At 56.4% G+C, this 57,671-nt stretch carries 53 protein-coding genes, 2 tRNA genes, 4 other RNA genes and 1 other annotated feature (2 of these 60 cut by a window edge); of the genes, 24 read left to right on the top strand and 35 right to left on the bottom strand.

Annotation, left to right across the window (positions count from 1 at the left end; genetic code table 11):
• Window positions 1–579, top strand: the end of a protein-coding gene (locus tag ACR809_RS10460) for a D-amino acid dehydrogenase (RefSeq protein ID WP_322962240.1). Its footprint begins 687 nt before the window's first position; only the last 579 of its 1,266 coding nucleotides appear in the window; its start codon lies beyond the left edge, outside the window; the stop codon is at window positions 577–579.
• Window positions 576–929, top strand: coding sequence for a RidA family protein (locus ACR809_RS10455; protein ID WP_002909094.1), 354 nt, complete (start codon window positions 576–578; stop codon window positions 927–929). The genes ACR809_RS10460 and ACR809_RS10455 overlap by 4 nt, the downstream gene beginning before the upstream one ends.
• 52 nt (window positions 930–981) lie before the next feature.
• On the opposite strand, the gene ihfA is transcribed toward ACR809_RS10455, so the two are convergent.
• From ihfA to ACR809_RS10405, 10 genes are all read right to left on the bottom strand, one after another.
• Entirely contained in the window at window positions 982–1,281 is a 300-nt protein-coding gene (gene ihfA / locus ACR809_RS10450; RefSeq protein ID WP_002909098.1) for an integration host factor subunit alpha, read from the bottom strand.
• A gap of 4 nt (window positions 1,282–1,285) precedes the next feature.
• Window positions 1,286–3,673, bottom strand: coding sequence for a phenylalanine--tRNA ligase subunit beta (gene pheT, locus ACR809_RS10445; RefSeq protein ID WP_122051221.1), 2,388 nt, complete (start codon window positions 3,671–3,673; stop codon window positions 1,286–1,288).
• A 15-nt stretch (window positions 3,674–3,688) separates the two neighbouring features.
• On the bottom strand, window positions 3,689–4,672 hold the full coding sequence (gene pheS, locus ACR809_RS10440; protein WP_004184569.1) for a phenylalanine--tRNA ligase subunit alpha: 984 nt from the start codon (window positions 4,670–4,672) through the stop codon (window positions 3,689–3,691).
• A gap of 63 nt (window positions 4,673–4,735) precedes the next feature.
• Window positions 4,736–4,860 (bottom strand) — a sequence feature (Phe leader region).
• Window positions 4,811–4,855, bottom strand: coding sequence for a pheST operon leader peptide PheM (gene pheM, locus ACR809_RS10435; protein WP_001386830.1), 45 nt, complete (start codon window positions 4,853–4,855; stop codon window positions 4,811–4,813). It overlaps the preceding feature by 45 nt.
• A gap of 118 nt (window positions 4,861–4,978) precedes the next feature.
• Window positions 4,979–5,335, bottom strand: a complete 357-nt coding sequence (rplT, locus tag ACR809_RS10430) for a 50S ribosomal protein L20 (protein WP_000124850.1) — start codon at window positions 5,333–5,335, stop codon at window positions 4,979–4,981.
• Between the two features lie 50 nt (window positions 5,336–5,385).
• Window positions 5,386–5,583 (bottom strand): 50S ribosomal protein L35, encoded by a 198-nt coding sequence (rpmI, locus tag ACR809_RS10425; RefSeq protein ID WP_001124225.1) that lies wholly within the window; start codon window positions 5,581–5,583, stop codon window positions 5,386–5,388.
• A 92-nt stretch (window positions 5,584–5,675) separates the two neighbouring features.
• Window positions 5,676–6,218, bottom strand: a complete 543-nt coding sequence (infC, locus tag ACR809_RS10420; protein ID WP_004189469.1) for a translation initiation factor IF-3 — start codon at window positions 6,216–6,218, stop codon at window positions 5,676–5,678.
• Between the two features lie 3 nt (window positions 6,219–6,221).
• On the bottom strand, window positions 6,222–8,150 hold the full coding sequence (gene thrS / locus ACR809_RS10415; protein WP_002910026.1) for a threonine--tRNA ligase: 1,929 nt from the start codon (window positions 8,148–8,150) through the stop codon (window positions 6,222–6,224).
• Window positions 8,151–8,582: 432 nt separating this feature from the next.
• Window positions 8,583–8,816, bottom strand: a complete 234-nt coding sequence (locus tag ACR809_RS10410) for a hypothetical protein (RefSeq protein ID WP_002910028.1) — start codon at window positions 8,814–8,816, stop codon at window positions 8,583–8,585.
• Window positions 8,817–9,087: 271 nt separating this feature from the next.
• On the bottom strand, window positions 9,088–9,846 hold the full coding sequence (locus ACR809_RS10405) for a DUF481 domain-containing protein (protein WP_002910030.1): 759 nt from the start codon (window positions 9,844–9,846) through the stop codon (window positions 9,088–9,090).
• Between the two features lie 356 nt (window positions 9,847–10,202).
• On the opposite strand from ACR809_RS10405, the gene pfkB reads away from it, so the two are divergent.
• The 3 genes from pfkB to ACR809_RS10390 all read left to right on the top strand — a co-directional run bounded on the left by pfkB (window position 10,203) and on the right by ACR809_RS10390 (window position 12,492).
• Entirely contained in the window at window positions 10,203–11,135 is a 933-nt protein-coding gene (gene pfkB / locus ACR809_RS10400; protein WP_004145382.1) for a 6-phosphofructokinase II, read from the top strand.
• A 94-nt stretch (window positions 11,136–11,229) separates the two neighbouring features.
• The gene (gene ghoS / locus ACR809_RS10395; RefSeq protein ID WP_002910033.1) at window positions 11,230–11,514 is read left to right on the top strand and encodes a type V toxin-antitoxin system endoribonuclease antitoxin GhoS; all 285 of its coding nucleotides are present in this window, start codon (window positions 11,230–11,232) and stop codon (window positions 11,512–11,514) included.
• Between the two features lie 105 nt (window positions 11,515–11,619).
• The gene (locus ACR809_RS10390; protein WP_002910036.1) at window positions 11,620–12,492 is read left to right on the top strand and encodes a fructosamine kinase family protein; all 873 of its coding nucleotides are present in this window, start codon (window positions 11,620–11,622) and stop codon (window positions 12,490–12,492) included.
• 43 nt (window positions 12,493–12,535) lie between these two features.
• Here the strand turns inward: ACR809_RS10390 and tonB are convergent, their stop codons facing one another.
• On the bottom strand, window positions 12,536–13,282 hold the full coding sequence (gene tonB, locus ACR809_RS10385; protein ID WP_004200270.1) for a TonB system transport protein TonB: 747 nt from the start codon (window positions 13,280–13,282) through the stop codon (window positions 12,536–12,538).
• Between the two features lie 210 nt (window positions 13,283–13,492).
• Here tonB and ACR809_RS10380 point away from each other — a divergent pair, with 210 nt between their 5' ends.
• From ACR809_RS10380 to ACR809_RS10370, 3 genes are all read left to right on the top strand, one after another.
• Entirely contained in the window at window positions 13,493–13,789 is a 297-nt protein-coding gene (locus ACR809_RS10380) for a YciI family protein (RefSeq protein WP_002910042.1), read from the top strand.
• 112 nt (window positions 13,790–13,901) lie between these two features.
• A complete protein-coding gene (locus ACR809_RS10375; protein WP_014343182.1) occupies window positions 13,902–14,042 on the top strand; it encodes a hypothetical protein in 141 nt (46 codons plus the stop codon).
• 427 nt (window positions 14,043–14,469) lie between these two features.
• On the top strand, window positions 14,470–15,117 hold the full coding sequence (locus ACR809_RS10370; RefSeq protein ID WP_020802658.1) for a YceI family protein: 648 nt from the start codon (window positions 14,470–14,472) through the stop codon (window positions 15,115–15,117).
• A 485-nt stretch (window positions 15,118–15,602) separates the two neighbouring features.
• Here ACR809_RS10370 and ACR809_RS10365 read toward each other — a convergent pair whose 3' ends face one another.
• Complete coding sequence (locus ACR809_RS10365) at window positions 15,603–15,776, bottom strand: YciY family protein (RefSeq protein ID WP_004194006.1); 174 nt, start codon at window positions 15,774–15,776, stop codon at window positions 15,603–15,605.
• A 143-nt stretch (window positions 15,777–15,919) separates the two neighbouring features.
• Between ACR809_RS10365 and cls the strand changes: the two genes are divergently transcribed.
• Window positions 15,920–17,380: a cardiolipin synthase gene (cls, locus tag ACR809_RS10360; RefSeq protein WP_002910077.1), complete on the top strand. Its 1,461-nt coding sequence runs from the start codon at window positions 15,920–15,922 to the stop codon at window positions 17,378–17,380.
• A 34-nt stretch (window positions 17,381–17,414) separates the two neighbouring features.
• Window positions 17,415–17,744 (top strand): HI1450 family dsDNA-mimic protein, encoded by a 330-nt coding sequence (locus ACR809_RS10355; protein ID WP_002910079.1) that lies wholly within the window; start codon window positions 17,415–17,417, stop codon window positions 17,742–17,744.
• 63 nt (window positions 17,745–17,807) lie between these two features.
• Here the strand turns inward: ACR809_RS10355 and ACR809_RS10350 are convergent, their stop codons facing one another.
• The 8 genes from ACR809_RS10350 to ACR809_RS10315 form a co-directional block, all read right to left on the bottom strand.
• Window positions 17,808–18,635 (bottom strand): ion transporter, encoded by an 828-nt coding sequence (locus tag ACR809_RS10350; protein ID WP_002910080.1) that lies wholly within the window; start codon window positions 18,633–18,635, stop codon window positions 17,808–17,810.
• Window positions 18,636–18,690: 55 nt separating this feature from the next.
• Entirely contained in the window at window positions 18,691–19,695 is a 1,005-nt protein-coding gene (gene oppF, locus ACR809_RS10345; RefSeq protein WP_002910083.1) for a murein tripeptide/oligopeptide ABC transporter ATP-binding protein OppF, read from the bottom strand.
• Window positions 19,692–20,705 carry an ABC transporter ATP-binding protein gene (locus tag ACR809_RS10340; RefSeq protein ID WP_004151853.1) on the bottom strand — a complete coding sequence of 338 codons (1,014 nt, stop codon included), beginning with the start codon at window positions 20,703–20,705 and terminating at the stop codon, window positions 19,692–19,694. Before ACR809_RS10340 ends, oppF begins: the two co-directional genes overlap by 4 nt.
• 11 nt (window positions 20,706–20,716) lie before the next feature.
• On the bottom strand, window positions 20,717–21,625 hold the full coding sequence (gene oppC / locus ACR809_RS10335; RefSeq protein WP_004145396.1) for an oligopeptide ABC transporter permease OppC: 909 nt from the start codon (window positions 21,623–21,625) through the stop codon (window positions 20,717–20,719).
• 14 nt (window positions 21,626–21,639) lie between these two features.
• Window positions 21,640–22,560 (bottom strand): oligopeptide ABC transporter permease OppB, encoded by a 921-nt coding sequence (gene oppB / locus ACR809_RS10330; RefSeq protein ID WP_002910089.1) that lies wholly within the window; start codon window positions 22,558–22,560, stop codon window positions 21,640–21,642.
• An 85-nt stretch (window positions 22,561–22,645) separates the two neighbouring features.
• A complete protein-coding gene (gene oppA / locus ACR809_RS10325) occupies window positions 22,646–24,280 on the bottom strand; it encodes an oligopeptide ABC transporter substrate-binding protein OppA (RefSeq protein ID WP_004148754.1) in 1,635 nt (544 codons plus the stop codon).
• A gap of 737 nt (window positions 24,281–25,017) precedes the next feature.
• Window positions 25,018–25,665, bottom strand: a complete 648-nt coding sequence (locus tag ACR809_RS10320; protein WP_002910095.1) for a YchE family NAAT transporter — start codon at window positions 25,663–25,665, stop codon at window positions 25,018–25,020.
• A gap of 213 nt (window positions 25,666–25,878) precedes the next feature.
• Window positions 25,879–26,064 carry a hypothetical protein gene (locus tag ACR809_RS10315; RefSeq protein WP_032103886.1) on the bottom strand — a complete coding sequence of 62 codons (186 nt, stop codon included), beginning with the start codon at window positions 26,062–26,064 and terminating at the stop codon, window positions 25,879–25,881.
• Window positions 26,065–26,141: 77 nt separating this feature from the next.
• On the opposite strand from ACR809_RS10315, the gene adhE reads away from it, so the two are divergent.
• The gene (gene adhE, locus ACR809_RS10310; protein ID WP_002910097.1) at window positions 26,142–28,817 is read left to right on the top strand and encodes a bifunctional acetaldehyde-CoA/alcohol dehydrogenase; all 2,676 of its coding nucleotides are present in this window, start codon (window positions 26,142–26,144) and stop codon (window positions 28,815–28,817) included.
• Between the two features lie 147 nt (window positions 28,818–28,964).
• On the opposite strand, the gene tdk is transcribed toward adhE, so the two are convergent.
• Window positions 28,965–29,582 carry a thymidine kinase gene (gene tdk / locus ACR809_RS10305; RefSeq protein ID WP_002910100.1) on the bottom strand — a complete coding sequence of 206 codons (618 nt, stop codon included), beginning with the start codon at window positions 29,580–29,582 and terminating at the stop codon, window positions 28,965–28,967.
• A gap of 7 nt (window positions 29,583–29,589) precedes the next feature.
• On the opposite strand from tdk, the gene ACR809_RS10300 reads away from it, so the two are divergent.
• Together ACR809_RS10300 and hns are read left to right on the top strand one after the other, a co-directional pair.
• Entirely contained in the window at window positions 29,590–29,721 is a 132-nt protein-coding gene (locus tag ACR809_RS10300) for a hypothetical protein (protein WP_004145401.1), read from the top strand.
• A gap of 422 nt (window positions 29,722–30,143) precedes the next feature.
• A complete protein-coding gene (gene hns, locus ACR809_RS10295; protein ID WP_002910103.1) occupies window positions 30,144–30,551 on the top strand; it encodes a histone-like nucleoid-structuring protein H-NS in 408 nt (135 codons plus the stop codon).
• Between the two features lie 121 nt (window positions 30,552–30,672).
• Here hns and galU read toward each other — a convergent pair whose 3' ends face one another.
• The 3 genes from galU to rssA all read right to left on the bottom strand — a co-directional run bounded on the left by galU (window position 30,673) and on the right by rssA (window position 33,778).
• Entirely contained in the window at window positions 30,673–31,575 is a 903-nt protein-coding gene (galU, locus tag ACR809_RS10290) for a UTP--glucose-1-phosphate uridylyltransferase GalU (RefSeq protein WP_002910105.1), read from the bottom strand.
• 197 nt (window positions 31,576–31,772) lie between these two features.
• Window positions 31,773–32,786: a two-component system response regulator RssB gene (rssB, locus tag ACR809_RS10285; protein ID WP_032436001.1), complete on the bottom strand. Its 1,014-nt coding sequence runs from the start codon at window positions 32,784–32,786 to the stop codon at window positions 31,773–31,775.
• A gap of 89 nt (window positions 32,787–32,875) precedes the next feature.
• Window positions 32,876–33,778 (bottom strand): patatin-like phospholipase RssA, encoded by a 903-nt coding sequence (gene rssA / locus ACR809_RS10280; protein WP_002910108.1) that lies wholly within the window; start codon window positions 33,776–33,778, stop codon window positions 32,876–32,878.
• Window positions 33,779–33,890: 112 nt separating this feature from the next.
• Between rssA and ACR809_RS10275 the strand changes: the two genes are divergently transcribed.
• The 8 genes from ACR809_RS10275 (at window position 33,891) to ACR809_RS10240 (ending at window position 36,303) form a co-directional block, all read left to right on the top strand.
• Entirely contained in the window at window positions 33,891–34,349 is a 459-nt protein-coding gene (locus tag ACR809_RS10275; RefSeq protein WP_002910109.1) for a YchJ family protein, read from the top strand.
• A 42-nt stretch (window positions 34,350–34,391) separates the two neighbouring features.
• Window positions 34,392–35,234 (top strand): formyltetrahydrofolate deformylase, encoded by an 843-nt coding sequence (purU, locus tag ACR809_RS10270; RefSeq protein WP_004151854.1) that lies wholly within the window; start codon window positions 34,392–34,394, stop codon window positions 35,232–35,234.
• Window positions 35,235–35,393: 159 nt separating this feature from the next.
• A tRNA-Tyr gene (locus ACR809_RS10265) sits at window positions 35,394–35,478 on the top strand.
• Window positions 35,479–35,521: 43 nt separating this feature from the next.
• Window positions 35,522–35,654: non-coding RNA, RtT sRNA (locus tag ACR809_RS10260), on the top strand.
• A 39-nt stretch (window positions 35,655–35,693) separates the two neighbouring features.
• Window positions 35,694–35,778: transfer RNA gene (locus tag ACR809_RS10255), tRNA-Tyr, on the top strand.
• Between the two features lie 43 nt (window positions 35,779–35,821).
• A non-coding RNA gene (locus ACR809_RS10250) (RtT sRNA) lies at window positions 35,822–35,953 on the top strand.
• A 43-nt stretch (window positions 35,954–35,996) separates the two neighbouring features.
• Window positions 35,997–36,128, top strand: a non-coding RNA gene (locus ACR809_RS10245) — RtT sRNA.
• 43 nt (window positions 36,129–36,171) lie between these two features.
• A non-coding RNA gene (locus tag ACR809_RS10240) (RtT sRNA) lies at window positions 36,172–36,303 on the top strand.
• A gap of 182 nt (window positions 36,304–36,485) precedes the next feature.
• On the opposite strand, the gene ACR809_RS10235 is transcribed toward ACR809_RS10240, so the two are convergent.
• Entirely contained in the window at window positions 36,486–36,929 is a 444-nt protein-coding gene (locus tag ACR809_RS10235) for an Lrp/AsnC family transcriptional regulator (RefSeq protein ID WP_004152249.1), read from the bottom strand.
• A 107-nt stretch (window positions 36,930–37,036) separates the two neighbouring features.
• Between ACR809_RS10235 and ACR809_RS10230 the strand changes: the two genes are divergently transcribed.
• Window positions 37,037–37,933 (top strand): DMT family transporter, encoded by an 897-nt coding sequence (locus tag ACR809_RS10230; RefSeq protein WP_122051220.1) that lies wholly within the window; start codon window positions 37,037–37,039, stop codon window positions 37,931–37,933.
• On the opposite strand, the gene narI is transcribed toward ACR809_RS10230, so the two are convergent.
• From narI to ACR809_RS10200, 6 genes are all read right to left on the bottom strand, one after another.
• Complete coding sequence (narI, locus tag ACR809_RS10225; RefSeq protein ID WP_002910189.1) at window positions 37,930–38,607, bottom strand: respiratory nitrate reductase subunit gamma; 678 nt, start codon at window positions 38,605–38,607, stop codon at window positions 37,930–37,932. The two genes, ACR809_RS10230 and narI, sit on opposite strands and share 4 nt — an antisense overlap.
• Window positions 38,607–39,317, bottom strand: a complete 711-nt coding sequence (gene narJ, locus ACR809_RS10220) for a nitrate reductase molybdenum cofactor assembly chaperone (protein ID WP_002910191.1) — start codon at window positions 39,315–39,317, stop codon at window positions 38,607–38,609. The genes narI and narJ overlap by 1 nt, the downstream gene beginning before the upstream one ends.
• Complete coding sequence (gene narH, locus ACR809_RS10215; RefSeq protein ID WP_002910193.1) at window positions 39,314–40,849, bottom strand: nitrate reductase subunit beta; 1,536 nt, start codon at window positions 40,847–40,849, stop codon at window positions 39,314–39,316. Before narH ends, narJ begins: the two co-directional genes overlap by 4 nt.
• Window positions 40,846–44,589 (bottom strand): nitrate reductase subunit alpha, encoded by a 3,744-nt coding sequence (locus ACR809_RS10210; protein ID WP_048265694.1) that lies wholly within the window; start codon window positions 44,587–44,589, stop codon window positions 40,846–40,848. Before ACR809_RS10210 ends, narH begins: the two co-directional genes overlap by 4 nt.
• Window positions 44,590–44,755: 166 nt before the next feature.
• On the bottom strand, window positions 44,756–44,869 hold the full coding sequence (locus ACR809_RS10205; protein ID WP_162992573.1) for a hypothetical protein: 114 nt from the start codon (window positions 44,867–44,869) through the stop codon (window positions 44,756–44,758).
• Between the two features lie 125 nt (window positions 44,870–44,994).
• Window positions 44,995–46,383: a NarK family nitrate/nitrite MFS transporter gene (locus ACR809_RS10200; protein ID WP_004175568.1), complete on the bottom strand. Its 1,389-nt coding sequence runs from the start codon at window positions 46,381–46,383 to the stop codon at window positions 44,995–44,997.
• 311 nt (window positions 46,384–46,694) lie between these two features.
• On the opposite strand from ACR809_RS10200, the gene narX reads away from it, so the two are divergent.
• Together narX and narL are read left to right on the top strand one after the other, a co-directional pair.
• Entirely contained in the window at window positions 46,695–48,473 is a 1,779-nt protein-coding gene (narX, locus tag ACR809_RS10195; RefSeq protein WP_004175566.1) for a nitrate/nitrite two-component system sensor histidine kinase NarX, read from the top strand.
• Between the two features lie 10 nt (window positions 48,474–48,483).
• Window positions 48,484–49,134, top strand: a complete 651-nt coding sequence (gene narL / locus ACR809_RS10190; protein ID WP_002910198.1) for a two-component system response regulator NarL — start codon at window positions 48,484–48,486, stop codon at window positions 49,132–49,134.
• Here narL and ACR809_RS10185 read toward each other — a convergent pair.
• The 4 genes from ACR809_RS10185 to ACR809_RS10170 form a co-directional block, all read right to left on the bottom strand.
• Window positions 49,131–50,513: a YchO/YchP family invasin gene (locus ACR809_RS10185; protein ID WP_020803639.1), complete on the bottom strand. Its 1,383-nt coding sequence runs from the start codon at window positions 50,511–50,513 to the stop codon at window positions 49,131–49,133. The genes narL and ACR809_RS10185 overlap by 4 nt on opposite strands.
• 151 nt (window positions 50,514–50,664) lie before the next feature.
• A complete protein-coding gene (locus tag ACR809_RS10180) occupies window positions 50,665–53,265 on the bottom strand; it encodes a nitrate reductase (RefSeq protein WP_122051219.1) in 2,601 nt (866 codons plus the stop codon).
• Entirely contained in the window at window positions 53,265–57,332 is a 4,068-nt protein-coding gene (gene nirB, locus ACR809_RS10175; protein ID WP_023286601.1) for a nitrite reductase large subunit NirB, read from the bottom strand. Before nirB ends, ACR809_RS10180 begins: the two co-directional genes overlap by 1 nt.
• A gap of 10 nt (window positions 57,333–57,342) precedes the next feature.
• Window positions 57,343–57,671 carry the final stretch of an ABC transporter ATP-binding protein gene (locus ACR809_RS10170; protein WP_004145418.1) on the bottom strand. The gene runs 460 nt beyond the window's last position, so the window shows 329 of its 789 coding nt (coding positions 461–789); its start codon lies beyond the right edge, outside the window; it ends in the stop codon at window positions 57,343–57,345.

Here is a 57,671-nt window from a genome sequence, read left to right as displayed (position 1 = left end):
CTCAATAAGCGCGGGGGACGCATCAGCAGCCTGGAGACCAGTCAGGGGACCCTCACCGGCGATGAGTATGTCGTCGCCGCCGGTAACGGCAGTGGTTCTCTGCTTGGGCATCTGGGGGTTCGCGTGCCGCTGTGCGCCCTGAAGGGGTACAGCCTGACCCTGCCCTATCCTGAAAAAGCAGGTATTGCCCCTGACATCAGCGTCACCGACTACGGGCACAAAATCGTTTATGCCCGCCTTGGCCAACAGCTGCGTATCGCGGCGATGGTGGACATCGGCTACGACGGCGACGAACTGCGCGAAAGCCGCATTCAGGCGCTGAAAAACATCGTCGCCCGCAGCTTTCCTGAACTGGAGGGGCTGGACGAGGCCGAAGTCTGGACCGGCATGCGCCCGTCAACGCCAGCTGGCCCGCCGATGCTGGGGCGCGCCGGATACCCCAACCTGTGGATGAACCTCGGCCAGGGTAGCCTCGGCTTTACTCTCGCCGCCGGCAGCGCGGTGGTGCTGGGCGCGTTAATCGACAATCAGATGCCAGACATTTCTTTAGAAGGTCTCACATGGAAACAAACCGCATGACAATTATTCGCAATAATCCACAACCTCGTCTTGCCGCCAGCGTTGCGTATGGCGATCTGCTGTTCCTCTCCGGGCAGACGCCAAAAAGCAATGAAGACGATATCGTTTTACAAACCCGTGAAGTACTGGAGAAGATCGACGCGCTGCTGGCCGCGGCCGGGAGCGATAAGCAGCACATTCTCTCCGCGCAGATCTGGTTGAAAAATATCGAGCGTGACTTTGCCGCATTCAATGAGGTGTGGGTGCAATGGATGCCGGAAGGCTATAGCCCGGCGCGAGCGGCCGTGCAGGCGGAGATGGCGCGACCAGAAATCCTGGTGGAGATCATGCTCACCGCCGTCAAAGCGTAAAGATTGACAGAAAAGAAAAAGGCCGCAATGCGGCCTTTTTAATTAGTTCAGATTATTTGTCTTTCGGCGACGCGTTTTCGACACGGCTTTTCAGCTTCTGACCGGGTCTGAAGGTCACCACGCGCCGGGCTGTAATGGGAATATCCTCCCCCGTCTTCGGGTTACGTCCCGGGCGTTGGTTTTTATCCCGCAAATCGAAGTTGCCGAACCCGGAGAGTTTGACCTGTTCTCCGTTTTCCAGAGCACGACGGATCTCTTCGAAAAACAACTCGACCAGTTCTTTGGCATCCCGCTTGCTAAGCCCAAGCTTATCAAACAGATATTCTGACATTTCAGCTTTTGTAAGCGCCATAGGTTCAATCCCTCAATGATGCCTGGAATCGCTCTTTTAATGCCTCTACACATCTGGCAACGGTAGCGGCAATCTCCTCTTCTTCGAGTGTACGGCTGGTATCCTGCAGGATCAGGCTAATCGCAAGGCTCTTATACCCTTCCGCCACACCCTTACCACGGTACACGTCAAATAAGTTTACGCCAACTACCTGATTTACGCCAACTTTCTTACATTCGGCTAAAACATCGGCGGCAGCCACGTTTTCCGCGACCAGCACCGCGATGTCGCGACGGTTCGCCGGGAAGCGGGAAATATCGCGCGCCTGAGGCACCACGCGGTCTGCGAGCTTGTTCCACTCCAGTTCGAACACCAGAGTGCGACCGTTCAGATCCAGTTTACGTTCCAGCTCAGGATGAACAACCCCAATGAAACCAATGCGTTCACCTTTAAGATAAATCGCTGCGGATTGTCCCGGATGCAGCGCGGTGGTCGCTTCAGCACGGAATTCGATATCCGCCAATTTTCCGGTTAAATCCAGAACGGCTTCCAGATCGCCTTTCAGATCATAGAAATCGACCGTCTCTTTCGCCAGTGCCCAGTGCTCTTCGTAGCGGTTGCCGCAGATCGCCCCGGCCAGCATCACATCCTGACGAATGCCCAGCGGCGCATTGGTGTCCGGCACAAAGCGCAGGCCGCTCTCAAAGATGCGCACCCGGCTCTGCTGACGGTTCTGGTTGTAGACCACGGTGCCCAGCAGGCCGGTCCACAGCGACAGGCGCATCGCCGACATTTCGCTGGAGATCGGGCTTGGCAGGATCAGCGCCTCTTCCCCGGCGTGGATCAGCTGCTGGACTTTCGGGTCGACGAAGCTGTAGGTGATCACTTCCTGATAGCCTTTGTCGTTCAGCAGCGTTTTCACGCGCTTCAGCGACAGGTCCGCTTCGCGGTGGGTTCCCATGATCAGACCCGCCTGCACCGGCTCGTCAGGAATGTTGTTGTAGCCGTAAACGCGAGCCACTTCTTCAACCAGATCTTCTTCGATCTCCATGTCGAAACGCCAGCTCGGCGCAACCGCCTGCCATTCGCCCTCGCCAACCGTCACTTCGCAGCCGAGGCGCTGCAGAATGTCGGTGACCTGCGCGTCAGCGATATGGTGGCCAATCAGGCGATCCAGCTTGCTGCGACGCAGCGTAATGGTGGCGCGTGTTGGTAGATTCTCTTTGCTGGTAACGTCAATGACCGGGCCGGCTTCACCGCCGCAGAGGTCGATCAGCAGACGGGTTGCACGCTCCAGCGCTTTATACTGCAGGGCCGGATCGACGCCGCGCTCATAGCGGTGAGAGGCATCGGTGTGCAGGCCATGACGGCGCGCGCGGCCGGTAATGGACAGCGGGCTGAAGAACGCGCATTCCAGCAGCACGTTCTGGGTTTCGTCGTTAACGCCGGAGTGTTCCCCGCCGAAGATCCCCCCCATCGCCAGCGCTTTGTTATGGTCTGCAATGACCAGCGTGTCGCTGTCGAGCTTTGCTTCAGAGCCATCGAGCAGGACCAGGGTTTCCCCTTCTTTCGCCATGCGCACCACGATCCCGCCTTCAATACGGTCGCGGTCAAAGGCGTGCATCGGCTGGCCCAGCTCAAGCAGCACATAGTTGGTCACGTCAACCACCGCGTCGATGGAGCGGATCCCGCAGCGGCGCAGCTTCTCTTTCATCCACAGCGGCGTCGGCGCTTTGACGTTGATACCTTTCACCACGCGCCCCAGATAGCGCGGGCAAGCCTGCGGCGCGTCAACCTGAATCGGCAGCACGTCGTCAATCGTCGCGGCAACCGGCGTGATTTCCGGCGCGTTCAGCGGCGCTTTGTTCAGGACAGCGACATCGCGCGCCACGCCAATGATGCCCAGGCAGTCGGCGCGGTTTGGCGTGACGCTGATTTCGATGGTGTTATCGTCAAGCTTGAGGTATTCGCGAATATCGGTGCCGATGGGCGCATCTGCCGGCAGCTCGATGATACCGCTATGGTCGTCGGAAATACCCAGCTCGGAGAAGGAGCACAGCATCCCCTCAGACGGCTCGCCGCGCAGCTTCGCGGCCTTGATTTTGAAATCGCCCGGCAGCACGGCGCCGATGGTGGCTACCGCGACCTTTAGCCCCTGACGGCAGTTTGGCGCGCCGCAGACGATGTCCAGCAGGCGTTCGCCGCCGACGTTGACTTTGGTGACGCGCAGTTTGTCGGCGTTCGGGTGCTGACCGCACTCCACCACTTCCCCGACAACGACGCCGTTGAAGCTGCCGGCGACCGGCTCAACGCCATCTACTTCGAGGCCCGCCATGGTGATCTGATCGGAAAGCGCTTCGCTGTCGATCGCCGGGTTAACCCATTCGCGTAACCACAGTTCACTGAATTTCATTGTTCTGTCCTGCCCTTATTTAAACTGTTTGAGGAAACGCAGATCGTTTTCGAAGAACGCGCGCAGATCGGTGACGCCATAGCGCAGCATGGTCAGACGCTCCATGCCCATGCCGAAGGCGAAGCCGGAGTAGACTTCCGGATCGATACCCACGTTACGCAGCACGTTCGGGTGCACCATCCCGCAGCCCAGCACTTCCAGCCATTTGCCGTTTTTACCCATTACGTCAACTTCCGCAGACGGTTCGGTGAACGGGAAGTAGGACGGACGGAAGCGGACCTGCAGATCTTCTTCAAAGAAGTTGTTCAGGAAGTCGTGCAGCGTCCCTTTCAGGTTGGTGAAGCTGATATTTTTATCAACGATCAGACCTTCCATCTGATGGAACATCGGGGTGTGGGTCTGATCGTAGTCGTTACGATAGACGCGGCCCGGCGCGATAATACGGATAGGCGGCTGCTGCTTTTCCATGGTGCGGATCTGCACGCCGGAGGTCTGCGTACGCAGCAGGCGAGTGGCATCGAACCAGAAAGTGTCGTGGTCAGCGCGCGCCGGATGGTGACCCGGAATATTCAGCGCATCGAAGTTGTGGTAATCGTCTTCGATTTCCGGGCCCGTCGCCACGGTAAAGCCGAGCTCACCGAAGAAACTTTCAATACGGTCGATGGTGCGAGTAACCGGATGCAGGCCGCCGTTTTCAATGCGGCGACCCGGCAGCGAGACGTCAATGGTCTCTGCGGCCAGACGCGCATTCAGCGCTGCGCCTTCCAGTTCAGCTTTACGCGCGTTCAGCGCCTGCTGCACCTGCTCTTTCGCCTCGTTGATGACCGCACCGGCTGCCGGACGCTCTTCCGGCGGCAGCTCACGCAGGGTGGTCATTTGCAGGGTCAGATGCCCTTTTTTACCCAGGTATTCCACGCGGACGTTGTCCAGCGCAGCAACATCTGATGCCTCGTTAATGGCTGCCTTGGCACTGGCAACCAGCTCTGCGAGATGTGACATGGTTTTCCTCATTATGTCGGTGCAGACACCGGTTATAGTGAAATTAATATTCCGAATCCATATACGAAAAAAGCCTCCACAGGGGAGGCTTTCTGGCGCTGTTTTCCGTTTCTTCTTTCACGCGCAAGCCCCCTGAGTTCAGGTGCTAAAGTAAAAAAAGAAGCGGAAAATAGCAGCATTCATGCTTGCATTACCTTGTCTGGTAAGAAACGTCAGAGCTGTATTGAAAAGCCTGCGCCGATAAAAGTCAATGTATTGATGGTGTTGAAACGAAAAGAGGGAGACAAGCTCCCTCTTTCAACTGGCTTATGCCAGAGCTGCTTTCGCTTTTTCGACCAGAGCGGTGAACGCTACTTTGTCGAATACAGCGATGTCAGCCAGGATCTTACGGTCGATTTCAACAGAGGCTTTTTTCAGGCCATTGATGAATTTGCTGTAAGAAATACCGTTCTGACGTGCTGCTGCGTTGATACGTGCAATCCACAGTTGACGGAACTGACGTTTACGTTGACGACGGTCACGGTAAGCGTACTGACCAGCTTTGATAACAGCCTGGAAGGCAACGCGGTATACGCGAGAACGCGCACCGTAGTAGCCTTTAGCTTGTTTCAAAATTTTCTTGTGACGTGCACGTGCAATTACACCACGTTTTACGCGAGCCATGTGTGCTCTCCTGTATCTATTCTAAGTTAAAAAAGTTAAACGTTAACGACTTATGCGTACGGCAGGCACGCGATAACCAGGCCCAGATCGCCTTTGGAAACCATGGCTTTCGGACGCAGGTGACGTTTACGCTTGGTAGCTTTTTTAGTCAGAATGTGACGCAGGTTAGCGTGCTTGTGCTTAAAACCACCTTTACCGGTTTTTTTGAAGCGCTTAGCAGCACCGCGTACGGTCTTAATTTTTGGCATTTTAATAACTTCCACTTCGCATTGTTAATAAACGAAACAAAGGCGAACAAAACCAGTGAGCCGAAGCCCACCGGAAATGTTTCTTGATGGCCTTACTGTTTCTTCTTAGGAGCGAGCACCATGATCATCTGGCGGCCTTCGATCTTCGTTGGGAAGGATTCGACTACTGCCAGTTCAACCAGATCGTCTTTCACGCGGTTAAGCACTTCCATACCGATCTGCTGGTGGGCCATCTCACGACCGCGGAAACGCAGCGTGATCTTGGCCTTATCGCCATCTTCGAGAAAGCGAATCAGGCTGCGGAGTTTTACCTGATAGTCACCTTCATCAGTACCAGGGCGGAATTTAATTTCCTTAACCTGGATAACTTTCTGCTTCTTCTTCTGTTCCTTAGAAGACTTACTCTTTTCATAAAGGAACTTGCCGTAGTCCATGATACGACAAACTGGCGGCTCGGCGTTAGGGCTGATTTCAACTAAATCTACTCCAGCCTCTTCAGCCTTTTCGATAGCTTCTCTCAGACTCACAATTCCCAGCTGCTCACCTTCCAGACCTGTTAAGCGAACTTCCTGGGCGCGAATCTCGCCATTAATACGATTCGGACGTGCCGTTTGAACTCGTTTTCCGCCTTTAATACCTTATTCCTCCAGTTGTTGAAGACTGCGGCTGCGAATCTCTTGTTGCAGCTTCTCGATCACTTCATTTACGTCCATGCTGCCGAGGTCTTTCCCGCGACGGGTGCGCACGGCCACTTTGCCGGCTTCGACTTCTTTGTCGCCACAGACCAACATATACGGGACACGACGTAAAGTGTGCTCGCGGATTTTAAAGCCAATCTTCTCATTTCTCAAGTCTGCTTTTACACGAATGCCCGCATTTTGTAGTTTACGCGTCAATTCGTTAACGTATTCAGCCTGAGAATCGGTAATATTCATGACCACTACCTGCACTGGTGCAATCCAGGTTGGGAAGAAGCCTGCGAACTCTTCGGTCAGGATGCCAATGAAGCGCTCCAGAGAACCGAGAATCGCACGGTGAATCATGACCGGCACCTGACGCTCGTTGTTTTCGCCCACATAGGAGGCGCTTAAACGCTGCGGCAGAGAGAAGTCCAGCTGTACGGTACCGCACTGCCATGCACGATCGAGGCAGTCATACAGGGTAAATTCAATTTTCGGGCCGTAGAACGCCCCTTCACCCAGTTGATATTCAAATGGGATGTTATTTTCTTCCAGCGCCACCGCCAGATCCGCTTCCGCGCGATCCCAGGTCTCGTCGCTACCGATACGTTTTTCCGGGCGAGTCGACAGTTTGACGACGATCTTCTCGAAGCCAAAGGTGCTATACATATCGTAGACCATACGAATACAGGCGTTCACTTCATCGCGAACCTGATCTTCAGTACAGAAGATATGCGCATCATCCTGGGTAAAGCCGCGAACGCGCATCAGACCATGCAGCGCGCCAGACGGTTCGTTACGGTGGCAGCTACCGAATTCCGCCATACGCAGCGGCAGGTCGCGGTAGGATTTCAGCCCCTGGTTGAAGATCTGCACGTGACCCGGGCAGTTCATCGGCTTGATACAGTATTCACGGTTCTCAGAAGAGGTGGTGAACATCGCATCTTTGTAGTTGTCCCAGTGGCCGGTTTTTTCCCACAGCACACGGTCCATCATGAACGGACCTTTTACTTCCTGATACTGGTACTCTTTCAGTTTAGAACGAACAAACGTTTCCAGTTCACGGAAGATGGTCCAGCCGTCATTGTGCCAGAACACCATCCCCGGCGCCTCTTCCTGCATGTGATACAGGTCGAGCTGCTTACCGATTTTACGGTGGTCACGCTTGGCGGCTTCTTCCAGACGCTGCAGGTAGGCATTCAGCGCTTTTTTATCTGCCCACGCGGTGCCGTAGATACGCTGCAACATTTTATTGTTGCTGTCGCCGCGCCAGTAGGCTCCGGCGGTTTTCATCAGCTTAAAGTGATGGCAGAAGCGCATGTTCGGTACGTGCGGACCGCGGCACATATCGATATATTCTTCATGATGATACAGGCCAGGCTTGTCATCATGGGCAATGTTTTCATCAAGAATAGAAACTTTATAGCTTTCGCCGCGTTTCACGAAGGTTTCACGCGCTTCATGCCAGCTCACTTTCTTCTTGATAACGTCGTAGTTTTTCTCGGCGAGCTCATGCATACGTTTTTCGAGCGCGTCGATATCTTCCTGGGTCAGGGTATGGTCGAGGTCTACGTCATAGTAGAAACCATTATCGACAACCGGACCGATAGCCATTTTGGTGTTGGGCCACAGCTGTTTGATGGCATGGCCTAACAGGTGCGCGCAGGAGTGACGAATGATCTCCAGCCCTTCTTCATCTTTCGCGGTGATGATAGAGAGAGTGGAATCGGATTCGATCGGGTCACAGGCGTCTACCAGTTCACCGTTTACCCGCCCGGCAATGGTGGCTTTCGCCAGGCCTGGACCGATATCCAGCGCGACATCCATCGGACTAACTGCGTGGTCAAAATGGCGTTGGCTGCCATCAGGAAGCGTAATTACAGGCATTTTATGTCCTTATTTGCAGTGGTGCCCCGCACGAAAGAGCACATACAAAACTATATAATCATAATTATCATCAGGTTAAGGCGCAGTTCCCGCTTCACTCTGCGAAAATAGGAGCACGACCGGAACGATCGCTCCCCCCTGCAACCGCCTGCTGATAACACCGGGGAGTAGTTTACACATCATTGGTACGTGATTAAAGCCGCGACAGCATAAATGATGGCGGAATGCGGAGAAAACAAGAGGGCCACGGATAAAAAAGCAGAATATAAGCGATGTGGCGCGGTAATATTGGCCAATGGCGCCGGACGATATTATTCGGACATGATAAAAGAGAGGTAGAGATATTACCTGCTGAATGTATACCGCGGGCCATTAAACCGGTACCACTTAACCCGGCTTATTAGACCGCTCGCGAAACGATAGCCTGCAATATTAAGACCACTCGCCGGCCACCAGCGTATGCACATTAAAGGCGTCGTTCATGGATTTTCCGGTGGTAGGGGCGCCGGGCGCAATATTCGAACCAGCCTCAACGTCAGAGGCTTTGGCGATACCTACCTGGGTATGATCCTGATGACCCGATGGCGGAACGGGCGTGGCGGCTGATGCGCCAAAAGAAAGCACGCACAGCGCCAGGGCTGCGATGGTATATCGATTGTTTTTCATGATGTTTATTCTCTTATTACGGAAAACAGACCGGGCAATATCGCCCTCCGGTCAGTGCTTGTTAGTATAGATCCAGATCACATATTTGTCCGTCGAATATTTAGCTATTTGTGTCAAATAGAATGAATATTTGTCAGGCGCCCGTGAATAATGGAGAAAAAATGGAGGGCTATTTCCTTTTTACAAAAAGTAAAACGAACGGCCAGAAAAAATAATATCACTAATTGCTAAAACCAAAACGAACAGGCCGGGGAAAACCCGGCCTGAAATATTACATCTTATACCCGAGGGAGAGCGAGGTCCGGCGATCGGTATGCTCCGGCGCGGACGCAGGCGGCTCAGAGTTCCAGGTCACGTTGTAGGCGACCTTCAGGGCGAAATGGGCGTTAATCGCCACGTTTAACGCGCTCTCTGAGTTGACCGTAGTGTCCTCGGCGCCGAACACCGATACCCCTTGCGAAAATTTGGCGTTATCGGTCATCTGCCAGGCCCATGTACCCGAAGCATAACCCAGCGGCTGGGTATCAGTATCCCCGTCGGTATATTCGTCATAGCGAACGCCAGGACCGAATTCAAACCGCAGACTGTGCACCGGCCCGTTGAGGATCTGACGACCATAGCCCGCCGTCACAACATCGCGCTGTTGATAGCCGTTGTAGCGGTCAGTTAGCCAGCTACCCTGACCAAAAACATAGTTCATATCGGTCAGGTTGTAGCGGCTACGTCCGCCGACAGCATATTTTTCTGAGGATCGCTCATCATTGGACGACGTGTTGCTGGCGTTGCCCCACAGCGACCAGGCGGTGGTATTACCATACCAGGTCAGGGTGGAATCCGCCGTCATCGAAGAGCTCTTGGTGTTGCCGGACTGCGCCAGGTAGCCTGCGTTAACCACCCCTTCGAACGGTTTTTTGGCAGCGGAAGGGTCATCCATGACGGTAAATACAGAATCATCGGCCATTGCGCCAACAGACGCAAAAAGCCCCCCCGCCAGCATAACCGCTGCGGGTACTGTCTTTAAAAGCTTCATTATAACTCTCTAAAATACATTTTTTTAGGACAGTACAAATGATGAACAGGCATAATCTCGCCGGCTCATTGAATTTAGCGTCCGTACAACATAAAAGAGACCTGAGGGTCCCGGAAACTTTCGCGAGGATCGCGGAGTGCAGGTCCTAAGAAAGGTAGCAAATTATAAAAAAGCACGAATAACATAGCAATCACTTACTCTTTCGTTTTTTGAATAAGACAGCTCCGGAAACAATCTTTATTTCATAATGAAAATAGAGGCATCTTTGCAAAACTGTCAGGAACTGGACTTTCCCTCCCCGAGTCATCGTGCCATGCTTAAATTAACGACAGTCGCCGTATTAAGGAGGAGAAGGAATGACCAAAATTTACACGCTCACGCTGGCCCCCTCGCTGGATAGCGCCACGCAAACCCCACAGATCTACCCGGAAGGCAAACTTCGCTGCAGCGCGCCGGTATTTGAACCTGGCGGCGGCGGGATCAATGTGGCCCGCGCCGTGACCTTTCTCGGCGGCAAAGCCACCGCCATTTTCCCGGTCGGTGGCGCTACCGGCGAGCATCTTGCCGCCCTGCTGGCCGATGAGCAGGTGCCGGTCGAGACCGTCGAAACCCGCGACTGGACGCGGCAAAACCTGCACGTCCACGTGGCCGCCAGCGGCGAACAGTATCGCTTCGTTATGCCCGGCGCGGCACTGACGGACGATGAATTCCGCCGTCTGGAAGAGAAGGTTCTGACTATCGAACCCGGCTCTCTGCTGGTGGTCAGCGGCAGCCTGCCGCCAGGTATTAGCGTCGATAACCTGATGCAGCTGGTGAAAAATGCGCAACAGCAGGGACTGCGCTGCATCATTGACAGTTCCGGCGATGCGCTGGCCGCCGCGCTGGACGTCGGCAATATTGAGCTGGTGAAACCGAACCAGAAAGAGCTTAGCGCCCTCGTGCAGCGCGATCTCAGCCAACCCGATGACGTGCGCCTTGCCGCTCAGTCGTTGATCCAGTCCGGTAAAGTGCGCCGGGTGGTGGTCTCCCTGGGTCCGCAGGGGGCATTAGGCGTGGACGCCAGCGGCAGCGTTCAGGTAGTGCCTCCACCGATGAAAAGCCAGAGCACCGTCGGGGCTGGCGACAGCATGGTGGGCGCCATGACCTTGCGTCTGGCGGAAAACGCCAGCCTTGAAGACATGGTACGCTTTGGCGTCGCCGCCGGTAGCGCCGCGACCATCAACCAGGGCACCCGCCTCTGCTCGCGGGCCAATACGCAAAAAATCTATGATTATCTCTGCGGGCGTTGATCTTCCCTGCCCCCTCCGCGCCGGCGGAGGGGAATCACAATATAAGCAGGATGGTCTATGCTGGAAAGGCCATGCATAACAACGGGGTGTAGAGATGAGTAATGAGATTACCGCCTGGGTCGTCAGCGTGACCTTCCATGAACAGGCGCTGACGGAGATCAATGAGGTCAGCAACCATTTTACCCGTGCCGGGTTTGTACTGACGCTCAATGATGAAGAGGGCACGCCCCATGAGCTGGGTACCAACACCTTCGGCCTGCTGAGCGGCCAGACGGCCGAGGAAGTTAAGGCCCTCAGCGCTGGCCTGGCGGAAGCGGCCCTTGGCCGCCCGGCGGAAATCGCTGTGGCCACATTCGCCGAGTGGTTAAAAGCTCAATAAGTGCGTTTAGCGCAACGGAAAGCGTCAGTTGTGCGTCAGTTCCAGGTTTACCCGGTAGTAATGCGCTAACCTTATGATATGGTGGAAAACATGGGGAGAGACAGCATGTGGCAAGCAATCAGTACTCTTTTACGCGATTGGCATACCGAAGACGCTGAAATCGAACTGAAAACCGAGCTGCCCGGTGGAGAGATCCATTCCGCCTGGCATTTACGCTTCGGCGGGAAAGATTACTTCGTGAAATGCGACGAACGGGAACTTCTGCCTATCTTCACCGCCGAGTCCGATCAGCTGGAGCTGCTGTCGCGAAGCAAAACCGTTCGCGTACCGCAGGTCTTTGCCGTCGGCAGCGATCGCGACTATAGCTTCGTGGTCATGGAGTACCTCCCTCCCCGTCCGCTGGATGCGCACAATGCGTTTCTGCTTGGCCAGCAGCTAGCCCACCTCCATCAGTGGAGCGATCAGCCGCAGTTCGGTCTGGATTTTGATAACGATCTTTCCACCACGCCGCAGCCCAACGCCTGGCAGCGTCGCTGGTCGGTTTTTTTTGCCGAGCAGCGTATCGGCTGGCAGCTGGAGCTCGCGGCGGAGAAGGGATTGCACTTTGGCGATATCGATACCTTAGTCGATATGGTACAGCAGCGACTGGCCAACCATCAGCCGCAGCCTTCGCTGCTGCACGGGGATCTGTGGTCCGGCAACTGCGCCTTAGGGCCGGATGGCCCCTATATATTCGATCCCGCCTGCTACTGGGGCGACCGCGAGTGCGATTTAGCCATGCTGCCGATGCATCCGGAACAGCCCCCGCAAATCTATGACGGCTATCAGTCCGTTTCGCCTCTGCCGTCGGGTTTTCTCGATCGTCAGCCGATTTATCAGCTTTATACTCTGCTGAACAGAGCGATTTTGTTTGGCGGCCAGCACCTGGTAACGGCCCAGCAGGCGCTGGATGATGTATTGATGGAGAAAATGCGTTAAACAAGCTTCACGGCGGACCTTGCCGGTCCGCCGCAGCGTTTTATCAGTTAATCTCGACGCCGTTCAGGCGGAATTTGATGGTCATCGTTACGCCGGTACCCGGTCTTCCCTGCTCATAACGCCATCTGCGCATCGCGCTTTTCACCTCGCGTTCGAACATATTCGCCGGCTGAGCAGAGAGGATCTGCAGATTATCAATGCGGCCATCAGGCGAAACGTCAAACTTCACCCGTACCGTCCCTTCAATGCGCAGCGCCTGAGCGCGCGGCGGATAGGACGGCTGAACGCGGCTGATCGCCCGCGGGCCGCTCGGAGCAGTAACGGTGGGTTTAGCCGCTGCGGTCGAGGTACTTGGCGCTGTACGCGCCGGCGCCGTATTGTTGTTTTCAAACGGCGAGGCCGGACGCGGCTCTGCTGCCGGCTTCACTTCCCGCTTCGGCTGTTCAACCTTTTTCTCCGGCTTAGGCTTGGGTTTAGGTTTGGGCTTCGGCTTAGGTTCCGGTTTATGGATCACCACCGGCGCCTCTTTCGGCGGTTCAGGCGCTACCTCTGGCTCCGGCTCAGGTTCGGGTTCAACAACGGGCTCCACGACAGGCTGCGCCGCCGGAGGCGGCTCAAGATCGGCCGGCGCCACCATTGTGATCTCTATCGGCTGCGTCGGAGAAGGCTGTTCAATAACCTGATGTACCGAGGTATAAAGCAGCCCCGCCACAACGGCACCGTGGATAGCCACGGACAGCAGCGTTGGCCACGGAAAGCGGCGAGGTAAATCAAGGGTCATTGCGCTCATAGTCGTTTCTGTTGAAAAATGATGCTCCGATTTTAAATGCAAATAGCAATCATATTCAATAAGGCGTCTTAACCTGAGTCAATTTTTGCCGCCATTTGCAGAAAAAAGCTGCGTCGGCAGTGCTTTCCACTCCAGAGCGCATCTTTGCATTGCAGTCCATCGCTGTTTAACTTAACGTAATTCGCCTGATTATTGATAAGGAGCTTTGCCGTGCTTTACGTTATCTACGCTGAAGATATCGCCGATTCTCTGGAAAAGCGGCTGTCGGTTCGCCCCGCGCATCTCGCGCGTTTACAACTCTTACACGATGAAGGCCGACTGCTTACCGCCGGGCCAATGCCGGCCGTTGACAGTAACGAACCGGGCGCAGCAGGATTCAGCGGCTCAACGGTGATTGCCGAGTTTGAATCGCTGGAAGCGGCCCAGGCCTGGGCTAATGACGATCCGTATATCGCCGCCGGGGTTTACCGCCAGGTCTCAGTTAAGCCGTATAAGAAGGTTTTTTGAAAATACCCTTTCCTTTTTCTGGCTAACCACAAAAACACCCAGGTCATCAGAATGAAGGGCGCATTTTGGTACACGACATTGAAGTGTCGCCCTTTTTAACCTCGCGAAAGCGTTGACTGTTATCCGCCTGAGAAGCCTGGAAGATGAGCACGCACTTTCTCCTGCTACCCCATCATCGACCATCGCCTCGCTTTTTTCGGCAATGGAAAATGCTGACAAAACATCGACGCCGCGCGTGATAGTGAATTACTAATACCTTGTGTAAGGCTGTTAGGGAGGATCGCGTTGTTATTTAGCGCTTGCATTTAATGTCAGCACATCCTGATATAGCCCTATAAATCCACAGTGCAATAGAATGAAAAAAATAACTGAAAGATAGTTGCTTAACGACAGATATGAAAGCCCGAAAAAAATATTATTGGGCATCCACTGCGGATGCCGCGGAACCGAACGTAGCCCATCTTGCTATATTCAGGACCGTAGCTGCTTGAAAGCACGTGGAAATAACCCCCCTGTAGACAAAGGTTTACCTGGCAGGCATAAAGGGATATTAACTACGCTGCCAGCGTTAAGTTGCTGAGCATCATTTTTAAAGCCTATTAATTTCGTTGCGTAAACTTCACGCAGAGTGATAGTAGGGGCATCACTGCTTGATTAAAAAATTTGAAAGGGAATAACAAATGTTTTCAATAAGCCCTGTATTTTTTTGGGCTAACATTTATGTACCTGCCGATTTTGAGGATTATTGTGTGAATACCCTGAAAAAAACCGCATTGCTTTCTGTACTTGCCTTATATATTCCTGTGTCGCAAGCCGCGGCTAAGGAATACAGTCTTGATCCACAGCATACCTCGGTTGTGATCTCCTGGAACCATTTCGGCTTCTCAAACCCTACCGCCTATATCTCTGATGTTTCAGGGAAACTGGCCTTTGATAAAGAGAATCCGGAGAAATCCTCGGTGAACGTCACGCTGCCAGTGAAAACCATTGACACTCACGTCAAGGCGTTAACGGATGAGTTTTTAGGCAAAGAGTATTTTGATGTTAAAACGTTTCCCGACGCCACTTTCCAGAGTACCAAAGTGGAAAGCAAAGGCGACAATAAATATGATGTGGAAGGTAATTTGACTATTAAAGGCATCACCAAACCGGTGGTCCTGCATGCCGTCCTGAATAAGCAGGATATGCACCCAATGGTGAAAAAAGAGGCCATTGGATTTGATGCCACCGGGGTGATAAAACGTTCAGACTTTAAGCTTGATAAATATGTGCCGGCGGTAAGTGATAACGTCACCATCACGTTATCCACGGAAGCCTATGCAAAATAAGTAAAAGCTGGCGCAACGATTGCGTTTTATTCAGGATGCTTATTGCATGGCCTCTCTGGATAATATAACAGGCTCAGATTATTCATGGTCAGGATCGGTCGGTTCATTGAGCTTCAACGCGCTGGACCGCTTAATAACCCCCTTGCCTGTCTGAGTCTGTTTTCTCATTCCCTCAGTTCCCGCCTGGTTACCGCAGCTGGCCGGTCATATCATTAAGCATTTAACAACGCCATGCCCTTCCTGAGCGGCAATAAATGCTATCTGACGGTTAATTCCTGTCGCGCCGCAAACGACTTGGCTCTGGATCTTGTCGTCCGTCATTACAAGCCAGGCGTAGCATCTCTCTTTCACTGAGGCGGGAGCTCTGTTTTGTCGTCGCATAGCAGCATGAAAAACCATCATTGCCCTATGGAGATGTGCAACGGGAATTTAGCGCAGAGAGAAAACGACAACGGCACCGCGTACGGTGCCGTTTGCCTGCTCGCTTAGCTGTCAGGGAAGATAAACAGCAGGGCATGACGCTGCCGTTTCACCAGTCCCTTCCTGATAGCGAGGATCCGCATATTGCGGCGCGATTGGGCTTCCAGCCAGCGCGCTTTACGGCGATTCACCTGTCTCAGCATGCGCCAGCGCCCTACTTCCGTTCTACTACGCTTCATTGCAACGACTCTACGAGTGAAAACAGCCCCCATTATAAACCTCTGCCAGCAACTGACTACCGCTTTCGCTGCGTTTTTATTTGCCAGAAAAATACTGATGCGTAAACTCATCACATATCGTCATTCAAAAGGATTTTACATCTATGACAACCTTTTACACGGTGGTGAACTGGCTGGTCATTCTGGGGTACTGGCTGTTGATCGCCGGTGTAACATTACGAATTCTAATGAAACGCCGCGCTGTCCCGTCCGCCATGGCATGGTTGCTGATCATTTATATCCTGCCGCTGGTGGGGATTATCGCCTATCTCTCCTTTGGCGAGCTGCATCTCGGCAAGCGTCGGGCCGAGCGCGCCAGGGCGATGTGGCCCTCGACGGCCAAGTGGCTAAACGACCTCAAAGCCTGCAAACATATCTTCGCGGAAGATAACAGCCCGGTGGCCGAATCCCTGTTCAAGCTGTGCGAACGGCGTCAGGGCATTGGCGGCGTAAAAGGCAACCAGCTACAGCTGCTGACGGAATCTGACGACGTGATGCAGGCCCTGATCCGCGATATTCAGCTGGCCCGTCACAACATAGAGATGGTCTTTTATATCTGGCAGCCCGGCGGCATGGCCGACAGCGTCGCTGAATCGCTGATGGCCGCCGCTCGCCGCGGGGTTCACTGTCGGCTAATGCTCGACTCCGCGGGCAGCGTGGCCTTTTTCCGCAGCCCATGGGCGGCGATGATGCGTAACGCCGGTATTGAAGTCGTCGAAGCTCTTAAGGTTAACCTGATGCGCGTGTTCCTGCGCCGGATGGACCTGCGTCAGCATCGTAAAATGGTGATGATCGATAACTATATCGCCTACACCGGCAGCATGAATATGGTCGATCCGCGCTACTTTAAACAGGACTCAGGAGTCGGACAGTGGATTGATCTAATGGCGCGAATGGAAGGCCCGGTGGCGACCTCGATGGGCATCGTCTACTCCTGCGACTGGGAAATAGAGACCGGCAAGCGCATTCTGCCGCCGCCGCCGGACGTCAATATCATGCCGTTCGAAGAGGCCAGCGGACATACTATTCACACGATCGCCTCCGGACCGGGCTTTCCGGAAGATCTGATTCATCAGGCTCTCCTCACCGCCGCCTATGCGGCGAAAGAGCATCTGATCATGACCACCCCCTACTTCGTACCCAGCGACGACCTGCTGCATGCGATCTGTACCGCCGCCCAGCGCGGCGTTGACGTGAGCATTATTTTACCGCGCAAGAACGATTCGCTGCTGGTAGGCTGGGCCAGCCGGGCCTTCTTCACCGAGCTGCTGGCGGCCGGGGTCAAAATCTATCAGTTTGAGGGCGGACTGTTGCATACCAAGAGCGTGCTGGTCGATGGCGAGCTAAGTCTTGTGGGGACCGTCAACCTGGATATGCGCAGCCTGTGGCTCAACTTCGAGATTACCCTGGTCATCGATGACGCCGGTTTCGGCAGCGATCTGGCGGCGGTTCAGGATGATTATATCTCGCGCTCGCGCCTGCTGGATGCCCGTCTCTGGTTAAAACGTCCGCTGTGGCAGCGGATCGCCGAGCGACTGTTTTACTTCTTCAGCCCGTTGCTGTAAAACGTGCCCATCAGATACCGAATGAGTAGCAATCATGGATATGGATTTAAACAACCGCCTGACCGAAGACGAAACGCTCGAGCAGGCTTACGATATCTTCCTCGAACTGGCGGCCGACAATCTCGACCCGGCGGACATCATTCTGTTTAACCTGCAGTTTGAGGAGCGCGGCGGCGCCGAACTGTTCGACCCTTCGGCAGACTGGGAAGAGCATGTGGATTACGATCTCAACCCGGATTTCTTCGCCGAAGTGGTGATTGGTCTGGCGGATACCGACGGCGGGGAAATCAATGATATCTTCGCCCGCGTTCTGCTGTGCCGCGAGAAAGATCATAAGCTGTGCCATATTCTGTGGCGTGAATAACCTTTAACATCCAGTAAAAAGCCTGCCGCGGTACTCCCGGCAGGCTTTTTTTACGTCGCCAGCTTACTTCGGCAAGGCATGACCGCAGGCATGGCAGAAACGGGCGTTATCGTCATGGTCGCCCTGCTGACACTGCGGACACAGGCGCTGCTGTCGTCGACGATTCAGGGCGCTGGTCATATGCGTGGTGATAAGTCCGGTCGGTATGGCAATAATGGAGTAGCCGATCAGGATAAGAATGGAGGCCAGGATGCGACCCAACGGCGTGTGCGGCGTGATGTCTCCGTAGCCGACGGTGGTGATGGTCACGATGGCCCAATAGACCGAGGCGTTAAGCGTGGTAAAGCCGTATTCCGGCCCCTCAATCAGATACATTAACGAGCCGAAAATCACCATCACAATGGCGATAAACGAATAAAACAGGATCAGCTGATGGCGCGCGCTGACAATCGCTCGCCAGAACACGTTGAGCGAAGGCATAAAGCGCAGTAGTTTGAGAATACGCAGCGCGCGGATCGCCCGCATTGCCCGCCAGGCGAATACATAATTGAGGCTAATTTCCGGCCATAGCCACATCACATACAGCGGTAAAATCGTCGCCAGGTCAATCAGCCCCCAAAAGCTGAAAATATAGTGGAGCGGATTGGGCCAGGTAGCGATACGCAGCAGGTATTCCAGGGTAAAGACCGCGGTCACCAGCAGCTCCAGCCAGACGAAAATATGCCATTCATCTAATGTCAGGTGATATTGCGTGCCCAGTCCCGACTCGATAAATATCACCAGTACGCTGAGCAGGGCGAAAAGTCCGCACAGCCCTTCAAAGCGGCGGCCGGAACGTCGGTTCTGATCGAAAAGTAAATGATAAAGCCGCAGACGAGCGGCAGAAAGCATACCCACTTCGTTAACCTCGCAAAAAAAAAGGGCTGACCTGCGTCAGCCCCTGAGATTATAACGGGTCTACCTTAAGGCAGGAAACCGCATGGCGGAAACTGCCTTCCAGCACCGGGCGGGTTTTGGCGCACTCCGGTCCGGCAAGCGGACAGCGGGTGCGGAATACGCAGCCTGAGGGCGGATTAATCGGCGAGGGTAATTCGCCTTCCAGCAGTTGGATAGTTTTCGTTTTCTCGAGATCAGGATCGGGGATCGGCACCGCCGACATCAGCGCTTTGGTATAGGGATGCAGCGGATTATGGTACACCTCGTCGTAGGTCCCCAGCTCCACCGCATGGCCCAGATACATTACCAGAACCCGATCGGAGATATGCTTAACCACCGCCAGATCGTGAGCGATAAATATCAGCGATAGCCCCATCTCACGCTGCAGTTGCTGCAGCAGGTTGACGACCTGCGCCTGAATCGACACGTCAAGCGCGGAGACCGGCTCATCGCAGATAATCAGCTTTGGCTCAAGGATCAGCGCCCGCGCGATGCCGATACGCTGACACTGACCGCCGGAGAACTCGTGCGGATAGCGGTTGATCAGGTTGGGCAGTAACCCAACTTTCATCATCATCGCTTTAACGCGATCGCGCACTTCCTGACGGGGCATCTTCGGATGATAGGTACGCAGCGGTTCGGCGATAATTTCTCCGATGGTCATGCGCGGGTTCAGCGAGGCCAGCGGATCCTGGAAGATCATCTGGATATCGCTGCGCACGTCGCGCCACTCTTCCTGCTTCATGCCCAGCAGATCTTTACCCAGCCAGGCCACTTTGCCATCGGTCGCTTTCACCAGACCAATAATGGCGCGGGCGAAGGTCGATTTGCCGCAGCCCGACTCCCCTACCACACCGAGGGTTTCCCCCTCGTATAGGCGCAGCGTCACGCCATCCACCGCTTTCAGCGTTTTCGACGGCTGCCAGAACCACTGCTTGCCATCTTTGATATCGAAGTGCACCTTCAGGTCGGCAATTTCGAGCAGGACTTTTCGTTGTTCAGTTACGGCGTTCATAGCAGATCCCCCACCGGTTTAAAGCAGGCGCGCAGGCGGCCTGGCGCGAACGATTCCAGCGGCGGCGCGCTGCTGCACTGCTCCATGGCATGCGGGCAACGCGGCTGGAATGGACAGCCTTTTGGCAATCGCAGCAGGTTCGGTGGGTTGCCGGGAATGGTCAACAACGCATCGCCTTCCGCATCCAGACGTGGAACCGCATTCAACAGCCCAATAGAATATGGGTGCGACGGTTGATAGAAGACATCGCGCGCCTGACCGTACTCCATGGTGCGCCCGGCGTACATCACCAGCACTTTATCGCAGATCCCTGCCACCACCCCAAGGTCGTGGGTGATCATGATAATGGCCGTGTTGAATTCGCGTTTAAGCTCATTCAACAGCGTCATGATCTGCGCCTGCACGGTAACGTCCAGGGCAGTGGTCGGTTCATCCGCAATCAGCAGCCGGGGCCGGCACAGCAGCGCCATGGCTATCATCACGCGCTGACGCATGCCCCCGGAGAACTCGTGCGGGAACATTTTCATGCGCTTACGCGCTTCCGGCATTTTTACCGCGTCGAGCATCTTCACCGACTCTTCAAACGCTTCGGCTTTACTCAGCCCTTTATGCAGCATCAGGACTTCCATTAACTGCTCGCCCACCCGCATATAGGGGTTAAGAGAGGTCATCGGATCCTGGAAAATCATTGAGATTTGTTCAGCGCGCAGTTTGTTCAGCTCACGCTCGGGCAAATTGAGGATTTGCCGACCGTTAAAGGTGGCGGAACCCCCGATGCGACCGTTGGCCGCCAGCAGTCCCATCAGGGCGAAGGCGGTTTGCGATTTACCGGAGCCGGATTCGCCCACAATGCCGAGCGTCTCGCCCGCCTGCAGGGTGAAGTTCAGATCATTGACGGCGGTGACGTCGCCATCCGGCGTTTTAAAGGTGACGCGAAGATCTTTCACGTCCAGCAGTAGTCCGCTGTGGCTCTGCGCTTGCGGCGCTTTTGCCGTTTCAATCATGGTCATGGCAGCGCTCCTTAGCGGTCTTTCGGGTCGAGGGCATCACGCAGACCATCGCCGATAAAGTTGAAACAGAACAGGGTCACCACCAGGAAACCCGCCGGGAACAACAGTAGCCAGGGCGAAACTTCCATTGAGTTGGCGCCATCGCTGAGCAATGCCCCCCAGCTGCTGAGCGGCTCCTGCGTCCCCAGTCCCAGGAAACTGAGGAAGGATTCGAAGAGGATCATGCTGGGGACCAGCAGCGAGGCATACACCACCACCACCCCCAGCACGTTGGGGACGATATGGCGCAGCACGATGCTCGCCGTCGAGACCCCGCCGACCTGCGCGGCTTCGATAAACTCTTTGCGCTTCAGGCTCAGCGTCTGCCCGCGCACGATACGCGCCATATCCAGCCAGGACACCATACCGATGGCGACAAAGATCAGCAGGATATTCTGACCAAAAAAGGTCACCAGCAGGATGACGAAGAACATAAACGGGAAGGAGTTGAGGATCTCCAGCAGACGCATCATCACCGAATCCACTTTGCCGCCGAGATAACCGGAGAGCGAACCGTACAGCGTGCCGAGGATCACCGCCACCAGCGCCGCCGCCACCCCGACCATCAGCGAAATGCGCCCGCCGATCGCTACGCGCACCAGCAGATCGCGCCCGGAGGAGTCGGTTCCGAAGTAGTGGCCGGAGGCCATATCCGGAGCATTGGACATCATGCCCCAGTCGGTATCGAAGTAGGAGAACGACGATACCATCGGCGCGAAGGTAACGAACAGCGCAATAAGCACCAGCATAATCAGGCTGGTCACCGCGGCGCGGTTATGCATAAAGCGACGACGCGCATCCTGCCAGAGGCTACGCCCCTCCACTTCCAGCTTCTCACTGAAGTTTTCCAGCGCCTCGCTATTTTTCTTACTTAACATCATGGCGAACTCCGGCTTCAGTAGCGAATCTTCGGATCGATAACGGCGTACAGCACGTCAACGATGGCGTTGAACAGGATAGTCAGGGCGCCAACGAGGATCGTCAGGCTGAGCACCAGCGAGTAGTCGCGGTTAAGCGCCCCGTTAACGAACAGCTGGCCGATCCCCGGCAGGCCGTAAATGGTTTCAATGACCATTGAGCCGGTGATGATGCCCACGAAAGCTGGCCCCATATAGGAGAGCACCGGCAGCAGCGCCGGCTTCAGCGCATGGCGCAGAATAATGCGACGCATCGGCAGCCCCTTCGCCCGCGCGGTGCGGATAAAGTTAGAGTGCAGCACTTCAATCATTGAGCCGCGAGTAATACGCGCGATGCTGGCGATATAGGCCAGGGAAAGCGCCACCATCGGCAGGATCATAAATTTCAGCGCCCCGCCGTTCCAGCCGCCGCCCGGCAGCCAGTGCAGGGTAATGGCAAAGATCATCACCAGCAGCGGCGCGACCACAAAGCTCGGAATAACCACGCCGGTCATGGCTACCCCCATCACCGCGTAGTCCCAGCGGGTATTTTGCTTCAGGGCGGCTATCACCCCGGCGGCAACGCCGATCACCACCGCCAGTAAAAAGGCGGCGAAGCCAAGTTTCGCTGAAACCGGGAAGCTGGCGGCCACCAGATCGTTGACGGAATAATCTTTGTATTTAAAAGAGGGACCAAAATCGCCATGCGCCAGCTGCTTCAGATAATTGAAGTACTGCGTCATGATAGGGTCGTTTAAATGGTATTTTGCTTCAATATTCGCCATGACTTCCGGCGGTAGCGTGCGTTCCCCGGTAAAAGGACTTCCCGGCGCCAGACGCATCATGAAGAATGAGATGGTGATAAGAATAAATAGCGTCGGAATCGCTTCCAGACAGCGACGTAAGATAAATTTTAACATTGCCCGTACCTTCTGGCGTGTGCCTTTGCACTGCTCTCAAATAAGACACGATGGAGCGAGCCGAGACCCGCCCCACGTATTGCCATTAATGTTTGATAACGTAGAGGTCTTTGGTATAGACGTTATCCATCGGGTCTTTACCGGTATAGCCACCGACCCACGGTTTCACCAGGCGGGCGTTAACGTAGTAATAGACCGGTACGATCGCGCTGTCTTTGTCCAGCTGCTGCTCTGCTTTCGCATAGGCCGCCGTGCGCTGCGCTTCATCGGATGCTTTTACGGATTCAGCCATAATCTTGTCGAACGCCGGGCTCTTATAGTGCGCGGTGTTCATTGAACTGTCAGAGAGCATGGTGTTCAGGAAAGAAGTTGGCTCGTTATAGTCGGCGCACCAGCCCGCACGCGCCACGTCATAGGTGCCCTGATGACGGGTATCGAGGAACGTTTTCCACTCCTGGTTGACCAGCTTCACGTCAATGCCCAGGTTTTTACGCCACAGCGAGGCGGCGGCAATCGCCAGCTTCTTGTGCAAATCAGAGGTGTTATACAGCAGGTTGAAGGTCAACGGTTTATCGGCGCTATAGCCGGCTTCGGCCAGCAGTTTTTTCGCTTCTTCGTTGCGTTTTTCCTGCGACCAGGTAAACCATTCCGGCTCGCTCAGCTTCGCGCCATCGGTATACGGTGGGGTGTAGCCGTAGGCCGGCAGATCGCCCTGTCCTTTAACCTTATTAGCAATAATATCGCGATCCAGACCCAGCTTCAGCGCGGTACGCACGCGCACGTCGGTGAACGGGGCCTTCTGGTTGTTGATTTCGTAATAATAGGTACACAGATAGGGGTCAACGTGCAGCTCGTTGGGGATCTCTTTTTTCAGCTTCTGGAAGAGTTCGATCGGCAGCTGGTTATAAGTCATGTCCAGTTCACCGCTGCGGTAGCGGTTAACATAGGTCACTTCGGAAGAGGTCGGCAGCCAGGTAACGGTGTTAATGACGGTTTTAGCATTATCCCAATAGTGCGGGTTACGCTCCATCACGATCCGCTCGTTGACCACCCAGTCTTTCAGAGTATACGCGCCGTTGGTAACGATATTGCCAGGCTGCGTCCACTTTTCGCCAAATTTTTCGATGGCCGGTTTGTAGACGGGAGACATCGCCGGGTTAACCAGCAGTTTATAAAAATAGGGTACCGGTTCGCTGAGGGTGACTTCCAGGGTGTGGTCGTCAATGGCTTTTACGCCCAGCTCGCTCGGCGCTTTCTTGCCGTCAATGATTTCGTCGACGTTAACGATATGACCATATTGCGGATAGCTGGCATAAGGAGACGCGGTTTTCGGATCCACCAGACGCTGCCAGCTGTATACGAAGTCCTGGGCGGTAACCGGCTCGCCGTTAGACCATTTTGCATCTTTACGCAGATGGAAGGTCCAGACTTTAAAATCTTTATTATCCCAGCTCTCCGCCACGCCAGGGATCGGGTGGCCATCTTTCGGCGAAGTATTCAGCAAACCTTCGAACAGGTCGCGGCTAATATTGGCCTCTGGCACCCCTTCGATTTTATTTGGGTCCAGCGATTGCGGCTCGGCGCCGCTATTACGTACCAGGGTTTGCTTCTCTGCCAGCTGCACACCAGCCGGGACATCCGCTGCCATTGCCATATTGCCGGCGATCAGTGCGGATAGCACTCCCGCGGCGATTAAACGCTTTTTAGTGATGATGGTCATTGTGTTGTAACTCCAGTCATTATAATTACTGGTTTTTTAACCAGCCTGTTTTTCCCGTTTTCGGGTTCTGTCCAACGCAGGAGTTTGCGATTGGCAGATTGCTATCACCGACTTATTTATTACGACCGCTCGAACGGCAGTCTTAACGTCGATTCGTTGCCCTCGCTGGAGGGTCGTTCTGGCGAAATGAGTTAATTAAAAATAATTCTCATTTGCGTACATAATTCAGCAGACGATAACGGCGGAAAGTACCAAAAGGTAAACACCTCCGCCAATGCAATTTGCAAATATGTTACCGAATTCTCTTTTATTGCCGGTTTTGCCAGCGTGACAAGCGTTTGCCATAAAACGTCGATGTAAAAATATTATTATTTATCAGAGCATTACGATAATTTCATCAGCCGGCATACTGAGCAGCGACCGCAAGATGGTTTTTTGTACAAAAATTTAACAATAGATTACTTTTTAGCACATTCATCTGCCGCCTTGTTAAAATTACTAATATCATTTCGATGATCCGACAGCAAGTACCAGAGAATGATGTGAAGAAAATAACATCACAGGAGGGGGAGGCGTGAGGAGAATGTAAAGAGAAATATTTCATATCTTAATGAAAAATATGAAATTAATAGCGATATCGCAAAATATTATCCCTACCGCCAGTTTCGCGCTGGCTAATAGGTTTTGCTAATAATCGCGCAGGCGTGAAGCGAGACTCCCCGCCTGCTGGCGACGAACTAACTCAGCAGTCCTGGGAACAGCGCTTTAATCCCGGTCACAATAAACTCAATGCCGAGGGCCATCAGCAACAGGCCCATAATACGGGTGATGACGTTGATTCCCGTCTGCCCCAGCAAACGGACCAGCCACGGCGCCATACGGAAAATCCCCCAGCAGCAGAGGGCAAATACCGCTATCGCCAGTGAGAACCCGACCAGATGCACCCAGGAGTGGTACCGGGTCCCCCAGACGATAGTTGAACTGATTGCCCCTGGCCCGGCCATTAATGGTAGCGCGAGAGGAACGACGCCGATGCTCTCCCGGACCGCCGTCTCCGACTTTTCCTGCTTGTTCTGCTTATCTTCGCCGAGCTTACCGCTGATCATCGACATCGCGATGGTCACCACCAGGATGCCGCCGGCGATACGGAAGGAGTCAATGGAGATACCGAAAATCTGCAGAATGCCATCGCCGAGGAACAGCGACGTCAGGAGGATGATCGCCACCGACAGGTTGGCGGTGAGGTTGGTCTTATTACGCACCGCAGCCGGCTGATAGCTGGTCATACTGATGAATACCGGAATAATGCCAACCGGGTTAACCAGGGCAAATAAGCCGATGAAAAACTTGAAATATGCAGAAAAATCGAACAGTGATTGAGTCACATTGGGCTCCGCAGCATCATCAAAATTGGCGGTTGACTGTTAACAGCATAAAATAACTGCGCGAAACATACGCTTTTTACCTGCAATATTCATTATAAATATGCATAACCCGGTGATATGTATCGAATGTTAGTCATTTGTATATTTAATGCTAATCGTTTTTTTAATTTCAAAACCCTCCCATCACACTTGATCGAACCGGTCAAAAAGCAGTCAGCTGAAAGGTATCAGCAGCGACAATACTTGATCTAAATCACGTAATTTGTACTCAGAAGTGAGTAATCTTGATGACACCAACAGAGTGGAAGGCAGCAGTACCTGAAAGCGAAAGAGATAAAGCTTTTTTAGTAAATCGGTGAAACAGCGCCCTGATTTTTCTACATAAACATTTACATGCAAGCTGTTAACGGCCTGTCTATAATGTCGAATCGAGCGACTGATTTACTAAAAAAGTTTAACATTATCAGGAGAGCATTATGGCTGTTACTAATATCGCTGAACTGAACGCGCTTGTTGAGCGTGTCAAGAAAGCCCAGCGTGAATATGCCAGTTTCACTCAAGAACAAGTCGACAAAATCTTCCGCGCCGCCGCTCTGGCCGCTGCAGATGCTCGAATCCCTCTCGCCAAAATGGCCGTAGCCGAATCCGGCATGGGCATCGTTGAAGACAAAGTGATCAAAAACCACTTCGCTTCCGAATACATTTACAACGCTTATAAAGACGAAAAAACCTGTGGCGTTCTGTCAGAAGACGACACCTTTGGCACCATCACTATCGCTGAGCCTATCGGCATCATCTGCGGTATCGTACCGACCACTAACCCGACTTCAACAGCCATTTTCAAATCGCTCATCAGTCTGAAAACGCGTAACGCCATCATTTTCTCTCCGCACCCGCGTGCAAAAGAAGCCACCAACAAAGCGGCTGATATCGTGCTGCAGGCTGCCATCGCGGCCGGCGCGCCGAAGGACCTGATTGGCTGGATCGATCAGCCGTCTGTAGAACTGTCTAACGCGCTGATGCATCACCCGGACATCAACCTGATCCTGGCGACCGGTGGTCCAGGCATGGTGAAAGCAGCATACAGCTCCGGTAAACCTGCTATCGGCGTCGGCGCCGGTAACACCCCGGTAGTCATTGATGAAACCGCCGACATCAAACGTGCCGTAGCGTCCGTACTGATGTCTAAAACCTTCGATAACGGCGTGATCTGTGCTTCTGAGCAGTCCGTTGTGGTGGTTGATTCAGTCTATGACGCGGTTCGCGAACGTTTCGCCAGCCACGGCGGCTACCTGCTGCAGGGTAAAGAGCTGAAAGCCGTTCAGGACATTATCCTGAAAAATGGCGCGCTGAACGCGGCTATCGTTGGTCAGCCAGCGGCCAAAATCGCTGAACTGGCAGGCTTCACCGTGCCGGCCACCACCAAAATTCTGATTGGTGAAGTGACCAACGTTGACGAGAGCGAGCCGTTTGCTCACGAAAAACTGTCTCCGACGCTGGCTATGTACCGTGCAAAAGATTTCGAAGACGCGGTAGCCAAAGCAGAAAAACTGGTCGCCATGGGCGGTATCGGTCACACCTCTTGCCTGTACACCGACCAGGACAACCAGCCGGCTCGCGTGGCTTACTTCGGCCAAATGATGAAAACCGCGCGTATCCTGATCAACACCCCGGCTTCTCAGGGTGGTATCGGTGACCTGTACAACTTCAAACTCGCGCCTTCCCTGACTCTGGGTTGTGGTTCCTGGGGTGGTAACTCCATCTCTGAAAACGTTGGTCCGAAACACCTGATCAACAAGAAAACCGTTGCTAAGCGAGCTGAAAACATGTTGTGGCACAAACTTCCGAAATCTATCTACTTCCGTCGTGGCTCCCTGCCAATCGCACTGGATGAAGTGATTACCGATGGTCACAAACGCGCGCTGATCGTGACTGACCGCTTCCTGTTCAACAACGGCTATGCCGATCAGATCACTTCCGTACTGAAAGCTGCGGGTGTTGAGACGGAAGTCTTCTTCGAAGTTGAAGCTGACCCGACGCTGACCATCGTACGTAAAGGTGCCGACCTGGCAAACTCCTTTAAACCAGACGTGATCATCGCCCTGGGCGGCGGTTCCCCGATGGATGCGGCGAAAATCATGTGGGTCATGTACGAACATCCGGAAACCCACTTCGAAGAACTGGCGCTGCGCTTTATGGATATCCGTAAACGTATCTACAAGTTCCCGAAAATGGGCGTCAAAGCCAAGATGGTGGCGATCACTACCACTTCCGGTACCGGTTCTGAAGTGACGCCGTTCGCCGTGGTGACCGATGACGCGACCGGTCAGAAATACCCGCTGGCAGACTATGCGCTGACCCCGGATATGGCCATTGTCGATGCCAACCTGGTGATGGATATGCCGAAATCGCTGTGTGCGTTCGGTGGTCTGGATGCGGTGACTCACGCCCTGGAAGCTTACGTTTCCGTACTGGCTTCTGAGTTTTCTGACGGCCAGGCGCTGCAGGCGCTGAAACTGCTGAAAGAGTACCTGCCGGCTTCCTATCACGAAGGTTCCAAGAACCCGGTTGCCCGTGAGCGCGTACACAGTGCCGCGACTATCGCCGGTATCGCGTTCGCTAACGCCTTCCTCGGCGTGTGTCACTCGATGGCGCACAAACTGGGTTCCCAGTTCCATATTCCGCACGGTCTGGCCAACGCCCTGCTGATCTGCAACGTTATCCGCTATAACGCGAATGACAACCCGACCAAGCAGACCGCGTTCAGCCAGTACGACCGTCCGCAGGCTCGTCGTCGTTACGCTGAAATCGCCGATCACCTGGGCCTCTCCGCACCAGGCGACCGCACCGCAGCGAAAATCGAGAAACTGCTGGCATGGCTGGAAAGCATTAAAGCTGAGCTGGGTATTCCGAAATCTATCCGCGAAGCTGGCGTTCAGGAAGCTGACTTCCTGGCCCACGTTGATAAACTGTCTGAAGATGCATTCGATGACCAGTGCACCGGCGCTAACCCGCGCTACCCGCTGATCTCCGAACTGAAACAGATCCTGCTGGATACCTACTACGGCCGCGAATTCGTCGAAGGCGAAGCCGGTGCGAAAGCCGAAGTTGCTCCGGTAAAGGCTGAGAAAAAAGCGAAAAAATCCGCTTAACCAACAGCGATAGCATCGCGACAAGCCCCGTCACCTGACGGGGCTTTTTTTATCCCCGCTATCAGCCATTCTTTATCGCCAGCTACGCCAACCTATAGCAGACATTAAAAAGGCGCCCACAGGCGCCTGTACGAGCTTCTGAGGGTATCAGCAGGGACGGTGCTGGTTTTGTACCTTGGTTAACGAACCGACGCTCAGCGCCTCTTTATAATGCTTACGGCAGACCGATACGTACCGCTCATTACCGCCGATGACGACCTGCTCACCCTCATTATAAGGACGCCCCTCCTGATCGAGGCGCAATACCATGCTGGCCTTGCGGCCGCAGAAGCAGATCGTTTTCAGCTCAACCAGCTTATCTGACCAGGCCAGTAAATACTGGCTGCCGGTAAAGAGCTCACCGCGAAAGTCCGTCCGCAACCCATAGCAAAGCACCGGAATATCCAGCGTATCGACAACTTCGGACAGCTCATGAACCTGTTCACGCGTCAGAAACTGGCTTTCATCCACCAGCACGCAGTGAATCGGCTTTAGCTGGTGCTCCGCCGCAATATCGTCAAATAACGAGGTCTGTGGATTATACAATCGGGCCGGCGAGGAGAGCCCGATACGCGAACTGACTTTTCCGGCGCCAAAGCGGTCATCAATCTCAGCGGTATAAACGACGGTACGCATCCCCCGCTCCTGGTAATTGTACGAAGATTGTAACAGAGCGGTCGACTTACCTGCATTCATTGCAGAGTAGTAGAAATAAAGTTGTGCCATCGGCTGCGTGACCCCAATCAAAGTGTTTTATCGCGGCGACGATTGTACCATATTTTATGCGCACAGCCGCGCTTTCAGCAGGGGTATTGTCGCGAAGCTGAAGGGCCTGCAAACCGAAAGGATTAAGAAGATGAATTGAATTTTCAGGGCCACTATTTGTACGCCCCGTTACGCTACTGGCGCGGTAACCATTGTCTTTTCGTGCTTATAGACCGGTTGCCCATGGGCTATAAGCAGGGCTGCCGGTTGTTTTATATTAAGCCTTGTAACCAAAAATGCGCTAATACTGACGAGGGTTATTTACCCATGTAAAGGATCATTTCTCTCACTGAACCTCTCAAAAAGCATACCGTCTCAATGTTTTAGCTTGCCTTCGCCTCATCGCTATAAGCGATGAAAGATGTGAAGCGGCACGGGAATTTTAACTTAAATTAATTAATTCTCGCGACAAATAACCAGTAATTTTGAATTCCTTACATTCCCCCCTATTGCACAACGCATTTTATCGCTCTATTATTAGTTCAACAAACCACCCCACAATATAAGTTTGAGATTACTACAATGAGCGAAGCACTTAAAATTTTGAACAACATCCGTACTCTTCGTGCGCAGGCAAGAGAATGCACCCTGGAAACGCTCGAAGAAATGCTGGAAAAATTAGAAGTCGTCGTTAACGAGCGCCGTGAAGAAGAAAACGCTGCCGCGGCAGAAATTGAAGAGCGTACGCGTAAGCTGCAGCAATACCGTGAAATGCTGATTGCTGACGGTATTGATCCGAATGAACTGCTGAGCACCATGGCTGCCGTTAAAGCCGGTACCAAAACCAAGCGTGCTGCACGTCCGGCTAAATATAGCTATGTTGACGAAAATGGTGAAACCAAAACCTGGACCGGTCAGGGCCGTACCCCGGCTGTGATCAAAAAAGCAATGGATGAGCAAGGTAAATCACTGGACGATTTCCTGATCTAATCTCCGTTGATCGCTATAAAAAATCCCGCTGCGGCGGGATTTTTTTTGCCCTCAGGGCCGATATAAAAAAACCGGGAGTCGCAGATGCGCTCCCGGTTTGTACTTTCAACCGCGCGGCGGATTACTTCGCTACCGCCGTTTCCAGCCAGGCTTTAAAATCGTCGCCCAGCGTTTTGTGACGAATACCATATTCGACAAACGCCTGCATGTAGCCAAGCTTATTACCGCAGTCATGGCTCTTGCCTTTCATATGATAAGCTTCAACCGTTTCTTTCTCGATCAGCATATCAATGGCGTCAGTCAGCTGAATTTCATCACCAGCGCCCGGAGGGGTTTTCGCCAGCAGCGGCCAGATATCGGCGCTGAGGACATAACGCCCCACCACCGCCAGGTTGGACGGCGCAACGTCAGCTTTTGGCTTCTCAACCACGCCCACCATCGGTACGCTTTCGCCCGGCTTCAGGGATTCGCCTTTGCAGTCAACCACGCCATAAGCGGTTACGTCTTCGACAGGTTCAACCATAATCTGGCTGGCGCCAGTCTCATCGAAGCGAGAGATCATCTCAGCGAGGTTATCGCGGCTCAGATCGGATTCATATTCATCCAGAATAACGTCTGGCAGAATAACCGCGACCGGCTCATCTCCCACTACCGGATGGGCGCACAGCACCGCGTGACCCAGACCTTTCGCCAGGCCCTGACGAACTTGCATAATAGTCACGTGCGGCGGGCAAATAGACTGCACTTCTTCCAGCAGCTGGCGTTTTACACGTTTTTCCAGCATCGCTTCCAGCTCAAAACTGGTATCGAAATGGTTTTCGATAGAGTTTTTCGACGAGTGCGTTACCAGAACAATTTCAGTAATTCCTGCAGCGATACATTCATTAACAACGTACTGAATTAACGGCTTATCTACCAGCGGCAGCATTTCTTTTGGAATCGCTTTGGTGGCCGGCAGCATCCTGGTGCCTAATCCCGCAACCGGGATAACCGCTTTTCTGACTTTAGAATTAAGGGCAGCCATTGAAATCTCCTGGACTGTTTGTTTTTTAAACTTCTCGTTACAAATAACGTGTCGAGTATATCAGTCAACCGCGTATTCACTGGTCTGAAAAGCTGCCGATAGCCTCGAATTAGGACTTTTACGCATAAAACTGCTCGATGTTACCACCGCTAAAGGGCAAGAGGTAATCCCGTCTGCTTAGATATAAACGCAATTGCTCATTCCGCAGACAACATTAAGCGTAAACGACCGCCAGCCCCCCAAATTTGGCACTGCCACGAGGTGCAGCGTTGGCTAATTTGGTTAAGATAAGCATCACCCAGCGTCCCCAAAGGAACGCCATTACTAATCTGAATTTGATGCTCCCCCGTATTCAGCGTGCCATTAAGTCCCGCTGACACCAGAATTAAATTTTTCAGCCCGCTGTGGTAATACCCTACTAACAGAGGGAACTGGCCCGGAAGATTTGCCTGACGCAGCAGTTGATTCACCTGTTTTAACAAACTTCCCATTTCTGGTAGCCGTTGTCCCTGGTGCGCCAGTTGCTCCTGCAGCAGACCATTAAACAACGCGCGCAGCAATAATGCTGCCAACACGCCATTATCGCCTGCGCGTGTGACATCCAGACAATAGAAAGCCAAATCATTTTCCGAAAGCGGCGCGATATCGAGTACCAGACCGGGCTTGTCTGCCGACACCAGTTGTCGATAATGAACGCGGCAGTGCGACATTTCCTGTTGCACCGGCGGCTGTAATTCCTGCAATAGTCTTGAAGCGGCGATGGGATTACTGACCAGCGCATCCCAGTCCTCAAATAAACGCTCTTCCTCTTCCACGCGCGAACTGAACATCGCGGGATAGAGACAGGCGTAAACGGTCTCGCGCAGGCGTTCGAAATCTTTTACTGGCTTTAACAGCACGTCCTGGACGCCAAGTCGCAACGCTTTAGCTATATCCGCCATGTTTTCGGTGGCGGAGATCATCAGGATCGGTAACTGTTCGCCGCGGTTACGCAGCGTTTCCACCAGCTCCAGACCGTTCATTCTCGGCATAGAAATGTCGCAAATCATCAGGTCCGGATGCACCTCCGTCATTTTATGCAGGGCATCCTTGCCATCTTCCGCCTGGAAGGTTGTTGCTCCCAGCGAGGTCAGCCATCCATGCAAGAGTGAGCGGAAAACGGGTTCGTCTTCAACTATCAGAATCTGTTTTCCCGCCAATGGCTGCGTCATGATATCTCCCCTGGCTGACGATAATTCAATAGTGGCACGCTATTCTCACTATCGCCTGTCAGAATTTGCTTAAGTCAGTAACTCGTACGTCAAACGGCTGTACGCACTAATGGTAATAATTCATCCATTTTCTTTTCTACCGCCAGTTGCCCCGCGGCGATCGCCTCTCCGGCGCGATGAAAATCAAGCGTCGAAACTTGCGGACAGTATGGCTGCAACAGGATATCCGGCGGGTCACCCGCCATACGATTGCGTTTAAGACGGTTTTCCAGTACCTGGATAGAGGTGGTCATGATCTCCATCGCCGTCGGCGTCACGGCCGTACGGCGGGAACTCATTCGCGTCAAGCGCGCGCGCAGACGAGTATGCCATGGCCCCTCCTTCTCTTCCGCTTCCTGCCGCGGCGTTTCAAGGGAGAACAAATCCTGCTGCATAAGATGGGCATCATGTTGCAGGTCGACGGCAATCACAATATCCGCTCCCATTGCCCGGGTGAGCGACACAGGAACCGGATTGACCACCGCGCCATCGACCAGCCAGTAACCATTATGCCTTACTGGCGACATTAACCCCGGCATACTGCAGGAGGCGCGAATGGCTAAATGTAGATCGCCTTCGGTAAACCACAGCTCCCTACCGGTGCTTAAATTGGTGGCAACAGCGGCAAACCGGCGCTCGCAGCGTTCAATCTCGGTGACGGGCATAATGCGGCGGTAATGATTGAATACCTTTTCCCCCCGCAGCAGTCCCCCCCGGCGCCAGGAGAGATCCATCAGCTTCAGGACATCCCAGTTGCTGAATGAGCAGACCCATGATTCGAGTGCCGGGAGTCGGTTACAGGCATACGCCGCCCCTACCAGCGAACCGATAGAACAACCGGCTACGATATCAATCTCAATACCGGCCCGCTGGAGGGCGTTGATGACGCCAATGTGCGACCATCCGCGAGCGGCTCCCGCACCTAGCGCCAGACCAATTTTAAGCTTTCTCATTAGTACTAATAACTATCCTTCCACTCTGAGCGTGGCAACATTGTCACGGCTCAGTTAACATAATGCCCTTTGGCGTAGAAGCGCCGTTACTCTTTCTTCCATGGAGGCAGTTTTGTCGCAATTATGCCCCTGTGGCAGCGCACTGGAGTATAGCTCATGTTGCCAGCGATATCTGTCCGGCGCTGAGCTTGCGCCGGGCCCGTCACAGCTTATGCGCTCCCGTTATAGCGCGTTCGTCATGAAAGACGCTGACTATCTAATCAAAACCTGGCACCCGTCCTGTCAGGCGCAGCAATTTCGCGCCGAACTGGAGAAAGGGTTTTCCCAGACCGAATGGCTGGGCTTAACCCTGTTCGCCAGTGATGAGGGGCGAGCTCCAAATGAAGGTTTTGTCAGCTTTGTCGCCCGCTTTAATGACAATAACCGCCCTGGCGCCATTATTGAACGTTCCAGATTCTTAAAAGAAAATGGACAGTGGTACTATATCGACGGGACACGACCGCTGATTGGCCGTAACGACCCCTGCCCCTGCGGCTCAGGTAAAAAATTTAAAAAATGCTGCGGCCAGTAACGCTGGCACAGCGCTTGCAAACATTACAGGATTTTCCTCGCGATGCATTCATTACAACGTAAAGTACTACGCACTATTTGCCCTGATCAGAAAGGCCTCATCGCGCGTATCACCAATATCTGCTACAAGCATGAACTCAACATTGTGCAGAACAATGAGTTTGTTGACCACCGTACCGGTCGTTTCTTTATGCGCACCGAACTGGAAGGCATTTTTAACGACGCTACTCTGCTGGCCGATCTCGACAGCGCCCTGCCTGAAGGCTCCATCCGCGAACTGAATCCGGCAGGCCGTCGCCGGGTGGTGATTCTGGTGACGAAAGAGGCGCACTGTCTGGGCGATCTGCTGATGAAAGCCAACTACGGCGGGCTGGATGTCGATATTGCCGCGGTTATCGGCAACCATGACACCCTGCGCTCGTTGGTGGAGCGCTTTGGTATTCCGTTTGAGCTGGTCAGCCATGAAGGACTGAGCCGCGAAGAACACGATCAGCGAATGGGCGATGCTATCGCCGCCCACGAACCGGATTACGTGGTGCTGGCCAAGTATATGCGCGTCCTGACGCCAGAATTTGTCGCCCGCTTCCCGAACAAAATCATCAATATCCACCATTCGTTTTTGCCGGCGTTTATCGGCGCCCGTCCCTATCATCAGGCCTATGAGCGCGGCGTGAAAATCATTGGCGCTACCGCCCACTACGTGAATGACAATCTGGATGAAGGCCCGATCATCATGCAGGATGTGATTCACGTCGATCATACTTATACCGCAGAAGATATGATGCGCGCTGGGCGCGATGTCGAAAAAAACGTCTTGAGCCGAGCGCTGTATCAGGTACTGGCGCAGCGCGTCTTCGTTTACGGTAACCGGACGATCATTCTTTAATCGACTGAGAAATGAATTGGTTAGCTTTACGGCGTTACGCGTAAAAATCAGGCAACCAGTTTATTTTTGTCAAACGAATGCTTTACAGGGGCGCATCATTTGGTATGATGCGCCCCGCTTCCCGAGAAGGAAGCAGGCCAGTACCAAGCATTACCCCGTGGTGGGGTTCCCGAGCGGCCAAAGGGAGCAGACTGTAAATCTGCCGTCATCGACTTCGAAGGTTCGAATCCTTCCCCCACCACCATTATTCACTACAGTGATATGGTTTCCCCGACAAGCGTAAACGATGTTTGCACTTAGCGGGAAGGGTAAGAACCTTCGACTAAGGTTCGACTCGAGCGCCAGCGAGAGAACGTTGCCGCAGGCAACGGCCCGAAGGGCGAGGAGAGATAGCGACGAGTTATCCTTACCCCACCACCATTCATTTTGCTGAATAACCTACAATGTGATTTTACCCCTGGTGGGGTTCCCGAGCGGCCAAAGGGAGCAGACTGTAAATCTGCCGTCATCGACTTCGAAGGTTCGAATCCTTCCCCCACCACCATCTCTTCATGTATTGCCCAGCTTATTCCACCTGCGATACGCTATATTCTGCCCCACGGGGAAGGATGAGAAGCTTCGACTAAGGTTCGACTCGAGCGAAGCGAGAGAACGTTGCCGCAGGCAACGGCCCGAAGGGCGAGGAGCGATAGCGACGAGTTATCCTTCCCCCACCACCATCTCTTCATGTATTGCCCAGCTTATTCCACCTGCGATACGCTATATTCTGCCCCACGGGGAAGGATGAGAAGCTTCGACTAAGGTTCGACTCGAGCGAAGCGAGAGAACGTTGCCGCAGGCAACGGCCCGAAGGGCGAGGCGCTTTAGCGCCGAGTAATCCTTCCCCCACCACCATCTCCCCATGTCATGCCCAGCATAATCTACCTACGGTATTCTATATTCTGCCCTACAGGGAAGGATGAGAAGCTTCGACTAAGGTTCGACTCGAGCGAAGCGAGAGAACGTTGCCGCAGGCAACGGCCCGAAGGGCGAGGCGCTTTAGCGCCGAGTAATCCTTCCCCCACCACTGTTGCACTCTCTCAGCCACCGGTTCGGCTATCTCCTCGCTCGCACTTCGCTTAGCGAGGCTACACATTCCTGCACTCTCAGCCACCTGTTCTGCTGTCTCATCGCTCGCGCTTCGCTTAGCGAGGCTACAAGTGGTGCCGTCTGGTAGCCCGGACAGGTGCGCAGCACCGCCTCCGGAAAAACTCACAGCGGTGGTAACCGCCTTTTTACCGGCGAGCTTTTCACCACCGAGGTGTTACACTGCGCATACTCCGCCAGACCGTCCAGCAGGGTATCCAGCTGGGCAATATCGCGCACCACGAGACGCATCACAAAACAATCTTCCCCGGTCACCTTGTCACTTTCAATACATTCCGGCATCGCCTGGATATATTTATCCACCTTCTGCAGCAGCCCAGGCAGCGGCCGGACCCGCACCAGCGCCTGCAGGCTATAGCCCAGCGCGGCGAGATTTACCCGCGCCCCATAGCCCTGAATGACACCCCGCTCCTCCAGGCGCTTCACCCGCTCGGCGGTGCTCGGCGAGGTCAGCCCCACTCGCGCGCTCAGGACCTTGAGCGAAACTCTGGCATCCTGAGTCAGGCAGGTGAGGATCGCCCGGTCAATTTCATCAAGTACGTCATTCATATATTTCACCTAATTATAAAAGGCATTTCCCCCCTTCTACCTTAATTCAGCCATATCACCCTGTCAGGGTTTTTCGCACAATAACTAAAAAATGGTGGAGGTGAAAAATGCAACTTACCCGCGGCGTCTGGCAGATGAGCCTGGCAATGATAATCTCCGGCTCGATCGGCGCGTTCGTGCTGCTCTCTGGTTTGCCGTTGACTGATGTGGTGTTCTGGCGCTGCCTGATTGGCGCGCTAACCCTGCTGGTGTTTATCGTGTTAAGCCGCCAGCCCTTCAGCCGGCTAACGCGTTTCACTCTCGCTCTGGCGGTGATTGGCGGCGCGGCGCTGGTCGTCAACTGGCTGCTGCTGTTTGCCGCCTATTCGCGGATCTCAATCGGTATGGCCACCGTGGTCTATAACACCCAGCCGTTTATGCTGGTACTGATGGGGATGGTGCTGGGGGAACGGGTCAGCGCCGTGAAATGGGGATGGTTACTGCTGGCCTTTGGCGGCGTAGTGATCCTGCTGTCGAGCGAGCTGATGCCTGCACACGAAGAGGGGCTTACCACCGGCGTGTTGCTGGCGCTGGGCGCGGCATTCTTCTATGCCCTGACCGCCATCATCGCGCGCAAACTGCATCCGCTCCCCGCGCAGCATATCGCCTTCATTCAGGTTCTCGTCGGCGTCGTGATGCTGCTGCCGCTGGTGCATGCCCCAGAATTGACGGCCAGCTTCCCCTGGCGCTATCTGCTGATCCTCGGCATCGTCCATACCGGGATCATGTATCAGCTTTTATATAGCGCGATACAGAAACTGCCGACGCCCGTTACCGGTTCGCTCTCCTTTATTTATCCGCTGGTGGCGATGGTGGTCGACTATCTGGTCTTCCACCATGCGTTATCCGCGGTGCAATTGCTCGGTGGGATGCTTATTCTGTTTGCCGCCGCTGGGAATAATCTCGGCTGGGGCGAAAAAAAACCCCGCCGCGGCGGGGTCAGTGAGCAGTCGCGGGCCAGTTAGCGACGGGCGCGGACAATCTGGTATTTGCGCGTCAGGTATTCGACCGGCGCGCTCCAGATATGAACCAGACGGGAGAACGGGAACAGCAGGAACAGGGTCATGCCCAGCACCAGGTGAACGCGGAAAATAAACGCCACGCCATCCAGATGCTGTGACGCGCCGCCGTGGAACGTCACCACCGACTGCGCCCAGCCGACCAGTTTCATCATTTCACTGCCGTCCATATGCTGAGCGGAGAACGGGATCGTCAGCAGGCCGAGCGCACACTGCACCATCAGCAACGAGAGGATCAGAATATCCGCTCCGGTGGTGGTGGCGCGAACGCGCGGGCTGAGCAGACGACGCTTGAGCAGCAGTAACCCGCCCACCAGGGTCATCACGCCGCAGGCGCCGCCGGCGATCATCGCCATCTTCTGCTTGACGTCGATCGGCAGGAAGGACTCATACATCCAGTGCGGGGTCAGCATGCCGAGGAAGTGGCCGGCGAAAATACCCAGGATGCCGATATGGAACAGGTTCGACGCCAGGTTCATCCCCTTACGGTCCAGCATCTGGCTGGAGGCGGCGCGCCAGGTGTACTGGCCATAGTCATAGCGCAACCAGCTGCCAATCAGGAACACCGAACCCGCAATGTACGGATAAATGTCAAAGAAGAACATATTCAGGAAGTGCATTATTGCTGTCCTCCGTTAGAGATATTCAGATATTGCGGGGCCACGGCTCCGGCAAAACGACGCTGGTGAGCGGAAATTTCCGACTCGCCGCAGCCCTGGTCGGCAAAGAATTTGACCTGTTCTTCTTCCCAGACGGCGTCCAGCGCCTGCGGCGTATCGTCGCGCGCTTCGTCGGCAATCTTCTCCGCCACCTTCTGGCTGTCGACCTGAGTATTGGCCAGCTTCAGCAATAGCTCGAACAGCACCGCATAGCGACTTTCGCGCTGCTGCAGGCGCGCGCTGAGCAGACCGAGGATCGGCGCGACGTCCCGCAGGCCGCCAAGCGCTTCCTCTTCCGGCAGCTGCGCCAGATACTCCAGATATAGCGGCAGATGATCCGGCAGCTCATGGCTATCCAGCAGCAGGCCGTGGCGCTCGTACTGCGCCATGAGATCCACCATCGCCTGCCCGCGATCGCGGGATTCGCCGTGGACATGTTCAAACAGCAGCAGCGAGGTGGCCCGGCCGCGGTCAAACAGTTCGCTATAGGCCGCCTGGGCGTCCAGCGGATCCTGAGCCACTAAATCGCGCAGGAAAACGCCCAGCGCGTGGGCATCCTCTTTGCTGAGTTTCTCTGATGACGCGAGCGCCTCGAACATCTCCTGCTGATGCTGCCATAAGGCAGCGTCAGGATATTCGAGCAGACGCGATACAATCACGAGTTCAATCATGCGTGCGGCTCCGTTTTGCTGGTCACGTCGATGGCGTCGATGCGACGGCTGTTGAACAGGTTGAACTGACTGTCAGAGCCGTGGCAGCCATCGCCAAAGCTAAAGCCGCAGCCGTTTTTCTCCGGAAACGCTTCTCGCGCCTGTTCACGATGGCTGCTCGGCACCACGAAACGATCTTCGTAGTTGGCGATCGCCAGATAGCGATACATTTCCTGGGCCTGCGCTTCGCTCAGCCCCACCTCTTCCAGCGCGCGGGTATCAACGACGCCGTCAACGGTTTCCGCACGCTTATAGTGGCGCATCGCCAGCATTCGTTTCAGCGCCAGCAGTACCGGCTGGGTATCGCCCGCGGTCAGCAGGTTCGCCAGATATTGCACCGGAATACGCAGGCTTTCCACGTCCGGCAGGATCCCGTTGCTACCCAGTTCACCCGCATCGGCGGCGGACTGAATCGGCGACAGCGGCGGCACGTACCAGACCATTGGCAAGGTGCGATATTCCGGGTGCAGCGGCAGGGCCAGCTTCCAGTCCATCGCCATTTTGTAAACCGGCGACTGCTGCGCAGCTTCAATGACCCCCTGCGGTACGCCATCTTTCAGCGCCTGCTCGATCACTTTCGGATCGTTGGGATCGAGGAACACGTCCAGCTGACGCTGATACAGATCTTTCTCGTTCTCGGTGCTGGCGGCGTTTTCAATCGCGTCCGCGTCGTATAGCAGGACGCCGAGATAACGGATACGGCCCACGCAGGTTTCGGAGCACACCGTCGGCATCCCGGATTCAATACGCGGGTAGCAGAAGATGCATTTCTCGGATTTCCCGCTCTTCCAGTTGAAATAGATCTTCTTGTACGGACAGCCGGTGATACACATCCGCCAGCCGCGGCACTTGTCCTGGTCGATCAGTACGATGCCGTCTTCTTCACGCTTATAGATGGCGCCGCTCGGGCAGGTCGCAACGCAGGCCGGGTTCAGGCAGTGCTCGCACAGGCGCGGCAGATACATCATGAAGGTGTTTTCGAACTGGCCGTACATCGCCTTCTGCATGTTGTCGAAGTTCTGATCTTTGGCGCGTTTTTCAAACTCGCCGCCGAGGATCTCTTCCCAGTTCGGACCGCTGGTGATCTTGTCCATCCGCTGGCCGGTGATCAGCGAGCGCGGACGGGCGATCGGCTGATGTTTGCTCTCCGGCGCGTTATGCAGATTCTGGTAGTCATAATCAAACGGCTCGTAGTAATCATCGATGCCCGGCAGATGCGGGTTGGCGAAGATTTTTCCCAACAGCATCGCGCGATTGCCCATGCGCGGCTGCAGTTTACCGTTGATTTTGCGGATCCAGCCGCCCTTCCATTTTTCCTGGTTTTCCCAGTCGTTCGGGAAACCGACGCCCGGCTTACTTTCCACGTTGTTGAACCAGGCGTATTCCATCCCTTCCCGGCTGGTCCAGACGTTTTTACAGGTCACCGAGCAGGTGTGGCAGCCGATGCACTTATCGAGATTCAGCACCATGCCGACTTGTGAACGAATTTTCATTTTACGCTCTCCTGTACCTGGTCGTTGCCTTCGCCGTCTAACCAGTTAATGTTCTTCATCTTACGTACCACCACAAACTCATCGCGGTTGGAGCCGACGGTGCCGTAGTAGTTAAAGCCATATGCCAGGTGGCCGTAGCCGCCGATCATGTGGGTCGGTTTCGGCGTAATACGGGTGACGGAGTTATGGATCCCCCCGCGCTGACCGGTGATTTCAGAGCCCGGCAGGTTCACGATACGTTCCTGCGCGTGATACATCATGGTCATCCCGGCTGGAACGCGCTGACTCACCACCGCACGCGCCGTCAGGGCGCCGTTGGCGTTGAACACTTCGATCCAGTCGTTATCTTCGATACCCAGATCTTTCGCATCCGCTTCGCTCATCCAGACAATCGGCCCACCGCGCGACAGGGTCAGCATCAGCAGGTTATCGCTGTAGGTCGAGTGGATACCCCATTTCTGGTGCGGGGTCAGGAAGTTCAGCGCCTTTTCCGGGTTGCCGTTGGACTTCTCGCCCATCACCGCTTTCACCGAACGGGTGTCGATCGGCGGCCGATAGACCAGCAGGCTTTCGCCGAAGTCGCGCATCCACTGGTGATCCTGATACAGCGACTGACGTCCGGTCAGCGTGCGCCACGGGATCAGCTCGTGAACGTTGGTGTAACCGGCGTTATAGGAGACATGCTCATCTTCCAGGCCAGACCAGGTCGGGCTGGAGATAATCTTCCGCGGCTGCGCCTGAATATCGCGGAAGCGGATCTTCTCGTCTTCTTTGTTCAGCGCGAGGTGCGTATGCTCGCGACCGGTGATCTCGCTCAGCGCTTGCCACGCTTTCACTGCCACCTGACCGTTGGTTTCCGGGGCCAGGGTGAGGATCATTTCCGCGGCGTCGATGGCCGTTTCCAGCTTCGGCTGGCCTTTCGCCGGGCCTTCCGCCTTGGTGTAGTTGAGCTTACGCAGCAGATCCATCTCGCTCTGGGTGTTCCAGGCGATGCCTTTCCCGCCGTTGCCGATGGTTTCCAGCAGCGGGCCGATCGAGGTGAAACGCTCGTAGGTCGCCGGGTAATCACGCTCAACCGGAATAATATGCGGCGCGGTTTTCCCGGGGATGAGATCGCATTCGCCTTTTTTCCAGTCTTTGACATCCAGCGGCTGCGCCATTTCCGCGGCGGAGTCGTGCTGGATCGGCAGGGTCACCACGTCGGTTTCTTTGCCAAGGTGGCCCACGCACACTTCAGAGAATTTCTTCGCGATACCTTTATAGATATCCCAGTCGCTCTTCGATTCCCAGGCTGGATCAACGGCGGCCGACAGCGGGTGAATAAACGGATGCATATCCGAGGTATTCATGTCGTCTTTTTCGTACCAGGTGGCGGTCGGCAGCACGATGTCGGAGTAGAGACAGGTGCTCGACAGACGGAAATCGAGGGTCACCACCAGATCCAGTTTGCCGTCGAGGCCGTTATCCCGCCATTCGACTTCTTCCGGCTTCACGCCGCCCTGCTTGCCCAGGTCTTTGCCCTGAATGCCGTTCTCGGTACCCAGCAGGTACTTGAGCATGTATTCATGGCCTTTACCGGAGGAGCCCAGCAGGTTGGAACGCCAGATAAACAGGTTACGCGGGTGGTTTTTGCCATTTTCCGGCTGCTCGGCCGCAAAGCGAATCGAGCCCTCTTTCAGCGACTTCACGGTGTAATCCACCGGGGTCATGCCGGCTTTCTTCGCTTCGTCAGCGATACGCAGCGGGTTGACGCCAAGCTGCGGCGCCGACGGCAGCCAGCCCATCCGCTCTGCGCGCACGTTAAAGTCGATCAGGTGGCCGCTGTAACGGGATTTATCCGCCATCGGCGACAGCAGTTCCTGCGCGGTCACCGTTTCATAGCGCCACTGGCTGGAGTGGTTATAGAAGTACGAGGTACTATTCATGTGACGTGCCGGACGCTGCCAGTCAAGGGCGAACGCCAGCGGCTGCCAGCCGGTCTGCGGACGCAGTTTTTCCTGGCCCACATAGTGCGCCCAACCGCCGCCGCTCTGACCGACGCAGCCGCAGAAGATCAGCATATTGATCAGGCCGCGGTAGTTCATGTCGAGGTGGAACCAGTGGTTGAGGCCCGCCCCGACGATAATCATCGAACGACCGTGAGTTTTATCGGCGTTATCGGCAAATTCACGGGCGGTACGGATGATATGCGCGCGGGAGACGCCGGTGATCTTCTCCGCCCACGCCGGGGTGTAGGCTTTCACTTCATCGTAGCCGGCGGCGCAGTTGTCATCGTTCAGACCGCGCTCCAGGCCGTAGTTAGCCATGGTCAGGTCATACACGGTGGTGACCAGGGCGGTAGAGCCGTCGGCCAGCTGCAGGCGTTTGGCCGGCAGTTTGTGCAGCAGAATGTTTTCCAGATCGACTTTGTTGAAGTGCTCAGAACCTTCGCCGCCGAAGTACGGGAAGCCGACGTTCGCCACTTCATCATGGCTGCCCAGCAGGCTCAGACGTAGCTCAATCTCTTCGCCAGTTTTACCGTCGCGCTGTTCGAGGTTCCATTTGCCTTTGTCGCCCCAGCGGAATCCGAGGGAACCGTTCGGTACGGTCATGTCGCCCTTCTCGTCAAAGGCGACGGTTTTCCATTCCGGATTGTTCTCCTGACCAAGGGAATCCACGAGGTCGGATGCGCGCAGCGTACGGCCGGCGGCATAATAACCGTCGCGCTCCTCGAGCATCACCAGCATCGGCATGTCGGTATAGCGGCGCACATAGTCGGTGAAATACTGGCTCGGCTTATCGAGGTGGAATTCACGCAGCATCACATGGCCCATCGCCAGCGCCATCGCGGCATCAGTACCCTGCTTCGGCGCCAGCCACAGATCGCAGAGTTTGGCGATTTCGGCGTAGTCCGGAGTGATGGCTACGGTTTTGGTCCCTTTATAGCGGACTTCGGTAAAGAAGTGCGCATCCGGGGTGCGGGTCTGCGGCACGTTGGAGCCCCAGGCGATGATATAGCTGGAGTTATACCAGTCGGCGGATTCCGGCACATCGGTCTGCTCGCCCCAGGTCATCGGCGAAGCCGGCGGCAGGTCGCAGTACCAGTCGTAGAAGCTCAGGCAGGTGCCGCCGATCAGCGACAGATAACGGGCGCCGGACGCGTAGGAGACCATCGACATCGCCGGGATCGGCGAGAAGCCAGCCACGCGGTCCGGACCGTAGGTTTTGACGGTATAGACGTTGGAGGCGGCAATCAGCTCATTCACTTCCTGCCAGGAGGAACGTACAAAACCGCCGCGACCGCGGGCCTGTTTGAAGCTTTTGGCTTTGTCGGCGTCTTCGATAATCGACGCCCATGCCTCAACCGGATCGCTATGCTGAACTTTCGCTTCCCGCCACATCTTCATCAGGCGTTTACGCATCAGCGGGTATTTCAGGCGGTTAGCGCTGTACAGGTACCAGGAGTAGCTGGCGCCGCGCGGGCAACCGCGTGGTTCGTGGTTCGGCAGGTCCGGGCGGGTGCGCGGGTAGTCAGTCTGCTGCGTTTCCCAGGTCACCAGACCGTTTTTGACATAAATCTTCCAGCTGCATGAGCCGGTGCAGTTGACACCGTGAGTGGAACGCACAATTTTGTCATGCTGCCAACGTTGACGGTATCCATCCTCCCAGTCCCGGTTGGTGTTTAGAAGCTGGCCGTGCCCATCGGCAAAGGTTTCACCCTTCTGTTTGAAGTAGCGAAACCGGTCCAGGAATTTACTCATCGGGTTTCTCCTGATATGGAGCCTGACGGCTCTCTGATAAATCGACATTGCTGGATTTGCAGCGAAGGTAACGCTATGAAAGAGGGCGAGAATTGATAGCGATCAATCCGAACTGGCTTGTTACTGCGCAGCAAAACCTCGATTACCACCAAGGTGGTATAAGATGTTATTTTTTAACTTGTTGTTTTTTAATGGTTTTCACCTCAAAAAGCAGCGCCTCACCGGGATTTGTTAACAACGGAGGTATTAAGGGGTAGAGCCATTTCACTGGCAAGCCCACCTGTTCTGGCTCAGCGGTCGATGCGGACAATATTCTCCAATAGTATGTTGTAACTAATTAAGCGGTTAAAAAAGGCGCCTCCGTGGGGAGCGCGCCTTTTTATACGCCAACGTTACCGCGGCCGATTACTGACGCTTACGACCGTATACCGCCCAGGTGATCACCACGCAGGCAATATAGAACACGAGGAACACTTTCATCGCCCCGGCCGGCGAGCCGGTCAGATCCAGCGAGATACCGAACGCTTTCGGAATAAAGAAGCCGCCGATAGCGCCAATGGCGGAGATAAAGCCCAGCGCCGCCGCGGTATCGGTCGCCGCCTCGCGCATCGCCTGCGCTTCGCTGCCGCCCTGGGCCTTCACGCGGTCCATAGTCAGCTTACGGAAGATCACGGAGATCATCTGGAAGGTGGAGGCGCTCCCCAGCCCGGCGGTCAGGAACAGCACCATAAACACCGCGAAGAAGGCGATAAAGTTACCGCCCTGGCCGTTGGTCGGCAGGGTCAGGAACAGCAGCGCGCAGAAGACAGCCATCACCACAAAGTTGACCAGCGTTACGCGGGTCCCACCGAGGCGGTCGGAGATCGCCCCGCCCATCGAACGCGCCAGCGCGCCAATGAACGGGCCGAAGAAGGCGTAATGCAGGATCTGCACATCCGGGAACTGAGTTTTTGACAGCATCGCGAACCCGGCGGAAAAGCCGATAAAGGAGCCGAAGGTCGCGAGATAGAGCAGCGCCATAATCCACAGATGCAGGCGCTTAAGTACCGGCAACTGCTCGCTCAGCGACGCTTTCGAAGCCGACAGGTCGTTCATAAAGAACCACGCCGCCAGAGTGAAAATAATCAGAAAAGGTACCCAGATCCACGCGGCGTTTTCCAGATACAGCATCGAGCCGTCCGGTTGCTCGCTACCGTTACCGCCAAAAACGGCAAAGATAGAGATCGAGACCACCAGCGGCGCGACCAGCTGCATCACGCTGACGCCCATATTGCCAAGTCCGCCGTTAACGCCGAGCGCCCCGCCCTGCTTCGCTTTCGGGAAGAAGAAGCTGATGTTGGCCATACTGGAGGCAAAGTTGGCTCCGGCGAAGCCGCACAGCAGAGAGATAATCACGAAGATGCTAAACGGCGTAGAGGTATCCTGGACCGCGAAGCCCAGCCAGACGCACGGCACAATCATGATCCCGGTGCTGAACGCCGTCCAGCGACGGCCGCCGAACAGCGGCACCATAAAGGCGTAAGGCACGCGTAATAAGGCGCCTGACAGCGCCGGCAGCGCGGTCAGCATAAACAGCTGATCGGTTGTAAACTGAAAGCCTACTTTGTTGAGGTTAACGGCAACCGCGCTGAACAACATCCAAACGCAGAACGCCAGTAACAGACAGGGAACGGAGATCCATAAATTGCGGCTTGCCACACGATGGCCGCGCTGTTGCCAGAATTCAGGATCTTCAGGCCGCCAGTCGGTTATGACCGAGCGGTTAGCCTTCTCCGGGAGGGAAGATTGACTCATAGATACCTCTGATTATTCATATTTCCTGCCGCTACCTTAGGGGTTACCCGGGGCGGTAAGTTGATATAAATCAAAGGAAAAGCGCGAGCTAATTTGTGCAAAAATAAACCATGCCTCCAAGTGAGTAGAGAATGGTGGGGAAAAAAGTGTGGTTTTTCACGCTGCTGCCGGGTTGCGTATAATCCCCCCCCTAACATCGCCTACCACCGACAATTAAGGAGTAACTCTTTAGGGGTATGGGTATACTCCAGGGGATAGTCGAGAATAAGCGCCACTCCCGGAGACATGACCGGTCAGGAGCCACGCATTCCATGTTAAAACGTCTTTTTACCCCGCTGACGCTGGTCAATCAACTGGCGTTAATCGTGCTGCTCGCCACGATTATTGGCGTCGCCGGCATGGCGATCTCCGCGCGCCTGGTGAACGGCGTGCAGGGCAGCGCGCACGCCATTAACAAGGCCGGTTCATTGCGTATGCAAAGCTACCGGCTGCTGGCGGCGATCCCGCTGAATGAAAACGATCAAAAACTGGTGGCGGACATGACCGCCACCGTCTTCAGCCCGGAGCTGCAAAATTCCGCCCGCCGCGACGGCCAGGAAATCCAGCTTAAAGCCCTGCAGCAGTACTGGCAGCTGGCGCTGGCCCCCGGCATGCAGCGCGCAGTCAATCAGGCGGAAGTGGCCCAGGATGTCGCCGACTTTGTCGATCGTATCGACCAGTTGGTCACCGCATTCGACCACACCACCGAGCAGCGTATCGAACGGGTGGTCTGGATCCATCGCATCCTCGCCATTGGTATGGCGCTGCTGCTGATCTTCACTATCATCTGGCTACGCGCCCGTCTGCTGCGGCCGTGGAAACAGCTACTGAGCATGGCGCGCGCGGTGAGTCAGCGTGATTTCACCCAGCGGGCGCACATCAGCGGCCGCAACGAAATGGCGACCCTGGGCATGGCGCTGAATAACATGTCGGAAGAGCTGGCGGAAAGCTACGCCGTGCTCGAGCGGCGGGTGCAGGAGAAGACTGCCGGACTGGAGCAGAAGAACGAGATCCTCGCTTTCTTATGGCAGGCCAACCGCCGGCTGCACTCCAGCGCCCCGCTCTGCGAACGTATTTCGCCGGTACTGAATGGCCTGCAGGGGCTGACGCTGCTGCGCGATATCGAGGTACGGGTTTACGACCTGGAAGACGAAGATAATCACCAGGAGTTTACCTGCCACTCGGATGATGACTGTGATGATAAAGGCTGCTACCTCTGTCCACGCAATCTGCCGCCGCTGCCGGATGGGGGAACAACGCTGAAGTGGCGGCTGTCAGATGCGCATAGTCAGTACGGCATCCTGCTGGCGACGCTGCCGGTTGGCCGCCATCTCAGCCACGATCAGCAGCAGCTGGTGGATACCCTGGTGGAACAGCTGACCAGCACCCTGGCGCTGGACCGCCATCAGGAGAAGCAGCAGCAGCTGATCGTCATGGAAGAACGGGCCACTATCGCCCGCGAGCTGCACGACTCCATCGCCCAGTCGCTATCCTGTATGAAGATGCAGGTTAGCTGTCTGCAGATGCAAGGCGACGCCTTGCCGACGGAAAGCCGCCAGCTGCTGGGGCAGATCCGTAACGAACTGAATACCTCGTGGGCCCAGCTGCGGGAGCTGTTAACCACCTTCCGCCTGCAGTTGACCGAGCCGGGGCTGCGCCCGGCGCTGGAGGCCAGCTGTCAGGAGTACAGCGCCCACTTCGGCTTTACGGTGCAGCTTGATTACCAGCTCCCGCCGCGCTTTGTGCCCTCGCATCAGGCGATCCACCTGCTGCAGATCGCTCGCGAAGCGTTGAGCAACGCTCTGAAGCATGCCAGCGCGACCGAAGTAACCGTGACGGTGTCACAACGCGATAATCAGGTTCGTCTGGTGGTAGCGGATAACGGCCGCGGCGTACCGGACCACGCCGAACGGAGTAACCATTACGGTTTAATTATTATGCGGGATCGCGCCCAGAGCTTGCGCGGTGACTGTCAGGTACGACGCCGGGAAACCGGTGGAACCGAAGTGATCGTCACGTTTATCCCGGAAAAAACGTTTTCCATCCAATAAGGAGACCCTCATGAGTCAACAGGAACGGGCAACTATCCTTCTCATTGACGACCATCCGATGCTGCGCACCGGCGTGAAACAGTTGATCAGCATGGCGCCGGACATCCAGGTGATTGGCGAGGCCAGCAATGGCGCGCAAGGTATTGAGCTGGCCGAGTCGCTGGATCCTGACCTGATCCTGCTGGACCTTAATATGCCGGGCATGAACGGTCTGGAGACGCTGGATAAGCTGCGTGAGAAATCCCTTTCTGGCCGGGTAGTGGTCTTCAGCGTCTCCAACCATGAAGAGGACGTTGTCACCGCCCTGAAGCGCGGCGCCGATGGCTATTTGCTGAAGGACATGGAACCGGAAGATCTGCTGAAAGCGCTGCAGCAGGCGGCCGCCGGAGAGATGGTATTAAGCGAAGCGTTAACGCCGGTGCTGGCCGCCAGCCTGCGCGCCAACCGCGCCACCTCCGATCGCGACATCAGCCAGCTGACCCCGCGCGAGCGCGACATTCTCAAGCTGATAGCCCAGGGACTGCCGAACAAAATGATCGCCCGTCGCCTGGATATCACCGAAAGCACCGTCAAAGTACACGTGAAGCACATGCTGAAGAAAATGAAGCTCAAATCCCGCGTGGAAGCGGCGGTATGGGTCCACCAGGAGCGAATCTTCTAAGGCGAGTCCGTCCAGGAGACGCCTGGCGTGGTAAACTTGACCAGCGGTTCGGTCAGCGCCAGGGCGATCTCATTGGAGGAGACGCGCTGCCCCTGTTTATCCTCCACCACCACCGACAGGCGCCAGCGGTTCGCGGCGCCCGGTTCACTGTTCCATACCGGCATAATGATGCTCCAGCCATCGGGGCTGCTGGCATCTACCGGCGGCGTCAGGCTGAGGGCCTGGGTGTCTCCCTGCCAGTGCAGCGCCTTGATGCCATGCAGACTATGGATCTGCAGCTTCAACTGCACCGTCTCCCCGGACTGCAGATCCCAGGGCGGCGTGGCCAGATAGACCGTCAGATTTTTCCGCTGACGATACTCCACCACCGGCAGATTATCCCGCTCCGGACTATCGAAGCGGCTCCCGCGCAGCGAGTTGCTGATCGCCACCTCGTCTGCCGCAAGCTGCTGCTTAAGGGGTACGCCAAAGCGGTAGTTTAGCTTCAGGCCCACATTGTTCTGGCTGACGCCATTTTCCCCCTGCTTATGCTTAGCGGTCACCGTGACCAGCGGGACCGGGGTGTAATTGAGCCCAACGGAGACGGCCACCGGATTATGGTAGCCGGTGCCGGAGTGAAACAGATCGACGCTATCGCCGAAATACTGTTCGACGCTGACGCTGGTGTTGATGTGCTGGTAGAACGGCAGCCGCGCCTGGGCGGTGACGTCATACCCTGCGGCCATCCGCTGCTCCTGAGTCTGATTATCGCGTAGCTGCCAGTCGCCCAGCGGATGGTAATAGTTTGCCGACAGGCGGAGATATTCTCCCCACGCTTCGGCGCCAACGCTGCCGCGCGCCAGGCTTTCGCTCAGCACTTTATCGTAAAACGAGTTATAGCCCAGCAGCCAACCGCCGACCCGCCAACGCTGGCCAAGCCCGATGTTGCCCACCAGATCGTGCTCGCGCCGGGTCACCGAGTACTGGTTCCACGTCAGATAACGGTCGTTATCCTGCAACGGCACGAACCAGCTCCCTTTACTGCCGGTGAATTTCCCCTCTTTATTGACCAGCAGGTCGACATTGGCGTTGCCCCACGGCGAGAGCCAACTCTCCAGCTGATGACTCACTTCATTGCCGATTTTACTGATGGCAAACAGCTGCGCCTGTTCACCCGCAGTCAGACCATTGTCGCTCATGCTGGCCTCGCCAAACTTCTTCGCCACTTCGGCAAAGTGCCGGGCGTCGTCATCAACCTGGGGAGCAATCCCCATATCGGGCAGCGGATCTTGCGCTTGCGCAGGGCGGGTGGTGTCGCTGGCGGTCAGCGCCCAGACGGGAACGCCCGGCAACAGCAGGAGAAAGGTCAACGTTGGCAACAAACGGAACGACACAGGCATTAACAGAGTTTGCGCAAGCTCACAAAAATGGATAGAAGTGTTAGTTTATCGTTTTTTCCCTGCTCCCGCAGCCCTGTGGGCAATTCCAGGAATAAGCTGAAACCGGTTGGGTAAGGTGCCGCCCAACCGGAGGCGTCGCTGCGCGCCACCGTTACGCCCGGGTTCGTAGCGCCGCCAGCAGCGCGTTGAGCTCCGGCACGCAAGAGCCGCAGTTGGTCCCGCATTTCAGCTTCCCACCCAGCGCCCCGACGCTGGCGCAGCCGCTGGCGATGGCCTCGTTAATTGACCATTCCCCCACCCCAAAGCAGCTGCAGACGATCCGCCCCCGCGGCGCGACGGCGGCGCCCGGTCGGCCGCTAAGCAAGGCATGTCGTTGGACGGCATCGGACGGCGGCGCGGCAAAGGCAGCGCTTATCCATGCGCAATCCACCGCCGGCTCGCGCGCATCGCTCCACCAGCCGAGCATCAGCCTTCCCTGATGCCAGGCCAGCAGGTTCCACACCGCGCCGCCGTCAGCCACCTGTAACTGCCAGCCGCGCCGGGCGCACCACGCGCTGAGCCACTGTCGGGCAGATGCCTCCCCGGCCAGCGAGTAGTGCAGCACGCCTGGCGCCGCCCGCCGCCGCCAGTGCCAGGCCGCAGGAAATGGTAGCGGTTCGCGGCAAAAAAGCTCGCTGTGCCAGGCCGGTTGCCAGGCGGCAATCGCCACCGCCGCCTGTTTACTTTCCGGCTGGCCGGAATACGGGTCCGTGACGGCGGCCAGCAGGTTATTCACCCGCCCCTGACGGGCAAACTGGTTGTTCCAGTGCATCGGAACAAACAGCGAGCCGGGGCGCTGCCCTTCGCTGATCGCCACTTTCGCCACCATCACCCCATGCCGCGACCAGATCCGCGCCAGCCCGTCAGCGGGAAGCTGATAGCGAACGGCATCCTGCGGCGCCACCTCCACCATTGGCTCCGCGATATGCTGCATCAGCCGCGGCACTGCGCCGGTACGGGTCATGGTGTGCCACTGATCGCGGATCCGCCCGCTGTTGAGGATCAGCGGATAAAAGGCATCGGTTGTCGCCCGGGTCGGTTGAGGCGTCACCGGCACCATCCGCAGCCTGCCATCGCCATGCCAGCCGCGCGTGATATCCCAGGCGACCTCGCTGCGGCTGACCGGCCAGCGCACCGGCGGCATGGCGTCCCACGCCTCACGGCTGAGATCCGCCAGCGCGCCGATATCAAACGCCCGCTGGCCGTCGTTTTCGAAACCGGACAGCGCCGCATGCTCGCGGAAGACGTCATGCGGATGCTGCCAGGCAAACGCCTCGCGATACCCCAGAGCCTGGCCCACTCTGGCGATGATCCACCAGTCCGCTTTCGCCTCCCCCGGCGGCGGCAGAAAGCTGCGCTGACGGGAGATCCGCCGCTCCGAGTTGGTGACCGTGCCATTCTTCTCGCCCCAGGCCAGCGCCGGAAAGCGGATGTGGGCGAAACGTCCGGTATCGGTCTGGGCGGCGACATCCGAGACGATCACCAGCGGACAGGCGGCCAGCGCCTGGCTCACCGCGTGGCTGTCAGGGAGCGACACCACCGGGTTGGTACCCATGATCCAGACCGCTTTGACCTCGCCGCGGCCAATGGCGGCAAACAGCTCCACGGCGGTCAGCCCGGGGGTCTGCGCCAGCCGTTCCGTCCCCCAGAAGCGGGCCAGCCGCTGCAGATCGTCTGGCACAAAATCCATGTGCGCCGCCAGCATCGTCGCCAGCCCGCCGACTTCGCGGCCGCCCATGGCGTTGGGTTGACCGGTCAGCGAAAAGGGGCCGCAGCCGCGGCGGCCATACTTCCCGCTGGCCAGATGGACGTTGATGATGGCGTTACATTTGTCGCTGCCGCTGGCGGATTGATTGATTCCCATGGTGTAGAGGGTGATCGCCCGCGGGGCGGCGATGAACTCGCGATAGAATCCCGCCACCTCATCGGCAGGCAGACCGCAAAAGGACGCCACCCTCGCCACGTCCCAGCCGCGGGCGGCGGCCAGCGCCTGCGGGCCGTCGCGAAAGCCATCGACGCAGGCTCCTGCCTCAGCCAGGGCGTTAAGCAGCCCCGCAAACAACCCGCCGTCGCTTCCCGGGGCCAGCGCCAGATGGCGGTCGGCGATCTCGCAGGTAGCGGTGCGTCGGGGGTCGATCGCCACGATCCGCAATCGGGGATTATCCCGCTTCGCCTGCGCCAGCCGCTGGAACAGCACCGGATGCGCCCAGGCGGCGTTCGAGCCGACCAGCACCACCAGATCGCTGTTTTCCACATCATCGTAGCTGCAGGGCACCACGTCGGCGCCAAAGGCCCGCTTGTAGCCAGTGACCGCTGACGACATGCACAGCCGTGAATTGGTATCGATGTTCGCCGCGCCGATAAACCCTTTCATCAGCTTATTGGCGGCATAGTAATCCTCGGTTAACAGCTGGCCGGAGGCGTAAAAGGCCACCGCTTGCGGTCCGTGCTGGTCGATAATCTGTCTCAGGCGCGCAGCGGTTTCCGCCAGCGCCTGAGGCCAGGCTACCTGCTGGCCGTCGACCTCCGGCGTCAGCAGCCGCCCCGCCAGGCCCGTGGTCTCCCCTAAGGCGGCCCCTTTGACGCACAGACGGCCGAGGTTCGCCGGGTGCTGATCGTCGCCACGCACGCTCACCTGCCCCGCGTCGTCCACGCTCGCCAGCACCCCGCAGCCTACGCCGCAGTAGGGGCAGGTCGTTCGGATGGTCTTCATCAGGAGGCCTCCGCGCGGGCCAGCAGCTGCTGGTTGCCCACCCACACTTTGCCGTTTTCTACTTTCACCGGCCAGGCGCGTACCGCCTGTTCGTCGCCGTCGCACGGCCAGCCGTCGCGCAGGCGTATCCGCTGTTTGTACAGCGGGGAGATCACCACCGGCTCGCCGCCGACGTCCCCTAACAACCCACGCGACAGCACGTTGGCCGCGCTGCCCGGCTCGCGGTTGTCGAGGGCGTAGACCCGCTCGCCGAAGCGGAACAGGGCAATCTGCCGCTCCCCTAAGCGGGCGCCGATCCCCGCCTGCGCCGGAATGGCGTCAAGATCGCATACCGCCTGCCACGGTCGGGATGGGAGTTCGCCTTCGGGCAACGTCTCAGTCAGCAGCGGCTGCGGCTGACCGCGCAGATCGCGGCGCTGCACAGCCTCGTCGGGCTGGTCGCTATTAACGAAGGAGCGGAACAGCGCCAGACGCTGCGGATCGTTGAGGGTGGTCTGCCACTCGCACTGGTAGCTGTCGACGATCCGGGCCATCTCCTGCTCCAGCTCCTCGCCAATGCCAAGACTATCCTCCAGCACCACCTGCCGCAGATAGGCGACGCCGCCCTCCAGGTTATCCATCCAGGTGCTGGTTCGCTGCAGGCGATCGGCGGTACGGATATAGAACATCAGCAGACGATCGATGCTGCGGATCAGCGTCGCTTCGTCGAGATCGCTGGCAAACAGGTCGGCGTGACGCGGTTTCATCCCGCCGTTGCCGCAGACGTACAGATTCCAGCCTTTGTCGGTGGCAATCACCCCGATATCTTTCCCCTGGGCTTCAGCGCATTCGCGGGTGCAGCCGGAGACCGCCATCTTGATTTTGTGCGGGGCGCGTAGCCCTTTATAGCGATGCTCGAGCCGTACCGCGAGCCCGGTGGAGTCTTGCACGCCGTAGCGACACCAGGTTGAGCCGACGCAGGATTTCACCGTGCGCAGCGACTTGCCGTAGGCGTGGCCGGTTTCAAACCCGGCGTCGGCCAGCTCGCGCCAGATAGCCGGCAGCTGTTCCAGCCGCGCGCCAAACAGGTCGATGCGCTGGCCGCCGGTCACTTTGCTGTAGAGCTGGTAACGTTTGGCGATCTGCCCGATGGCGATCAGTCCGTCCGGCGTCACTTCCCCTGCCGCCATCCGCGGCACCACCGAATAGCTCCCGTCCTTCTGGATATTGGCGAAATAGCGGTCGTTGGTATCCTGCAGCGGCAGGTGCGCCGGCTTCAGCAGGTACTCGTTCCAGCAGGAGGCCAGCACCGAGGCCACCAGCGGTTTGCAGACATCGCAGCCGTGCCCCTGGCCGTAGCGGCTAATCAACTGCTCGAAGGTATGGATATGGTTAACCCGCACCAGGTGGTAGATCTCCTGGCGCGACCACGGGAAATGTTCGCAAACGTCTTTTTTCACTTCGACGCCCTGCTCCGCCAGCTGATACTCCATCACCTGTTTCACCAGCGCGCTGCAGCCGCCGCAGCCGGTAGCCGCTCTGGTGCAGCTTTTTATCGCCGACATATCCCCCGCCCCATTGTTCACCGCCTGGCAGATATCGCCTTTGCTAACGTTATGGCAGGAGCAGATCGGCGCGCTGTCCGGCAGCGCCGCGACGCCGAGCGCCTTCGGCGCGGCTCCCTCCAGCGCGGGCAGGATCAGACTCTCCGGACGCGGCGGCAGCGCCATGCCGTTCAGCATCATCTGCAGCAGCGTGGCATAGTCGCTGGCATCCCCCACCAGCACGCCGCCAAGCAGGGCTTTGCCGTCCTGACTGACGACGATTTTTTTGTAAATCTGCTGCGGACCGTCGGTCCATTGATAGCTCTGACAGCCCGGCGTGCGCCCCTGCGCATCGCCAAACGAGGCCACGTCGACCCCCAGCAGCTTCAGTTTGGTGCTCATGTCGGCGCCGCTAAAGCAGGCGTCCTCTCCTGCGAGAGTGGCCGCGGCGATGCGCGCCATCTGATAGCCCGGCGCCACCAGACCGTAAATTTTATTGTCCCACAGGGCGCATTCGCCTATCGCCAGCACGTCCGGGTCAGAGGTACGGCACTGGCCGTCGATGTGAATTCCCCCGCGTTCGCCCACCTGCAGCGCGCAGCCGCGGGCCAGCGCGTCCTGCGGGCGGATCCCCGCCGAGAAGACCACCATGTCGGTCCGCAACGCGCCGCCGTCGGCAAAGTTCAGCCGCAGGCCGTCGGCCTCGCGCACGATGGCGGTGGTCGCTTTGCTGGTATGCACCCCCACGCCGAGGGCGACGATCTTCTCCCGGAGCATCGCCGCCCCGCCGTTATCCAGCTGGACGGCCATCAGGTTCGGGGCAAACTCCACCACCTGCGTCTCCAGCCCCAGCTGTTTCAGGGCGTTGGCCGCCTCCAGCCCGAGCAGCCCGCCGCCGATAACCACCCCGCTCTTCGCCGCGGCGGCATGGGCGGCGATACGGTCGAGATCGTCAAGAGTGCGGTAGACAAAGCACCCCGCGAGATCGTTACCGGGGATTGGCGGAACAAAGGGATACGAGCCGGTCGCCAGCACCAGTTTATCCCAGTGGATTTCATGCCCCTCGGCGTCCCGTACCAGCCGTGCGTCGCGGTCGATGGTCGCCACCGCCTCGCCGAGGCGGAGTTCAATACCGTGTTCAATAAAGAAATCCCCGGCCGCCAGCGACAGCGACTCGGCGCTGCGTCCGGCAAAATACTCGGAGAGATGTACCCGGTCGTAGGCGGGGTAACGCTCTTCGCCAAACACCACGATTCGATATTGCTGATGCAGATTGCGGCTCACGCATTGTTCGAGAAAATGGTGGCCGACCATGCCATGTCCCACCAGCACTAATACAGGTTTCGTCATCGTCATTATTCCTGCAGCCTGCGGCTGCGTTGAAGAGGGGTCAAAAAGCCAGTCCACGGTGACAGGCTCATCGCTTTCCAGGCGCGCGGTTAGCGCGGCGGCGGCGGTACAGTCGCCCATCAGCAGCACGCCGCGCAGGCGGCCATCGCGCAGCAGCAGGCGACGATAGTGGCGGTCGATGGGGTCCCAGCTGGTATAAATGTCATCCTGTTCGCCGGCCTGCTGCTCGCCAGCGCTAAAGAGTTCAATGCCGGTGACCTTCAGGCGGGTCCCGGCATCCTGCCAGACAAAGCCCTCGCCGGGGGCGCCGCACAGGCGATCCGCCAGCACCTCGGCCTGACGCAGGCAGGGAGCCACCAGCCCCCAGGTCTGGCCGTCAATTTCGCAACATTCGCCGATGGCGCTGATCCCCGGCAGCGAGGAGGCCATCTGACGGTCGACCACGATCCCCCGCTGGCACAGCACGCCGGACTGCGCCGCCAGACGGCTGTCGGGCTGCACGCCGGTAGCCAGCACCACTCTGGCGGCGCGGAATACGCGCCCGTCCGCCAGCCGCACGCCATCGGCGTCGATGGCGGCGATGCGGCACTCCAGCACGCAGCGAATGCCGCGCGCTTCAAGCTGCTGCCTGAGCTCATCGGCGGCAAAAGCGTCGGTCAGCGGCGCCATTAATCCGCTGCCGCGATGCAGAAGAGTGACCTCTCCGCCGTGACGACGCAGCGCCGCCGCCGCTTCCACCCCCAGCACGCCACCGCCAATCACCACCGCCGGGCCGGGTATCGCCAGAATACGTTCCACGTCCGCCAGGGTGCGGAAGGGCATAACCTGCGGACGATCAATGCCCGGCAGCGGCGGGATAAAGGGCCGCGAACCGGTGGCGAACACCAGCTCATCCCACGGCAGCCAGGTTTCCGCGATGCGCAGCCGCCGTTGCTGAATATCGACTTCATCGACCGCCTCGCCAGACCGCAGGCACACCCCGTGCCGGGTGTACCACTCCGCCGGCAGCAACGGGATCTGCGCCGCCGTTTTTTCACCTGCCAGCAGCGGCGAGAGCTGAATGCGGTTATAGGCCGGGTGCGGCTCGTCGCCGACGACGGTAATGGCAAACCGCGCGGGGTCGCGCTCAACCAGCCGCTGCACCAGCCGGGTGGCCGCCATGCCGTTACCGATCACCACCAGTCGCCGCGTCATGACCGCCTCCTTACGCCGCTTTCGGCTGTTTTTCATACAGGAAATGGAGGATCTGCTGGCGCAGATGGTGATACCGGCTGTCGTCCGCCAGCTGAACGCGGTGGCGCGGACGCGGCAGATCGACCGCGAGGATCTCGCCGACCGTCGCCGCCGGACCGTTGGTCATCATCAGCACCCGATCCGAGAGCAGCACCGCTTCATCAACGTCGTGGGTGATCATGACGATGGTGGTATTGAGCTCCTGCTGGATATGCATCACCGTGTCCTGGAGGTGGGCGCGGGTCAGCGCATCCAGGGCGCCGAAGGGCTCATCAAGCAGCAACACTTTCGGCTTCATCG

This window comes from Klebsiella sp. CD33, from assembly GCF_051992865.1.
Taxonomy (GTDB): Bacteria; Pseudomonadota; Gammaproteobacteria; order Enterobacterales; family Enterobacteriaceae; genus Klebsiella; species Klebsiella pneumoniae.
Note: the sequence above shows the minus strand (reverse complement) of the source record. Positions and strands in the feature narration are given on the sequence as shown.

Bases quoted from the DNA above. Each gene is read 5' to 3' on its own strand.
- narJ (WP_002910191.1), bottom strand. From the start codon at position 39,317: ATGATTGAACTCGTGATTGTATCGCGTCTGCTCGAATATCCTGACGCT.
- ACR809_RS10365 (WP_004194006.1), bottom strand. From the start codon at position 15,776: ATGAAGCGTAGTAGAACGGAAGTAGGGCGCTGGCGCATGCTGAGACAG.
- pheT (WP_122051221.1), bottom strand. From the start codon at position 3,673: ATGAAATTCAGTGAACTGTGGTTACGCGAATGGGTTAACCCGGCGATC.
- ACR809_RS10230 (WP_122051220.1), top strand. From the start codon at position 37,037: ATGCAACTTACCCGCGGCGTCTGGCAGATGAGCCTGGCAATGATAATC.
- ACR809_RS10180 (WP_122051219.1), bottom strand. From the start codon at position 53,265: ATGAAGACCATCCGAACGACCTGCCCCTACTGCGGCGTAGGCTGCGGG.
- oppF (WP_002910083.1), bottom strand. From the start codon at position 19,695: ATGAACGCCGTAACTGAACAACGAAAAGTCCTGCTCGAAATTGCCGAC.
- ACR809_RS10410 (WP_002910028.1), bottom strand. From the start codon at position 8,816: ATGAAAAACAATCGATATACCATCGCAGCCCTGGCGCTGTGCGTGCTT.
- rpmI (WP_001124225.1), bottom strand. From the start codon at position 5,583: ATGCCAAAAATTAAGACCGTACGCGGTGCTGCTAAGCGCTTCAAAAAA.
- ACR809_RS10355 (WP_002910079.1), top strand. From the start codon at position 17,415: ATGGATATGGATTTAAACAACCGCCTGACCGAAGACGAAACGCTCGAG.
- galU (WP_002910105.1), bottom strand. From the start codon at position 31,575: ATGGCTGCCCTTAATTCTAAAGTCAGAAAAGCGGTTATCCCGGTTGCG.
- ACR809_RS10185 (WP_020803639.1), bottom strand. From the start codon at position 50,513: ATGCCTGTGTCGTTCCGTTTGTTGCCAACGTTGACCTTTCTCCTGCTG.
- cls (WP_002910077.1), top strand. From the start codon at position 15,920: ATGACAACCTTTTACACGGTGGTGAACTGGCTGGTCATTCTGGGGTAC.
- tdk (WP_002910100.1), bottom strand. From the start codon at position 29,582: ATGGCACAACTTTATTTCTACTACTCTGCAATGAATGCAGGTAAGTCG.
- adhE (WP_002910097.1), top strand. From the start codon at position 26,142: ATGGCTGTTACTAATATCGCTGAACTGAACGCGCTTGTTGAGCGTGTC.
- pheS (WP_004184569.1), bottom strand. From the start codon at position 4,672: ATGTCACATCTCGCAGAGCTGGTTGCCAGTGCCAAGGCAGCCATTAAC.
- ghoS (WP_002910033.1), top strand. From the start codon at position 11,230: ATGAGTAATGAGATTACCGCCTGGGTCGTCAGCGTGACCTTCCATGAA.
- ACR809_RS10390 (WP_002910036.1), top strand. From the start codon at position 11,620: ATGTGGCAAGCAATCAGTACTCTTTTACGCGATTGGCATACCGAAGAC.
- ACR809_RS10200 (WP_004175568.1), bottom strand. From the start codon at position 46,383: ATGAGTCAATCTTCCCTCCCGGAGAAGGCTAACCGCTCGGTCATAACC.
- narX (WP_004175566.1), top strand. From the start codon at position 46,695: ATGTTAAAACGTCTTTTTACCCCGCTGACGCTGGTCAATCAACTGGCG.
- rssA (WP_002910108.1), bottom strand. From the start codon at position 33,778: ATGAGAAAGCTTAAAATTGGTCTGGCGCTAGGTGCGGGAGCCGCTCGC.
- ihfA (WP_002909098.1), bottom strand. From the start codon at position 1,281: ATGGCGCTTACAAAAGCTGAAATGTCAGAATATCTGTTTGATAAGCTT.
- oppC (WP_004145396.1), bottom strand. From the start codon at position 21,625: ATGATGTTAAGTAAGAAAAATAGCGAGGCGCTGGAAAACTTCAGTGAG.
- narL (WP_002910198.1), top strand. From the start codon at position 48,484: ATGAGTCAACAGGAACGGGCAACTATCCTTCTCATTGACGACCATCCG.
- ACR809_RS10370 (WP_020802658.1), top strand. From the start codon at position 14,470: ATGTTTTCAATAAGCCCTGTATTTTTTTGGGCTAACATTTATGTACCT.
- ACR809_RS10405 (WP_002910030.1), bottom strand. From the start codon at position 9,846: ATGAAGCTTTTAAAGACAGTACCCGCAGCGGTTATGCTGGCGGGGGGG.
- pfkB (WP_004145382.1), top strand. From the start codon at position 10,203: ATGACCAAAATTTACACGCTCACGCTGGCCCCCTCGCTGGATAGCGCC.
- thrS (WP_002910026.1), bottom strand. From the start codon at position 8,150: ATGCCTGTAATTACGCTTCCTGATGGCAGCCAACGCCATTTTGACCAC.
- nirB (WP_023286601.1), bottom strand. From the start codon at position 57,332: ATGACGCGGCGACTGGTGGTGATCGGTAACGGCATGGCGGCCACCCGG.
- hns (WP_002910103.1), top strand. From the start codon at position 30,144: ATGAGCGAAGCACTTAAAATTTTGAACAACATCCGTACTCTTCGTGCG.
- ACR809_RS10455 (WP_002909094.1), top strand. From the start codon at position 576: ATGACAATTATTCGCAATAATCCACAACCTCGTCTTGCCGCCAGCGTT.
- purU (WP_004151854.1), top strand. From the start codon at position 34,392: ATGCATTCATTACAACGTAAAGTACTACGCACTATTTGCCCTGATCAG.
- ACR809_RS10350 (WP_002910080.1), bottom strand. From the start codon at position 18,635: ATGCTTTCTGCCGCTCGTCTGCGGCTTTATCATTTACTTTTCGATCAG.
- rplT (WP_000124850.1), bottom strand. From the start codon at position 5,335: ATGGCTCGCGTAAAACGTGGTGTAATTGCACGTGCACGTCACAAGAAA.
- ACR809_RS10340 (WP_004151853.1), bottom strand. From the start codon at position 20,705: ATGACCATGATTGAAACGGCAAAAGCGCCGCAAGCGCAGAGCCACAGC.
- tonB (WP_004200270.1), bottom strand. From the start codon at position 13,282: ATGAGCGCAATGACCCTTGATTTACCTCGCCGCTTTCCGTGGCCAACG.
- rssB (WP_032436001.1), bottom strand. From the start codon at position 32,786: ATGACGCAGCCATTGGCGGGAAAACAGATTCTGATAGTTGAAGACGAA.
- oppA (WP_004148754.1), bottom strand. From the start codon at position 24,280: ATGACCATCATCACTAAAAAGCGTTTAATCGCCGCGGGAGTGCTATCC.
- ACR809_RS10210 (WP_048265694.1), bottom strand. From the start codon at position 44,589: ATGAGTAAATTCCTGGACCGGTTTCGCTACTTCAAACAGAAGGGTGAA.
- narH (WP_002910193.1), bottom strand. From the start codon at position 40,849: ATGAAAATTCGTTCACAAGTCGGCATGGTGCTGAATCTCGATAAGTGC.
- oppB (WP_002910089.1), bottom strand. From the start codon at position 22,560: ATGTTAAAATTTATCTTACGTCGCTGTCTGGAAGCGATTCCGACGCTA.
- narI (WP_002910189.1), bottom strand. From the start codon at position 38,607: ATGCACTTCCTGAATATGTTCTTCTTTGACATTTATCCGTACATTGCG.
- ACR809_RS10235 (WP_004152249.1), bottom strand. From the start codon at position 36,929: ATGAATGACGTACTTGATGAAATTGACCGGGCGATCCTCACCTGCCTG.